Here is a 57,671-nt window from a genome sequence, read left to right as displayed (position 1 = left end):
GGGGTCAGTGACTTTGATGTCTAAGTCGGCGATCCACTCTTGCACAATTTCTTGGCACTGTTTTTCATCGATTAAATGCAGTGGGGTTTTAAGGCGATCCAGAATCGAAATCACCATATTGTCCGCGATGGATTGTTGCAAAATCGCACCTAATGTCAGGCGGTCTTCAGAGACATAACCAATGCCGTGTTTAATCGCATCGGTATTGTTTTTTAACTTAACTGGCTTGCCTTCAATTTTCATTTCACCGCTATCGGGATGGGTGATCCCAAATAGCGATAAGGCGAGCTCAGTACGACCAGAACCTAACAAACCACATAAACCCAGTACTTCACCGCGTTTTAAGTTCAGTGAAACATCGCTATATTGCCCCGCACGGCTTAAGTTTTTCAGCTCTAACACGGAACGGCGGTCTTCGGCATTATTTGGTGGCTTACGCTCATGGACGATGTCTAAGCCCGTCATGAGTTCAGTGATTTTACGGGTAGTGAGGCCTTCTGCTGGCCATGTGCCAATTTTTTGCCCATCACGGATAACCGTAATGCGGTCTGAAATTTCTTTCACTTCTTCCAAACGGTGGCTAACAAATACGACCGTAATACCTTTATTTTTTAAATAGTTAACTGTAGATAAAAGCTGGTTTACTTCGGTACGGGTTAAGGAAGCTGTTGGCTCATCCATAATCACCAGACGTGCGTCTGCGACTAATGCACGGCAAATTGCGACTTGCTGGCGCTGGGCGATGGGTAAAAACTGCACGGGCGTGTCTGGATTAATGGTAAAAGCGAGTTCGTTTAAGATCTCTAATGCTTTTTCGCGCAGTTGTTTTTGACGAAACCAACCAAAATAGCCTTTGAGATTCAGTTCAAATGCAATATTTTCCGCAACGGTTAAGTTCGGAAATAACGATAAATCTTGGTAGATAACTTGCACGCCCAATTCACGGGCTTTGTCTGGGGTAAGACGGTTGTAGCTTTTGCCGTCTATCTCAATTTTGCTACCGTCATCAGGGGCATAGACACCACTAATGGTTTTGATCAGTGTGCTCTTCCCACACCCATTCGTGCCCGCTAAGCAGTGCACTTCACCTTTGTTGAGCGTCAAATCGATATTGCGTAGCGCGCGGTGGCCGCCAAAGCTTTTTGAAAGGTCGCGCAAGGTAATGAGTGGATCGGATTTGTCAGCTTTTGAGGTGGTTGTCATAAGTACAATTCCTACTGCAAATAAATTGGTGTTGGCTTGTTCTTCATCATTCAAGCTGCCACGCTATTGGTGGCAACTCGAACGATTTGAAAACAGAAAATTTAAAATCTGGGTAAATCTTATTTTTTTGTTTTATATGACATTTTATAGAGGGTAATTACAGGCCGACTTCAACCAGTTTTTTGGTATTCTCAATATTCAGGTTAACTGGGTTATCGCTTAAAATTGTGTTGCCACTGACTTTAATTTCACCCATATCCCCGATTGAAACGCCATCTTTGATCGCTTCGCCATTCATCATTGCGGTCGCAACTTGAACGAAAACTTGCCCTGCCACTTTTGGATTGGAAATATAACCGCCATCAATTGCGCCTTTTTCCAGTAATTTGATGCCTTGGCCTGGGGTGAAAGTACCGAATACGCATGTTTCAGCATTTTTACGGCGTTTATCGATAGCACGACCCGCACCGATAGGGCCTTGTGAACCGAATGACATAATGCCTTTTAGGTCTTTATGTTTGGATAACAGGTCATTAGCGGTACGCATTGAGTCATCAACGGATTCAGCTACGCCGAAACGGTCATCGACCATTTGCATTTTTGGGTAGTTGGCTTTTTGGTAAGCGATGGCCGCATCTGCCCACTCATTTACCAGAGGAACGGTTAAGCTACCGACAAACATGGCGTATTTACCTTCTTCACCCATACAGGCAGCCATATCTCTCATATGGTTAGCGCCCATACTTTGGGTGTCGAGTAATTCGAAGTCCCAGTCTGCGTTCGTTTGGTTTGGTGATTCGTGGGTGATAACTTTGATACCCGCTTCTTGTGCACGTTTCAGTACAGGCTCAAGCACTTTTGCATCATTTGGCACGACACCGATAACATCCACTTTTTTTGCGATTAAATCTTCGATTGCACGAACTTGTTCTGCAGGATCAGCGGTTGTTGGACCAACTTGGAATGCATTCACACCGAGTTTTTTACCTTCTTCTGTGATCCCTTGTTCCATCACGTTAAACCAAGGAATACCACCGACTTTCACCACAACGCCCATGGTAAAGGGTTTTTGTGCTTTTTGAGATTCAGCCATCGCAACATTTGAAAACAGTGCAACGCTCATTAAACAAGGTAAAACTAGCTTCTTCATGTTCATAGTTGTATTCCTTAGTGTAGATGGATACTAAAATCGGCTATCTCATCAACGTAGGGTCAATGTTATTATCGAATTTAGGTATGCCTATAATTAAGTGCTTAGGAATTATGGGTACATAATATCCCTGCACTTTTTTAATACAGAAAATAAATTAACAATTATTATTTTACTTACATCACGGTTACGGACTTTTTATATTTTAATAAATTACTTATCGCACTCGATAATATTCAAATTCGGAAATTGTGTTTGAAAATTAGTATCATTAAGCTTATTGGTAATTAGCACATTAATATCATCAAATGTACAAACTTGGCTAAACGCATATTTTCCAAGCTTACTGTTATCGGCGAGCAAAACAGTATTTTCAGAAACCTGCAGCATAATATTTTTCAGTTTTGAGTTTATTTCGCTACCATCACGAATACCATTTTCAATATTAAAACCTTGGCACGATAAAAATAAGGTTTTAATTTGGAAGCTACGGATAATGCTTTCTGCAATCGGGCCATGAAAATCATCATGGCGTTCTGAATATTCACCGCCAATCCCAATAACACGTACTCGATCGCGGCACGCTAAGGCTTGGATAATTTTGACAGAATTCGTGACCACAGTGATATCAATGTCAGGGATCTGTCTTGCTAGAAACCAGCAAGTACTGCTGTTATCTAACATAATACAATCACCAGGCTGGATAAATTTCAGTGCAGCTTTGGAAATCTTCATTTTCGCATCGGGGTGCTCTTCAGTTCTTTTGCGAAAAGACTCTGCACCATCAACCATTTGACTGAGTTTGACTGAAGATGGCATCACATTGACCATCGGTATTTCTTCTTGGTCAATGGCGACAGCACCACCGAAGCTACGAATGATACGATTCTCGCGCTCCAGTACCGTTAAATCACGGCGAATAGTTTCTTGGGAAACCAGACATAACTGAGCTAATTCACGCACTAACGCCGAACCATTTTGAGCAACATGGGAACAAATTAATTTATGGCGTTCGGCTTGTAACATTTTTAGCTCCTATTCTTTCCACGATATTTATTCTGCCTGCGTTACTTTTTTTTTGTCGTGACTAGATTCAAGTAATCCCTTTTTGAAAAAAACAAAGCATTTTAAAGTGATCTTTATTTCAGTATTTGAAATGCAGGGAGTTTCGTTACATTCAATTTGTGATTTGAATCTCATTATTTGCGTTATCTTTCGGTGTAATCCATGAGAAACAAAAAAAAATGGGCTAACTCAGTCACCTTTCCACATATGAAATTTGACTAAATGCGACCAATTACGACCGAGTATGCCCGAGTAAGCCTGATTTGTTGCGAGTTTGTAAATGTGGCTGCTTTTTAAATCAGCAGAATCTGTTTACCTTAATAGGTAGAGACAGGTTATCAACACACAAAACACACCCAGAGAATAAATTTTTGTTGTTGATATTTAAGCAAATTTTATAGCTAGGGGATCATTATGTTAGAGAAACTCAAACAACAAGTCTTTGAAGCGAACCTTGCTTTACCAAAGCACAACTTAGTGACGTTCACATGGGGGAACGTGAGTGGCGTTGATCGTGACGCAGGGTTAATGGTGATTAAGCCATCTGGCGTGGATTATGAAACCATGCAGGCTGAAGACATGGTCGTCGTTTCATTAGAAACGGGGAAAGTGCTCGAAGGGAAATACCGCCCTTCTTCTGACACAGACACACATTTGGCGCTTTATAAGGCATTCCCAGAAATTGGTGGCATTGTGCATACTCACTCGCGCCACGCAACTATTTGGGCACAAGCAGGGCAACCATTAAGCGCGTTAGGCACCACACACGCTGACTATTTTTATGGTGAAATTCCGTGCACGCGTTTAATGACTGAAAGCGAAATTGCCGGTGATTATGAAAGGGAAACGGGCAACGTCATCATTGAAACCTTTAGAGAAAAAGGCATTACAGCAAAAGATGTTCCTGCGGTACTAGTCAATAGCCACGGCCCGTTTGCATGGGGAACGAACCCTGATAACGCCGTGCATAATGCGGTCGTTCTGGAGGAAATTGCCTATATGAATTTATTTACTCGTCAATTACAGCCTGCGGTAGGGGCAATGCAGCAAGAATTGTTAGATAAGCATTATTTACGTAAGCACGGCAAAAATGCGTATTATGGTCAAAAGTAAATTTTCAATAATTCATATTTAATAGAATAGTTAATGATGATCTTGAGTATTTAATCATTATCGTTATTTTTTAAATAAAATAGCCACAAAGAACGATTCAGTGTGGCTATTTTGTCATTTTGTGAAAATGAAATTCCCTAGCGTTTAATCAGCTAAATTAATCAACTCTAATTTTTTAAAATAAAAATTAATCTAAATAAATAGATTTTAATTTTTTGATATCGTTATCGGTAAATTTAAGCTCATTTTTAATATAAGCTTCAACTGAGCCTGAGATTTCTTCCATTGCATTAAAGACTTCAATAATAAACGCCTCTTTGGTATCAATTAATGAAAGTAAATAATCCAAAACATTTTGGTCTTGTGTGATCTTTCGATAACCTGCCATTTTTATTTCATTGCGCGCAAGCCGATTAAAATGGGTCACCATGTAGTCTTGCACAATGGTTTCTTTGGGCACGCCTAACATTGAAAGGATCAACAACGCGCCATAACCTGTTCGGTCTTTGCCACCTCTACAGTGTTGAATACTCGGGCTATTATGCTCATCAAGCAACACCTTAACCATTTGGTGGAAAGCAACTTTGGATTTCTCGCTGACAACAAATTGGCGATATTGCTCCAATATTTGCAGCCCATCCCCGTTAACCATTTCTTTGGGAATATGGTGGATAACGCTCTCAATCAACGCTTTGTCTTCATTATCTGGCGAGGCCGCAAACTGCGCGGCAAGTTCTGCGGTTTGTGCTGTTGCATCTAAATGATAAGTTTTATCTTCACCAATATGGCAGTTGGGAAATTTATTGATTTCATTCTGGGTTCGATAATCAATAATACTTTTAATGCCGAGGTGAGAAATATAGTTTTTTGCCTGCTCACTTAAATTAAACAGGTGATTAGAGCGGTATAACATCCCCCATTTGACCTGCTTCCCTTCCGTTGTGGTATATCCCCCAAAGTCACGAAAGTTATTTAACCCTTCAATGGGTAAGGTTCGTTCAGCAAACAGTTGGCACCCACTTTCGGTTTGCAAGATAAAATAAATACGTTGTTTGGCATTAAAAGGGTCGTGCACAGTCAGTGCACTTTCCAGTTTATCGGTAATAAAATTTTCAGGGCGAATTTGTGTATTCGCCTCATCAGTCCAATATAAAGCCGCTGGTGAGCTGGGTATTTCACTGAATTTAATTTCCAGCGTGGACGCGTTAATTCGATTTACTGCGATTTCCATATATTTTCCTTAATCATCCTAAAATTCCAAACATAGAACACACCACGCCGAGAACCATAATGGCCACAATCAATGCAACTGTGTGTTTCCCCTGTAACCGACGGACTAGGAAGAAAATACCGAGTGCAAACAGTAGGGTAAGTAAGTTAGGGATAACTTTGTCAAACATCTCTTGCACTTTGATGGATTGCTCACCCACGGCAATAGTTAGCGGGGTGGAGAGTTTGACGGTAGTCGCTATCAAGGAGCCTAGGACCATCACCCCGACGACGTTCGCTATATTGGTAATACGTTGAATAATATTTGATTTTTTCGATTGCTCGATTAAATCAACCCCTTTGTTATACCCGTAATGAATAAAGAAATATTTGGTACCGATGTTGACGATGTTAAACAGTAGGAACATCAGTATCGGGCCGATAATATTACCTTGAAGTGCAAAGGCCGCACCGATACTTCCGCAGATTGGCAACCACGTAAATTTTAATAAACTGTCTCCAAGCCCTGCAAAAGGCCCCATAAGACCAGCCTTCACGGAAACAACGGCCTCTTTTTCTTCTTCAGTGGTTTTTTCTTCTAATGCCGCGGTCACACCGAGGATCAGTGCCCCCGCGTTTATTTGAGTATTAAAGAATTCAAAGTGGCGTTGCATCGCTTTAATACGTGTTTCTTGGTCGGCTTTTTCATACAGCTTATCGAGTACTGGCACCATGCAATGGGCAAAACCAATGGTTTGCAGCTTTTCATAGTTATAGGAAAATGACATGGTCTGAATTCGCCAAAACATCCCATTTAACTCTTTTTTCGTGAGTTTTTTCTGTTCAGAAGCCGTATCTGAAACAGTATCGGTAGTGATATCGGTCATAGGTCGTACTCCTCTTCTTCATTTTTCTGGGAGGTTTGAGTTGTTTTTTCTTCTGGTGTTTGGCGCATGCCATTAGCGAACGCCATGTCATACAGGACGGCGAAAGCCAGGGCGATAAAAGTAATTGGAATGATTGGCAGTTTTAAATAGGTGGTGAGCATGAATCCGAGTAGGAAAAAGAACCACATTCTGCCTTTGAGTAACATCAATAACAGGATACAAATACCGACGGCTGGGATCAGTTTAGAAGCCACGCCCATACCCGTTAGGATACTTTCTGGAACGGCATTTAAGATACTGTTGACTAAGTCACTACCGAAGTAGACGGCGATAAAACATGGAACTGCTCGAATGAAAAACCACAATGGTGTTGAAAAATAATGGACTTTCGTTAAACCGCTATAGTTACCATCGAGTATCGATTTACTGGCCCAGACGTTTAAGAAACTGGCAAACGAGCGCCAAATGATCAGTAATTGCTGACATAAAATGGAGACAGGAACGGCGAGGGCAATACCTGCTGCAATCCCACCATTTGAAGCGATACCCAGCGCAACACCAATAATTGAACCAGCAATAATATCAGGTGCAGAATATGCGCCCACATTACCAATACCCATCCACATTAACTCTAATGTGGCACTGATCGCTAACCCTTGAACCATATCGCCCATAATAATACCAGCGACAGTACCCGTTAACAGTGGGCGTCGGAGCATTTGTGGACCAACATCATCCAGCGAACAAATCCCCGCCCAAATTGCGATTAAAATGGCCTCAACCAACATAATAGGCTCCTTGCTTATTATTCAAAACAAGCATAATTAAATGAATTAATTGAGTAATGTTTTCAATTCAACAATCGGGTCTTTTGGCACCATCTGAATTTCAACGGCCACGTTATTGTTGATTAATGACTTAAAGGCTTGTTCTTCTTCAGGTGTCACTGCAACGGCGCGGGATAAATTGCGGCGTCCTTCTTGCATTCGCATTCCGCCCACATTGAGTTTTTCAAGTTTTAAGCCATTCTCAACCAGCTTGTTCACATCGACGCTGTTGGTGAAAAGCAGCATGGTGCGGCGTTTGATTTCAGCTTTTTTTAATACCTCGATAAATTTGTCAACGCCAAAAACGACCACTTTCAAATCAGGTGGTGCAGCCATGGTGAGAACAGATTGCTGTACGCTATCATTGGCAACTTTGTCATTCACGATAATGACTTGTTCAATATCGAAGTTTTTTACCCACGTGGTAATCACTTGTCCGTGGATCAGTCGGTCATCTATACGAGCAACATTAATTGGCATGGTTTACTCCTAAAGTTCGGTTTCATCTTGAATTACAGGTTTAAGTTGTTCACCTACATTAATGCAGCTGTCTGGGAACACGTCATTGATAACTTGATGAATTTCATGTAAAGGCAAATCGCGATTACTTAAAATCTCAAGGAAAGTAGGGACGTTGATCCCGCAATACAGCGCAACATCATTTTGTGTTAACACCAGTTCGCTGGCTAAGTTGCACGGTGAACCACCGAGCAGGTCAACTAAAATGAGCACACCATTGCCTTGGTTAATTCGCTGATAGGTATCGAATAATTGCTTTTTGACCTCATTAATATTGCTTTCTCTTTGGATGGATATCACGCTGATATCTTCCTGAGTGCCAATTAACATTTCTGCACACTCCAGTAGCCCTTGTGCAAAAGGGCCATGGCTTGCCAGTATGATGGGTAGTTGAGAGCTCATTTTTTCCCCTTTATATCTTGCTTTTTATTTTAGTAATAAAGTTACTTTTATATATTTATTTTTAAGTAACAATATCACAAAAAAGAGGAATGAAAAGGATTAGCCAGCAAGAAAGGGTCAGTTTTGTGAGCGAGATCGAAGTGGCGATATCGTGCCACCTCGAGAAGATGAAGAAGAGAAATAAAAATTAATTGTTGCTATTTAAGCGTAAGAAACGCTCTGCACGGGTGCTAATTTGCTTTTGGATACGCTCATCATACTGATTAATAAACAAGTTAGTAATCAACATATTAATGACAGTTAGCTGTGAAATTTTTGAGCGAATAGGGATAATCCGCGAGATATTTTCGGTTGATGTGGTATGTAAAATGGTTTCTGCCAAGGAAGAGACTGAGCTTTGCCCCATCTTAGTTATGGCGATAGTTGGCACCTGTAATTCACGGGCTAATGTGAGTAACTTAATGCACTCGTGGTTTTCACCTGAATGGGAAATCACAATCACCAAGTCATTTTTATCTAATGTATTCACGATGCTAAATTGAATACTGTAGTCGAGGTGGCAATTCACGTCTTTTTTAATTTTAATGAGTTGATATTCAAACTCTTTTGCAACTAATCCACTGCTGCCTGCGCCGTAAATAACTATTTTTTTACTTTTGCTAATCAGCGCATTAGCCTGTGCAAATGCATTAAGATTCACTAAAGCACAGGTTTCTTCTATCGATGACTTTTCGATTTGGCTGACTTTAAAATTCACCGTTTCCATCGAATCATTAATATCAATATCTTCTTGTAGCAGCGTGCCGTATGATTTGTTGTTTATCGATGAAATTAAATCAATTTTTAGCTCGCTAAAGCCTTGGTAACCAAGCTTATGGCACAGGCGCAAAATAGTGGTAGTGCTGACTTTGTTTTCTTGTGCCAAAGATTGAATGCTAATACTTTGCATGTTTTTTTTATTAGCAATAATGTATTCAGCGACCTGCTTTTCCTTGGTTGATAGGCTGTCTCTGGCTTCCCTAAGTTTTAGATCTATCATCGTTCACCTTGCTAATAAATTGAAAATCGTTATCTCAGCGTGATCCTACCATATCTTAAAAATAGCGAAATGATGACTTTTCTTTATTGTGCGCAAGTGAATAACAATGGGTGATAATTTACATTTAGGAGAAAAATAATGAAAGGGTCCCTATTGCTTCACAACAGCAAAACAATAGGGATGGACTTGATATTAAAGTGTGACACCCATTTTGAAAATGGCTAATTCACGAAAATCGTTGATTTCATTTTTGGTTTGTTCGCCATTGACGATTTTTACCACAAGCTGAATAAAATCAGCCAGTAATTGATCCATGGATTTACCGTTTAACAGTGCGCCTGCGTTAAAGTCAATCCAGTGGGGTTTTTTCGCCGCTAACTCATTGTTTGTCGCAATCTTTAACGTTGGTACGAAACCGCCATACGGCGTTCCACGACCAGTGGTGAATAACACCATATGGCAGCCTGCAGCACCCAATGCACTGGTTGCAATGGCATCGTTACCTGGTGCGCTCAATAAGTTGAAACCAGGTGTTGTCAGGCGTTCACCATATTTTAAGACGTCCATTACTTGGCTGGTTCCCGCTTTTTGCGTGCAACCAAGGGATTTTTCTTCAAGGGTTGAAATACCACCTGCTTTATTACCTGGTGATGGGTTCTCATAAATAGGTTGGTCATGGGCGATAAAATACTGTTTGAAATCGTTGATCATTTCGACGGTTTTTTCGAAGGTTTTCTCGTCATGGCAGTGGTTCATTAAAATTTGTTCTGCGCCAAACATTTCAGGTACTTCCGTCAATACAGTCGTCCCATTATGGCTCACTAAAAAGTCAGAAAAACAGCCTAATAGTGGGTTTGCAGTGATCCCCGATAGCCCATCGGAGCCGCCACATTCGAGGCCAAATTTCACTTCACTGAGTTTGCCTGCAACACGTTTATCTTGCCTAACAATTTGATATAACTCATTAAGATGCTCAACGCCTGCTTCAATTTCATCTTCTAATTGTTGGCACACCATAAACTTAACGCGGCCTGCATCAAATTCACCGAGGGTCTCTTTAAAGGCTGCAACTTGGTTATTTTCGCAACCAAGTCCAATCACTAATACGCCCCCTGCGTTAGGGTGCTTGACCATATCTTGCAAAATTGTACGAGTGGTTAAGTGGTCATCCCCCAATTGGGAGCAGCCTAAGGTATGGTTGTATAAATACACTCCATCAATATCATCAGGGTTGCCATTTTGTTTTTGGAATCGCTCGATCATTTTGCGGGCGAGGGCATTGACACAACCCACCGTTGGGATCACCCAGATCTCATTGCGAATCGCTACTTCGCCATTGGCTCGGCGATAGAGTCGGACATCAGGATCAGCCACGGTTGCAGAAATTGCATTATGCTCAGGGTGATATTCATAATCATTTAATGCGCTAAGATTGGTCGCGGTATTATGGGTGTGCACATGCTCCCCAGTGCTAATGTCTACGGTGGCGTGGCCTATTGGCGCCCCATATTTCATGACATTTTTACCTGTTTTAATGGCGGTTAAGGCAATTTTATGGCCGCGGCTCACATCTTCTTTCAATGTAATCGATTGATCTTCAATCGTGAATGTATCCCCAGCGAACCTATCGATTAGTGTGACGGCGACATTGTCATTAGTGTGTATTTTAATTATTTCTTTTTGCATGTTTTGCTCCCTGAGCGGTACATCGGACTGAAAAGATCAGTAGGGTGACTATCTTCAATTTTGCTGCCTAATTTTCATGCATTATACGATCTGGTTTATAACTTTGAAAGGTGTTATACCAATTTTGTGGTGAAATTATTTCTTGGCCATATTCTTGCTTCCCCATCATTGAGTTATTTCGTTATACTAAAGCCATAAAAGCATTGCCGAGTTAGGCCATACTGCAAAAGGAGAAAATCATGAGCTCAGCTGAGAGCGAACCGCGCCTGTACCAGCAAGTGGCTGCACTGGTTAAAGAACGTATTGAAAATGATGAGTACCCTGTTGGCACTAAACTACCCGCAGAAAGGCTATTGGCAGACGAAATGAATGTCAGTCGCACAGTGATCCGCGAAGCTATTATCATGTTAGAGGTGGAAGGATATGTGGATGTTAGGAAAGGCTCTGGTATACATGTTATCAGCAATCGGTCTAATAACTCTGTCAATACTGAGGGCGGCTTGGAGTTTAGCCGCTGTGGGCCGTTTGAATTATTGCAAGCAAGGCAGTTGATCGAAAGCCATATTGCGGAGTTTGCAGCGACTCAAGCCACCAAAGAAGATATTTTAAAACTGCTTGAAATTCAAAAGAATGCGCGTAAAGAGGACCGTTTTCGTGACTCAGCGTGGGATCTGGCATTTCATATGCAAATTGCGGCTTCGACCCATAACAGCGCGATGGTGGTGATTGTCGAACAAATGTGGAGCCAGCGGTTACTTAACCCGTATTGGTTAAAACTACATGAGCACATCGATAACCGCTCTATTGAAAGTTGGTGTGATGAGCACGACCAAATCTTACAAGCGTTAGCCCGTCGAGATCCAAAAGGCGCAAGGCAAGCCATGTGGCAGCATTTGGAAAATACCAAAAAGATGCTATTCAACGCCACTAGTGATGACTTTGAATTTACCATGGATCGCTATTTCTTTGCGGATAGCCCACCCGTTGACCAAAGCGACTAGCTAGTCTTCATCATCCTCTGAAATTTGCTTTAATGCGGGAAGGTTGACTAAGACAATTTTCCCGTATTTTGCATCAATCCAGCCTAATTTTTCCCATGCTACCAAGCGCTTATTGATAGTTTGGCGAGTGGTATTAATAATGGTCGCAAGGTCATCTTGAGTAAGGTATAGACTCAACTGAGTGCCTTTTTCATGGGGTTCTCCATATCCTTCCGCTAAACTCAGGAGGCGCTTTGCAAGCCTCGCCGAAACAGAAAGTAGGGCGCTGTCATTGATAATGGTGAACGCATTGCGGATTACTTTACAGAGCAGAATATTCAAAAACTGATAGAAAACAGGGTGTTTTTCCAAGATCAGAGAAAGATCTTTTGGGGAAATGGTCAGCAAGATTGTTGGGCTAATGGCTTTTGCATCGTGGGTACGCGCCGATTTATCTAACATCGCAATTTCACCAAACCAGTTGCCTGGGGACAGGTAGCGAAACACACATTCACGTCCATCGGTGGAGATCGAACTGACTTTTACTGAGCCTTGGATGACCGCATACAACCCACGAGCGGGGTCGCCTTGGTAATGAACCATCTCACTATCATTATAAAAACGCAGTGTAGCGCACTCCATTAGCGCACTAATCAAATAGTTTGGTAAGTTACTGAACCAGCTATTGGTTTGTAAAACGTCTAGTACATCATCATGCGTCATAACTAACTGACTGTTTTGTACAACAATGTTCATTTGAATGCTCCCTGCATGAATCGCGAACTTTATCATGGCATTGGGTGGGGTTATGTTCAATCATGAACAACAGCAACAGGTAATTCAATGGGTTTGATCTAAAAATAGAAAATCCCGAGCCACCAAAGATGACTCGGGGGAGCTCACATCAATCGAAATTAATCTTCAAATTTCTTTTCGATGCCGAGTTTTTTTAATGTGAGGATTAATAGGCCCCCGATAAAGGCGACTAAGGCAATGAAATATAAGCCAGCTCGTGCGGATTCAAAGGTGGTTTCTGCCCAGACCCTTAAGTTTGGTGCCACAAAACCGCCTAAGTTACCTACCGAGTTAATTAAAGCGATACCCGATGCCGCTGCCGTTCCGCCTAAATAAGCCGATGGGAAGCTCCAGTACAACGGTTGCATCGCTAAGTGACCCGCAGCAGCCACACACAATGCAATGATGGCAATCACTGGGATGCTATCGAACAAGCCAGATACAGCAATCCCCGCAGCGCCTAACATAAAGGTAATTGCAGCCACTTTACGGCGTTCTTTTAAACGCTCAGAAATACGGGGTACATAATACACTGCGATAGCGGCACATAATGGTGGAATTGCTGTCACAAAGCCGACCAACACACCCACTTTGCTACCTAGCAAGGTTGCGATTTGTGTTGGTAAGAAGAAGTAAATGCCGTATCCACAGACCTGAACAGTGAACCAAATCAAGCACAGGTACAGAACGCGCATGTCTAGCAGGGCACTCAGCGCACCTTTCGGGCTGTGGCCTTTTTTCGCGTCTTCTTCTAGTGCAAGTTTTGAAGCAAGGGCATTTTTTTCATCATCTGTCAGCCATTTTGCTTTTTCTGGGCGGTCATCAAGGTAGAAGAATACCCAGATCCCGACAAGAGAAGCTAATAAACCTTCCACAACAAACATCAATTGCCAGCCGTATAATCCGAAAGCAAAGGATGAGCCCTCCAAAGCAAGCAATGAGCCTGATAATGGGCCACCAATAATAAATGCTAATGGCGCACCAAACAGGAAGTAGCCAGTGACTCGTGCACGGATATTTTGTGGGAACCAGAAGGTTAAATATAAAATAACCCCAGGGAAGAAGCCTGCTTCACTCACACCGAGTAAAAAACGCAAAACAATAAACGTGGTTTCATCATGGGCAAACATCATTGCTGCAGAGATTAACCCCCACGTGACCATGATGCGTGATAACCAAACTCGCGCCCCAATGCGGTATAACAAGATATTACTCGGTACTTCAAACAATGCGTAACCGATAAAGAAAATCCCTGCGCCGAATGCATAAGCGGCGTCGCTTAACCCTGTTGTTAGCTGAAACTCTTGTTTAGCAAAGCCAATATTTGAGCGATCTAGGTAAGCTAATATGAACATTAATACCACCATTGGTATTATTTTTCGTATCGCTTTGCTGGTCGCTGATGATAAGTGGTCAATATTGGTGGACATGGTTCACCCCAGTATTTTTTATAAGGTAATGATGTTATCTATTCATTTTTATTACGTGTTTAGCCCACCACTGAGAAATCAGCAGAGTAGAGTATAGAGCTATTAAATAGGTAATTTAAATGAATAATTCTTGTTATATATTTCCCTTTCCTTTGCTGTGAATAATTAAAATATCAGGAAAGGGATTTTTATTATTTCACGTTAAATTTTGCTAATGCTTCTGGTTTTAACGTTGTTCCTGCGCCTGGTGCGGTTGGGGTGCTGTACACACCATCAACCACTTCCACGGGATCAACAAAGCAGTCCAGTGTCCATGGAATAAATTCCAATAATGAACAGGCAGGGTGCGCCATCACGAGATGCAACTGTGCTTGCATCATATCGCCATGGTGCGGAGTGACTGGCAGGTTAAATGCCATACCTAGGTCGGCAATTTCCCATACTGCGGTTAAACCACCACAACGAGTTGCATCGGGTTGTAAGTAGTCAACAGCGCCAGCGAGTACAAATTCTTTAAATGAATCATTGTGATACAGTAATTCACCTAAAGCGATTGGCGTATCCATATAAGCGGCTAATTGCTTATGGCTCGCCACATCATCGTGCCACAGTGGTTCTTCAAACCATTTGATATTGAAATCATTTAAACGGTGGCCATATTGTTTGGCGATGCTGATATCCCATTTACCATTTGCATCAACCATTAAGTCAATATCGTCGCCGATTGCGTTGCGAACAGCTTCGATACGTTGTAAATCTTCGCGCGGATCAGGTTTACCAATCTTCATTTTTATCGCTTTAAAGCCTTCTTCGAAGATCATTTTTTTACAGTCATCGACAAGGTCGTCTTGGCTGCGAACTAACCAGCCGCAGTCGGTATTGTATGCATTGACTTTATTATGTTTAGAACCACCAAATAATTGCCACAGAGGTTGCTGCGCGGCTTTAGCTTTTAAATCCCACAGTGCGATATCAATGGCGGAGATAGCCATTTGCATTAAACCACCACGTCCCACCCAAATATTGGTTGAGCTACGAGTAAGTTTACGGTGCAAATAACGCACTTCGTTCGGGTCTTCACCCAGTAACATTGGGCCAAAAACATCTTCAATAATGGTGGTAATTAAACGGTCTGTTGTAATATCTGCATGTGTGCCAGTGTGGCCATAGCCCACTAAACCGCACTCTGTTTTAATCATCACACCAGGCATCCCCCAGTGGGTAATGCTGTGGGTTGAATCGCCAATCAGGTCATTAGTGACCGGAACGTGCATGATAAAGGTGCTAATTTCTTTTATTTTCATTGCTATTCCCAAGTGTTGAAAAGTACTTGAAAGTCAATCTAGCAGTGAGAATTGGAATTAACTGTCAAATGATTTACAGATTGTGCCAATGCCGCGTTTTTAAATGATAAATATGAGCTAGATCTCTTTATTTTGTATGATAACTCATAAAAAAACTTAAAATTGGTATAACAACTTTATTTGGAACACTGAATTTTGAAAAGGAAAGTTTGAAAAGTGAATAACAATGTCACTAATTTATTGTTTTTAATTAAAAATAAAAATTTTTATCAAAGTATAGGGTTACTTATTGAGTAGGTTTAGAATAATTACGGTAAAATTCAGCGGATGATGGATAACAAATGTGTAAACGATTTTTTTTGCTGTTTTGCGTGTTATTTGTAAATTCAATTTCTCAATCGTTAGCGGTTGAGATAAGCAATACCGACGATTGGAAGCTTGCAGATATTCCGCCTAAATTAGTACAAACGAAAGAAAATGAAATTATTTTTTCGCTCATAGCAGGTGAAATGAGAGCAGTCGCTGAGTTAAATGCAGACCATGGTTTTTACGCTTATTCCCCTGCAGGGGACTATTGTGCGCTGCAATTCGGCAATGATTATGCCTTTGTTAAAACTAGCTCTTTTGCGAATAAAAAGCCGCGTTATGCACCAGATGCAGACCGACTCAATGATTTGCAAAACCCGATTTATGATTATTTGGTCACGCATCAAAAAACCCCAGTTTACCGAACAACCGACAGCAATAGCCCACAAATAGCTTCTTTGTGGGATAATTTGCGCTACCCTATTTTGGCTCGCATGATTAAAACCGATAAAGCGGGTGAGAAGACGGCATGGTTAACTATTCGCCTTGGAGATCGTTTAGGGTATGTGCGTTTACAGGATGTCGCATTGGATAAAGGTATTCCTATCTTAACGTATCACCATATTTTGCAAGATAGCGAAAATAAACACTTTCGCCACACCTCGACGACGACATCGGCTAAGGCATTCAGTGAGCAAATGAATTACCTGAAAAATGCAGGTTACCAAACGTTGTCCCTAGAAGATGTGGAAGATTATTTAAATCAAACGGCCAATCTGCCAGGCAAAGCCGTGGTACTCACCTTTGATGATGGTTTGAAGTCGGTTTACCGCTATGCGCTGCCTATTTTAAGGCATAACCAGCAGCAAGCGACGTTATTTGTGATTTCTTCACGGATTAAAACACAGCCGCAAAAGTGGTCGGCTGACTCATTACAATTTATGAGTAAACAAGAAATTAAAGATAGCCAAGATGTATTTAACATTCAGTCCCACACACATTTTTTGCACCGTTTGGATAATCACAACTCTCCCATTTTATTTAGTCGAAAAGAACATACGATTATGTTGGATTTTAAACGATCGATGAAGATTTTGAGCCACTTTGAGCCAGATCAACGTTATTTAGCTTACCCGTTTGGTGGCTATAACGCATCGGCGATGGAAGCGGCGAAAGAGGCTGGGTTACATCTCGCGGTGACGACGATACAAGGAAAAGTGAAGCTGGGGGATAACCCATTTGCCTTAAAACGCTTATATGCGTTTCGTACCGATCCACTGGATAAATTTGCCCAAATGGTAGGTAACAGTGAACAAAACGTTGTGAACCAAAATATTATTGTTGATAAGTAGCTAGCCCTTCGTAACGCACTGAGTTTTATGCTCTGAAAACTCAGTGCTCATCGAGCTGTTTGCCTGACCCCATCTCTTTTAAGAAACGCTGCTGATACATAAACAATTCTTTGGCACTAATACAGTGGTAATCCATTGAAAACTGCTTTGCGGTTTGCTCAATAATTTTTGCCAAAGCAGGGTAATGGCGATGATTCCAGTTGGGAAATAAGTGGTGAGTCAGATGAAGGTTTAGCCCGCCTAGCCAATAGGTTAGCCAGCGTGGTGTGGTTTGCCAGTCATAAGTGGTTGAAAATGTGTGGGTATAAAAACCATGAGGCATGTTTCCTTCTTTAGGCGGGGTATAGAAGGTGGCTTTTGCCCAATGGGTGCCAAGTATTAGTACAACAAATATTAATGATGCAAACATTTGGCTGAGTACGTAGGTCAAGAGCAGCGTGCCAAGGCTGATATCGTGCAAAACGATTGCGGGGATCACAATGGCCATCACCAAATGCAGTAATTTTGCCATAATAAACGCCAATATACCTTGCTGCCCTTGATGACGCATATGGGGCGCTACGCGGGTAAAGTGAAACCTGTCCATCCAATCAAAAAACCAAATGAGTGCAGGGAATGTCATTGCTGCAATCAATGGCCAATACAGGTGTTGGGCTCGCATAAAAGGATACCAACGTTGGTAAGGGGTTTGGCGTAAAACAAAATTCTCTTCAATATCCAAATCGTAATGGCGAATATTGGTATGAGCATGGTGAAAAATAATATGCCGCACGCGCCAACACTCAGGGTCTAAGCCAAGGGGAATGGTGATCCAAAAGTTGAGCCAATAATTGGCTTTGGCGTGTTTAAAAATCGCATTGTGTGAGGCGTCGTGTACTAAATTAATGGCCAATAATAAAGCGAAGCAGACAAAACAGGGGTAAAAAACAAAAAAGGCCCAAGGTGTATCGAGTAACAGTGCCGCAAAATAACTGCCTAAACAGCACAATACCAACACGGCGCTTTTGGCATAAAAACGTCCGTCAGCAAATCGATGATCGGCATTATCATGCAAATATTGTTTAGCCGCTTTATTCAAGGCTTTTTGGAAGTCTTGATCATGGCGGTGCTGGTAACTGAGTGGCCTAAGTGGTTTAAGCGACATTCGCCACCACTATCGGTTTTCGGCCAAACCCAACTAACATCAATAAGCTGTGCAACCACAACGCACTGGTAAAAATGACCCAGAAGGCTGTCGTCCATTTCCAAATAAATACCACACAAATCAGTAGTAAGCAGGCGATAAAAAACCAGCTCATTAACCCTGATTTTCGCCCATCAGAAATCCCTGATAATGCCACGGTTCCTAGTGCCAAAAGCACAAATAAAACGACTTGTTGCAGCGTAGTACCTTGGTAGCCATAACCGTAAAGGTAGACATAGCCGATAACTAGGGAGAATAAGAGTAATGTTCCCATTACTAAGGCAACTTGGTTTACGCGAAATAGCGGCGTTGGTTTTTGTGCGGGTTTACTGGCACGTTTAATCATCCGCCAGAAAGGTAAGTTACTATCAATAAAGGGGTTTTCAGAGGCTGGAGTACCTTTAATACCAAAATGATGTTCAGTTTCAGGGAGTTTGGCAAACGTACCGAACAGCTTATCCCAAAAAATAAAGCTTCCTGCAAAGTTGCGATTGGAATAATGCCCTTCTTTGACGTGATGAACGCGGTGGTGCTGCGGCGTCACCATAAATTTCTCTAACCAACCCAAGCGCGGGATCAGGGCGCTGTGGTTAAAGAACTGAATGGTATAGTGCAAAATCGACACAGTAAGGAAAACCTCAAGCGGAATGCCCATTAACGCTAATAACATAAAGAAGGGGATTGATGTGAGTGATGAATACCACGAATTTCTCACCCCTAACGACAAGTTATAATGCTCCCCTTGATGATGCACAACGTGTACTGCCCAGAGTATTCTATAAGTATGGTGCAATCGGTGGAGCCAATAGAAGCCGAAGTCCCACGCTAAGATTGTAAAAACCCAAACTAAAATTGTTGGCCAGTTTTCAACAAGGTTGAAAGAGTAGTGAGTGACCACAAACCCATAGCAAAAAATCTCTAACCCTCTAAATAACCACAACATAATATGGCCAGAGTTCAGGTTGAACACCAATTCTTGCCAGCTTACCGTACCCTTTTGTGTTTTGGCGATCACTAAGCCTTCTGCGACGACGATCGCTAACATAAAAATAATGGGAAAGGTTAATTCATTCATGAGCGTTTTCTCTCTAAGCGGTATTTTGCAGCGTGGACAACCCACAGCGCGCAACAAGCCGTTACTGCTCCAGTGACAACATCAATAAACAAGTGGCGTTTTAACACCAATACGGACACGCAGATAGCGGCGGCCCATAAACAATAAGTTAATGTGCGAAATTTATATTTTACTGACCATAATGCATTCAGTACCACAAGAGTCAATGAGACATGTAGAGAAGGTAATAAATTTTGTGGGCTATCGATATCGATCAATGCCGATAATGCATGACCAGAAAATGTTGTTAAATCATATTCATGGTACAGCATCGTGGTGGGATACAGTAAATAAACTGCGCCAGAAACCAACGCACACAATTGCATGGCGAACATTAATAAACGGGCGCGCTCAATGGGGCTGCAAAAATAGCCTAGTGGAATAAATAAAAAGAACGACAGATAAAACCAAACTGCATGTGGGGAGAATGGCACGATGTTATCAACGGCACTTGGGCTTAAGATATTGGCATTCTCAACAATTTGCCCTGTGTAGTTGTACACAATGCCAACGGTTCCCCAGCCAATCAAACAATAGGTTAAGCGCTGGAATAAGACGTTGCTTGTCATTGCGGTTCCTTGCGGGTAATGCGGCGTTTTTTGATGGAAAGTGATTGTTCAATAGGTTTAGCTAATAATTCCCAATGTAACTGCTGAATATCCACGCGTTGACTGGCTAAGTAATTTTCCAGTTGTTGATGGCAATGAGCAAGTTCTTCTTCACTGCACTCGGCTTGCAAGCATAAATGATAACCTTGTTGGGTAAGCCGAAAATCCGCAGTGAGGGGTAAATTATTCACGATGACTCTCGCACAAGGATCGGCAAAAATTGTGGTCATATTACCTTGTTGATCAGGCAGTTGCAGTAAGTCATCACAACGTCCTTCAATACGTTCAATGGCAAGTTCTGGAGAGCCACAAGGGCACTGCGCTTGTTTGACCACCAATACATCATCAAGCTGATAACGCACAATCGGCTGTGTTTGGCGGGTAAAATCGGTGATTATCGGCGAAAACCGTGTTTCATCTAGCCAATTAGGTTCAATATGAAGGAAAGACTCATTTAAGTGCAGCGTGCCATGTGAGCAGGTACAACCCAGAAAGCCTTCTGTGGCTTGGTATACCTCGCCCACTTGTGGAAAACAGCGCTTAAGCTTCTCTTTGTCTTGTTGTTCAAGAACTTCTGCCACTGAAATCACTTTGTGGGTGGTTAGCTGGATTTGCTGGTGGATAATGGCATCAGCAATGGCACACAACACTTGTGCAGGTGCGACAATAATTGAGGGTTGATAGGCTTCAAGGGCGGACAGTTGCTGCTGAAAATCCGCAAACAGGTCGTAAAACCGTAAGGATATCCAGCGGTTATTCACGCTTTCATACAAATTATTGTTGGCACGTAAAAAGAGGGCAACTCGCTCACCGTGGAATAGTCCCTTGGGCAACATTTTAGCTAACATGCTGCCAGACCAGATACTTTGTTCCTGTGGGCTCACCACGAATATGCCACGCCGCCCTGATGTACCAGAAGATAACCCAACGCTATAACGGCCAACTTTCGGGGCAAAATCACGCGATTGCTCACTTTTCTGTGCACATTCGAGAAGCATTTGGCTTAAGAGGCCAGCGGTATTCATTTGGTCAAAATTTTCCATCATGATGGATTTGTTCATAATAGGAAATTCATGTAGAGGGCGGTCGATATAGGCACGAAAATAAGGGCTTTTTGCCAGTATTTTGTGTTTAAATTGAGCCAAACGCTTTTGCTGGTAAGCCTCTAAATCTGTGCGGTTTTTGAATGACAAACGGCGTGCTCGCCAATAGTGCCAGAGCATCGACAATATCACTGTAAATCACCTTCATGGCAGAGCTGAATAACAATATTTTGCTTATCAATTTCATGCAATTTATTCAGTGTTTCATAATACGCTTGTTTGTCATCCATGATGATATTAGCGATAGCCATCGGGCCCCGTAGTTCACGGTAATTGGTGGGCGACCATGCCGCATCCCCTGCAAGCAGCACCCATCCTGCCTCTGTTAATACGCATAAGCCAATATGGCCTGCTGCGTGCCCTGGGAGTGGCACAATTAATAAGGTTTTTGACTTATTCACAGCAAAGCCTTCACCGAGTATTTGTAATTCACAGGGGAGGGCAACACGTTCAAAGCCTTCATAAAATACGGTTCGCTGTTCAAAGTCATCAGGTAATAAGCCGCGAACAAACGCACTTTTCAGGGCGGCAAAGCCCGTTAATGGACGTATTTTTGCCCAACCATCACCAGAACAAATGATTGGCATCTCGGGAAAATCGCGCAGCCCTGCGATATGGTCACCGTGGAAATGGGATAAAATCACACCATTAATGTCCTTCGGTTTAAGTCCGTCGCTTGCCAGTTGATTGACTAACGCATCTTTGCTTTCGAAATAAACAGGAGTTACCGTACGATAGAACCGCATGATGCCTTTGCGTGTATGATCATAAAAATGGGTGGCATATCCCGTATCAAATAACCAACGCTGATTTTCGTCTTCAATCAACCATGCACGGGCAGGGAATTTGCAAGACTTAAAACTGGCACCTTTTAGGGCCACACAGCCTGGATGTGTGCAGTACCCAACTTCATATTGGTGAATGGTTAACATCAATTCTCCTGCTGTTTTAGCCAGTTAGCGGTTAAATGAATTCCTTGCTCCATGGAGTATAACGGGTAATAACCTAGTTCTTGTTGGGCTTTTTGGTTATCAAGCGTCATGGTGAAATAAGCTGCACCGAGGCTATAACGGGTGAGAAGCGGCTCTTTTCCAGTGAGATGGCTGATGCCCTCAAGTAACACAGCAATGCTATATAACAGGGGATAAGGTGCGGAACGAATTTCACACTCGAGTTGAAGCTCATGGAAAAGTTGCTGCAATGTGTGTTTTAGTGCTTGCGGCTGTTGGTTGGTAATATTATAGGTTGCGCCGCTTTGTAACGCGTCTTTATGCGTAGCCAGTTGCATGCTGTGAACCACATTCCCCACATAGGTTAAGTCAAAATGGTTATTTCCCCCGTTAGGAAGTACTAACTTACCCTGACGAGATTTGATTTGTGCCAATAGCCTCGGCAGTAGCACGCGGTCATGAGGGCCAAACAACCCACGAGGTCGCAGTAGGGTATAGCGGGTATTGGGATACTGCTTAACACATTGCTGAATAGCTGTTTCCGCTAAATATTTTGTTCTCGCATATTGATTGGCGAAATGAGTATTCTGGGTGGTTTCTGTAATATCACGTTGATGGGTGAAATTGAAATAAATGGCGGGGGTCGAAATATGAATAAAACGTGCTATTCCTAGCTCACCAGCTGCGGTGGCTAATGTGTGAGTCGCATGAAAATTAACATTTTCAAAATGTTGACGCTTGCCCCATGGTGAAGAGAGTGCCGCACAGTGCCAAATGGCATCACAGCCAGTCATCATCTCTTTCGCTTCTTGCAAAGAGAGCTTTGCTAGTTCACAAGGGGCAAACTCAGCACCCATTGTGATTAACTGTTCTCCTGCTTGTGGATTTCGCCCGCAAGCGACAACGTCAAAACCTCGCCCCAGTAAGTACTCACTAGCATTTCGGCCAAGCCCACTTGTGGCACCTGTGACTAAGATTTTCATGGCACTAATACCATGGCACACAGCGCTAAACCTGCGGCAGTACCAATTAACATCACATGTTGTTTTTCATAAAAACGGTCTGTGATAATCGCTTCGTGCAGTGCCGATGGAATCGATGCTGCAACTTGGTTACCTCGATGGCGATAGATATCAATGAGCTGATCGGATGTCACGCCAACACGTTGACGCATGTGTTCTAACGATAAATGGCTCGCTTGGTGGGGCACGACAGTATCAATTTGCTCGAGTTGTAAGTTTGACTCGGTGAAGACCCGCTGCATAAATTCTTCAATTAAGGCAGATGCCATGCGGAAAAGTTTTTTACCTTGCATATGAAACAGGAAATCATCCTCAGTCATTCCTGAACGTGGGTTTTTCCGTGTTCCACCTGCGCGAATTTCACAAAAATCAATCCCGTCAGTGTGTGTAGTGTGAGTGTAAGAAAGAATGCCACTGGTGCCATCCCCTTTTTCAACAATCACACACGCTGCACCATCACCAAAAATGAGCGATGATTCCTTATCTTGCCAGTCGATGCCCCGTGAGGCTATGTCAGCAGAGACAATGGCTATTCGTTGGTATTGGCTTGTTGCTAACATGCCCGCAGCCACTTGTAGCGCAGTAATAAAGCTAATGCAACTGGAGTTGATATCAAAGCAGGCAATACCATCATTTAAATTTGATTGTTCAAGGATGTGGGCAGCAGAGCAAGGTAATGCCTGAACAGGGATCGCTGAGGCGTTAATCAGCATATCAATACCTTGTGGTGATAACTGATTATGCTGTAATGCATTTGCAATGGCCTGTGCAGCCAACTGAGCTTGTGAATCAGTATTATTTGCATGATAGCGATATTCGATACCTGAATGTTTCTCCACAAACCCTTTTGTTTTATTGAATTTTTCATCGAGCATAGAGGAGTAAATTTTGTTTTCAGGCAAAGCAACGCCAGACGCGATGATTTTAAGTGGAGCAATTGACCTATTAGCGGACATATATAAAGTGCCTATCTAACCAAGATAACAACAATAAATATCAGAGTTCATTTATTTAATATATAGGAATTACGGAGTTCTTCTTATTGCCTATCGCTCACGGGGTTTCATGCGTTTCATCAATCAAAGTGCGGAAAGTGTGTTGCCATGCTTTGGGTAATGAAGCCTGCCAAACGACATCGATTTGCCAATTTGCTGCCTCACAGTGGTGAAGAGGAATAAAGTGGATATCTTCTTGTGCAATATATTTTGCACTGTAAGGAATAAGGCTAACGCCCACTTTGGCGGCAACCAATGCAATAAGCGTTTGTATATCGCTGGCCTCTTGTAAGGGAGAGATATGTAACTCTTCCGATTGCAGGTAACGCTGAATTTGTTGGTAAAGGCCAAGGCCGCGCTCTGCACGTAACATAAGCAATGGATATTGTGTTAAATAATCCCGTATCGAATTATGTTGTGCGTATTCGCGTGATATAGCGAGGGCTAAAACTTCCGTTTTTAAGGGTTGGCTAATAATATTTGTTATTGAACCATGGGAGATACTGCGAGTAAATGCAATATCTAATTGATGAGTAAGAAGATTCTCTCTCATTATATGTGATGGCATATCGTCCAGCACAATGGCAACGCTAGGTAGTTTCTCCCGTAAATGAGCAACAAATAAAGAGGCCTCTTGAAAAGATGAGATCCCAAAACCGACATTCAAAACTTTAGGGGGCTCTTCCTTGATCGTCAATGCTTGATTCAATAATTCTTGTACGTGGTTCAGGGCTAATTTTGCATGGGGTAGCAATGTAAGGCCATGCTCTGTCAGCATTGCGCCGTGGCGGCCTCGTTCAAATAGCCGTAAATTGAGTTGCTCTTCTAATAACTTAATTTGCTTTGTTAATGCAGGCTGGCTTATGCATAAGCGTGTTGAGGCTTCTTTGAAATTTTTTGTATCCGCAAGAGTAATAAAGGCGCGAAGAAGTCGGGTATCCATATTTACCTCTTACAGAAAATGATAAACGCTATAGTATCTATATAATGAATAAACCACTATAGCATTCGCTATTTTACAGGGACTGATTTATTTTTTGATAAAAGGCGTTGCTTGAGATGCGAAACGAACCTGATGAATATCTGTTTCGTAACCCATTGTAGTATTAAGAATTGTGTAGAGTTCGGGACGTCGTCCCATTAACCAACGTCTCCCATTGGAGTTGGGGAGTAAGTTAAGGTCTAAATCAGCGATGACCATATCATTTTCAGTGGCAGTCGTTTCTTGAATAATGCGGCCATAAGGGTCGATTATCATCGCATTTCCTGTTCGAACTTCGTCGTCGTCACGGCCAACGCCATTACTAAACAGGTAAAAAACACCGTTATCATGGGCGCGTGAAGGTAGCCAGCGTAATAACCAGTTTCGACCATTTTCCCCTTGAAATGCATCGATCAGTGCTTGTCGGTCTTGTTCTCTGTTTTCCCATAAATGCAGTGGTATGCGCTTCATACCATACGGGCTACTGGAGTTTGTTCCACCCGTTTGATGAGGTGCAAGGATAATATCAGCGCCAAGTAATGCAGTAGCTCTCGGGTTTTCAATCAGATTATTATCCCAACAAATCAATATGCCGACTTTGACACCCCAGGGGGTGTCAAACACCGTGTAGTTATCACCGCTTTGAATAACTGGATGCTCAAAGGCATGCAGTTTTCGGTGCGCATATAACTGCCCGTCAGGCATGCAAGCGACCCAGGTATTATAACATTTACCATTGAGGCCTTTTTCAATGAATCCAACGCCAATAAGCATATCTAATTCGATGGCACGTTGGCGAATAGGGGCTAATGAAGGGCTGTCATGCAAGATTTCACTGAGTGCATAAACGTCTTCATCAGACAGTTTTGGGACATGCCAATACCCAGTAATACACATTTCAGGGAATATGAGCATTCTGACCTTTTTTTGTGCAGCTTGCGTAATGAAGTTGTGGATACAGGCTAAGTTGTAGTCTTTATTGCCTGCTTGGTGTTGGAATTGCACCGTTGCAGCGCGAAGTAATGGTTGTCTATTCATCAATATCTCCTTTATTAGCAAAATAAAAACACGTTATTTTGAAAAAAAATAATGAGTTATTTTTCATTTTAATAACCATTGGTTATCGAAATGGAAAAACTAGTCGAATATCGATGATTTAAATTGAGTGAAAAAGTTGAGATGCATTATATTCTTCGAAAAAAAACCTCTTATTAGGTGAAATATTCTTATATAATCTGCAGGGATAAAAAATAACTTATTGATTAGCATTTAGTTATTTAACTAAAAAGCCGTAAAAGGGCTTAATTAGCACTAAAAAAGTACTCTATTCTTGTGATTAAGCGCTTAATTTCCGTCTAGACTGAGCTGGTGAATATTGTTGTTACTAGATCATCGAAGTTTTTTTACCTAAAGCAGGGTGATTAACTAAGTATAAATACCTGTTTTACACTTTTTCCGTGAGCTAATTACTCAATTATTATGTTTTATTTTTGTTACTAGAAAAAAAACGTCTAATTTCATTAATAATATTTATCACTTGGTTACAATTTGTAGCAAATGTAACTATATGTTAAATAAAAGGTATTTTAGTAGCTTGGTGTGACCACTTTACTTAAAATGGCATTATTTAATGATATCGTTAACACTCCTGCTTAAGGGCGCGATAATTTGCTAGATTTACGTATTTAAAATGAGTTGCCTTCTCTTAAATCAATTTTTTTATATCTCGTACTCGTTTAATGAGTTAATGAGATTTCCTGTATATTTAATTTTCAAAAAACCATAAAAATTAAAATACCATTGATAGTGGTATTTTTGATATAAACTAAAATAATGTAAATTAAAAATTAATTTACCTATTTTTTATGTAAAAAAGCTTATTAATCAAGATGTCTATTTTGAATAGTAAATATTTAATCACTAAGTTAAATAATCTAAAATAAACCTGTATTTATCTAAGTTACCATTGTTAATGGTAATCTATATTTACTTAAAATAAATCAAAAGGTTAGTTGTTGTTTTTCTAATTATTCTATATTGAAAAATTTAACTTTATTGAGTTGTTTTTCATTGGTCACTATTTAAATTTGAAATACTCTAATATTGATAGGTTTCTCTGGCTTTAATCTATTTTATTGATCGTTATAAACAGTTTTACTTTTATATCTTCAAATTTATAATTAACTCAAATTTCGTGTTTTAATTGATTTGCAATATTTTAATTTGCATTTCAAAAGATAAATTTTTATGTTCTAAAGGTTTTTGATCTGTAATATAGTTTAGCCGTTTAATATTTTAAGTTTGTTGGGCTATAGTTGATGATAAATGTAAATCGTATTGTAGGTAGAGAAATAAGAAAAAGAAGAAAGCATTTAGGTCTTTCTGGCATTGAGCTTGCAAATCTTGTTGGTGTAAGTCAGCAGCAGATCTCACGCTATGAAAGAGGGGAGTGCAACATTAATATCGAAAATTTGCATGTATTAGCTAGTGCTCTAGAAACAGAGATGATTTGTTTTTTTATTGACGATGTGTTCTTAAATAAAGAAAGTAATTAACTAAGAAAGTTAAGGATATTCTCATATCCAATATAAAAATAATATAAAAATAAATTCAATTAAATAAAACTAATTTATTCCTTAATTAGAGGGATAAATGTTATTTTTACTATATCCTCAGCAAAAAAATATCAACTTAATAATTGTTTTAATTATTAAGTGATTGGTACATCTGTCGTCTTTTTATAGGAAAATATAAATGAAATTAACTAAAATTGCATTAGCTACAATTATCGCTTCTTCGTTTGGTATTGCTAATGCAGCACCTGTAGACCAAGGAAGTGGTATCATCAACTTCACTGGTAAAGTTATCAATGCACCTTGTTCAATCCCAGGTGATGGTACAATTAACGTTGACCTTGGCCAAGTTGCTAATAAAGTATTAGAAACTGGTAATAAATTTAGCCAAAGCGTTCAATATAATATTCAATTAGAAAACTGTGATTTAGGTGAAGTTAAAGATGCTTCAGACACAGTTATTTTCCCTGCAGTTAGCAAAGTTAAAGTGACTTTCACTGGTACGCCAGATACAACGGCAAAAGAACTGTTAGCAAATACAGGTACTTCTAAAGGTGTTGGTGTTCGTCTGATTAATGCTGATGGCGCAACAATGAAAGTGGGTGACACAAGTGTTGAATTGCCATTAGCTGACGGCCCTAACAAATTAGCATTTAGTGCACGTGTTGAAGCAAATGGTAACAAAGTAGAAACTGGTAGCATCATTTCTCAAGCGACTTACGCTTTAAATTACCTCTAATCTATACCTTAAATAACAGGCATATTTTTTGCCTGTTATTTTCCCTTTTTATTTTGATTTTTTATCTTTTTGACAGGGAACATCATGTCTTTATTGCCTCAGTTTAAAATGAATAAAATATTATTTTCTATTGTATTGGCATTTTCTTTTTCAGGAATGTCCAATGCAGTCGAATTTAATATGAATATTATTGATGCAAAGGACAGAGACAATATTGATTTAAGTCAGTTTTCAAATCCTGATTTTATCCCTGCTGGTGAATATCTTACGGATATTACACTGAATGGTAGGAAATTAGCGGGTCAACATCTAATTAAATTTATTGAAGAGAGTAAAGATAATTCAACACTCTGTGTTACACCAGAGATGGTCACTCTTTTTGCATTAAAAAAGAAAGTTCAGGAAGAACTTCTGCAAAATAATAATAACCAGTGTGTTGAACTATCTAAAAAGCTAGATATTCACTATCGATTTGATAAAGAGAACCAGAATATCTTATTTTCTATTCCTCAAGCTTGGTTAGAATATGATGATCCGTACTGGGTTCCGCCGTCCCAATGGGAAAATGGAATCGCAGGCGCATTTCTCGACTACAACCTGTTTTTAAATTATACCTCCCCTAAAAACACCAGTGAAACATTTAGCGGTAGCAGTAATGGTACGGCTGGCGTGAACTTAGGTGCTTGGCGTTTCCGTGCAGACTATCAGTATCAATATAATCGTTCTCAAGGAAAAACGAATGAACGATTTGATTGGACTCAGCTTTATGCATTTCGTGCATTACCTGAAATGGGCGCAAAAGTTTTACTTGGGGAGTCTTATTTAAAAACAGATTTGTTTGATAGTTTCCGTTTTATTGGGGCATCTCTCTTTAGTGATAATCGTATGCTCCCTCCTTCATTGCGTGGTTATGCACCACAGGTGACGGGTATTGCTAAAACCAATGCCATGGTGATTATTTCACAAAATGGGCGTGTCATTAAACAAGCTAAAGTGGCACCTGGTCCCTTTAATATTCAAGATATTACGGAAGCAGTACAAGGTACGTTAGATGTGACTATTGAGGAAGAGGATGGCTCAAAAACGACTTATCAAGTGACGGCGGCATCATTGCCATTTTTAACGCGCCAAGGGCAGCTTCTTTATAAATTGACGATGGGGCAGTCGGATCCGTTTGGGCGTTCTCAGAAAGTCGAGCCACGGTTTATTGCGGGTGAATTATCTTATGGGTTATTTGGCAATACCTCCATTTTTGGTGGGTTAATTGCCACTGTCGATAATAATAATTATCAAGCCGTCAACCTGGGTATTGGGCAAAACATGAATGTGTTTGGGGCAATATCGCTGGATATTACGCGTACCCATGCAAATTTAGATCACTTTGGTTCTTATTCAGGAAACAGTTATCGTCTGAATTATTCGAAACGTTTCGAATCCACCAACTCACAAGTCACTTTTGCGGGCTACAAATTCTCTGAAAAAGAATTCCTAACCATGCCGCAATATATTGATGCTGCTAATGGTGTTCTTGATTTTAGGCGTGATAAAAACGTGTATACCGCTTCTTTTAACCAATACATTAGCCCATTGGATTTAACGGTTTACTTTAATGCCTCACACCATCAGTTTTGGAGCAGTGAGTCGACAACAAACTTTGGAATGAGCCTGAGTAAACTGTTTAGTGTTGGGCAGCTTAAAAATATTTCAGGAACATTGTCTCTCAATAAAATTAAATACGAAGAAACCGATGACAATCAAATTTATCTGTCATTTTCAATTCCGTTAGAAAATGGTGGATCAGTGAGCTATGACGCCCAATACGCAGATAATGATCATAACTTTGGGCAATCTGTCGCCTATTACAGCCCAAATGAGCAAAATAATTACTGGAGTATGCGAGTAGGTGGCGATCAGCATGAACTCGGGCGTGCAGAACCGAATATTAGTGGTAGCTATCAACGCTCTTCCCCATATGGCGTATTAAATGTTAACGCAACGGAAAATGTGAATTCTTATCGCGCCTTTGGTGGGAGCTGGTATGGCTCTATGACAGCCACTAAATATGGTGCTGCGATGCACCGTAATGGCACAAACAATGAACCGCGCGTCATGATTGATAGCGATAACGTTGCGGGTATTTCTATTGATAATGGCGAGTCCGTCACCAACCGCTTCGGTATTGGTGTTGCAACAAGTTTGAACAGTTTTTCAAACTCGGATGTGTACATTGATATGAATACGCTGCCCGATGATGTTGATGTGAATGACAACATTATTGGGAAAACATTAACTGAAGGCTCAATTGGTTATCAAAAAATAAAAGCGAACCAAGGGAAACGTATTTTAGCTGTGATCCGTTTGAGTAACGGTAATTATCCACCTCTGGGGACGAGTGTCATCGAAGTGAATACCTCTAGGGAAGTTGGCATTATCGCAGACAGTGGTGTCGCTTATTTGACTGGGATAGACCCAGATGAAAGTTACATTGTTAAGTGGGCAAGTGGTACAAATCAATGTCGCTTGAACTTACCGAATATGACTGAAAAGAATCAAGGTAAAGTCTTGATCCCTTGCCAATAAGGAATGATGTATGAGTAAAAAGTATGCAGTTGTTTTTGGGTTTTCATTAATCTTTGCTGGCATGCAAGTCGCCTCTGCGGCAATTAATATTGATCGCACCCGCATTATTTTTCCAGGCAAAGATAAATCGATTAGCTTAGTGATTAATAACCAAAGTAAAACAATGCCGTATTTGGCGCAATCATGGATGGAAGATGCGAAGGGGAACAAAGTCTCAGAGCCTTTTACTGTTTTGCCACCTATGCAACGTGTTGAGCCAAATGCAAAAAACCAAATTAAAATTATTAAGACTGAAGGGATTGATACATTGCCTCAGGATAGGGAATCGCTGTTTTACCTGAATGTGCGTGAAATCCCTCCTGTTTCAGATAAAGAAAATGTGGTGCAAATTGCGATTCAGAGCCGTTTAAAAATGTTTTATCGGCCACCTCAAATTGAAAATAACAGCGATAAAGTGTGGGCGAAAGAACTGAAGTTTACGCATTCTGGTAGTCAGTTGCTCATTGAAAATCCAACGAAATACTACGTCACGTTGGGTTATTTAAGTCACAACAATAAGAATAACTTTCCAGGTTTTGAGAGTGTCATGGTAGCGCCATTATCAAAAGAAAGTGTTTCTGTACCAAGTGCAAGTTTTAGCCAACTTTACGCGGGATATATGGATGACTACGGCGGAATGAAAATGTTGACGTATCAGTGTGCGGCATCGATATGCCAGCTGTCAAAAGAAAGCCAATAGGATTTTAGAGATGAGAAATTATTGCTTTTCAATAGGTTTTTTCATGCTATCCCTGTTTGGGAGTCATGCATACGCAGACAGCAGCATGATGCGAGGCGACCTCAATTTTACCGGTAATGTCGTGGCTTTGCCTTGTAAAATCACGCTTTCCTCGATGGATCAAAATATTGAATTAGGCCCAATTTCTCTTAATTATTTCAATGAGATCGGAGATAGAAGCCCTAAACATGAGATCAAATTGAAATTTGATGACTGCATTTTCCCAAAGCGGGATCGTGATGACCGGGATCCTGTAGTTAGGATCATGTTCATTTCAGAACCCACAGCGAGTACTGACCGTAATTTATTTGGTGGTAAAACAATTTTAAATGGTTATGGCATTCGTTTGCTGGATAAGCAGGGCAATACAATCCCAAATGGTGAATATCGAAATTACCCAGTTTATTTCGATGATAATCAACAGATTGTGATTTATTCCATGTTGGAAAGCTATCTTTCAAGAAGTGAATTAACAGTGGGTAATATTAAAACGCAAATTACCTTAAATATTACCTATATATAAAGGTGTATAAATTATGATACACAAGTTTATTAAGCAGTATGGGTTCTACTTTTTATTCTTATTTGTTTTTATCAGCCCAAAGACATTTGCATTGGATTGTGTTGAAAAAGGGACGGGGGTTGTGATTAAACCACCTGTTCCTGTAGGGCAACTTGCTATACCAGCGGATACTCCTGAGGGAACGATTATTTGGCAATCAGACCCACTGACCGTTACGGTATATTGCGATAACGTATTGGGAAACATGGTTGACGTTGTTCATATGTATTTTAACCCGACATCACAAAAGTTAGGGACAGGTTTGTTACTTGGAGCGAACTATCAAGGTGAACAACTTGAACACGACCAGCAAAAAGTCAGTTTAGGCACACCACCGATTAGCGGTAAGCAAAATGTCACCGTGACGGTGACGTTTACTTTATACATCAAAGTGACAGGAGTGGTTCCACCATCAGGCAACTATTTGGGTGATAACCAATTTACCGTTTTCCAATTTGATGGAAGTGGGGGGATTAATACCACTCCAGGGGCTAAAAACTTACGCTATTCTATTTCAGGGCTTCAAGGGATCCGCTTTTTAAAATGTGGTGCTGATATCAAGGTTTTTCCTGAATCTCAGCAAATTGACTTTGGCCAATTGATGATCACAGAGCTTAATCAAGGTAAAGAGTTTAAAAAGGATTTTCAGGTTCAAGCGGTAAAAAGAGGGTGCTTGGATAATTTCTCCATGAATATCAATTTTGAAACCACGGAGCCACTTAATGGTGAGTATGCAATTGATTTGAAAAATGGTATGAACCTTGTGATCAAGGACGATAAAAACAGCGACATTAAGTTTAATTACTTCCAGTTTTTCGGTAGTTTACCGCAAGGAAGTACATCAGTAACTCGTGATTACAGTGCGACGGTAAAGAAAACGGGCACAGTAAAAACAGGTGGCTTTCAAGCATCTACGATAGTTCGTATTAATTATTATTGATAGAACTAGGGAATAAAAAAGAGCAGGCAACATGCCAGCTCTTTTATTTTACATTGCTTATTGGCGACACTAACTAACTTCAGCTAGCGTATTCCGTTGGTACAGTGCAATGGCGCTATTTTATGCATTTTTGGCAATTTGTATTCTGAACTTGCTCAAAGAAGTTATTTCCCTTGTCATCAACAAGGATAAAAGCAGGTAAACCTTCAACTTCCATTTTCCAAATCGCTTCCATACCTAATTCTGGATACTCTAAGCAATTCAAACTCTTAACATATTCTTGCGCTAAGATTGCCGCCGAACCCCCGATGCTACCTAAATAGAAACCACCGTGTTTTTTACACGCGTCAGTAACGGCTTGAGTACGGTTCCCTTTTGCGAGCATTAACATACTACCACCATGGGATTGGAACAGATCAACGTAAGGGTCCATACGGTTACCCGTTGTTGGGCCTAATGAGCCAGATACCATGTCTTCAGGTTTCTTGGCAGGTCCTGCGTAATACACCATATGGTCTTTGAAGTATTGCGGTAACTCTTCGCCGTTATCTAAACGTTCTTTGAGCTTGGTGTGCGCAATATCACGCGCGATGATCAGTGGGCCACTGAGAGAAACACGGGTCGATACAGGGTGTTTACTCAATTCCGCCAAAATATCTTTCATTGGACGGTTAAGGTCGATATGAACCACTTTTCCTTCAGTTTGGGTACGCATTGATTCAGGGATATATTGGGCTGGATTATGTTCCATTTTTTCCAGCCATAGGCCGTCTTTGGTTATTTTTGCCTTGATATTACGGTCTGCTGAGCAAGAAATGGCTAAACCGATCGGGCAAGATGCACCATGGCGAGGTAAACGTACAACGCGGACATCGTGAGCAAAGTATTTACCGCCAAACTGTGCACCAAAACCAAGATGACGAGAGGCTTCTAATAACTCATTTTCTAGCTCAATATCACGGAATGCACGGCCATATTCATTACCTGTTGTCGGCAAATTATCATAGTATTTTGCAGAGGCCAGTTTTGCTGTTTTTAGCGTTGTTTCCGCTGAAGTTCCACCAATAACAAAAGCAATATGATAAGGCGGGCAAGCCGTTGTTCCCAGATTGCGCATTTTTTCAATTAAGAAATTTTTTAGCTTAGCTGGGGTTAAGGTTGCTTTTGTTTCTTGATAAAGCGCGGATTTATTAGCAGAACCGCCACCTTTATTGACGAACAGGAAGTGGTATTCATCACCTGTGGTCGCAAAGATATCAAACTGTGCGGGCAGATTAGTGCCAGTATTCACTTCGTTAAACATATCTAGCGGGGCATTTTGAGAAAAACGTAGGTTTTCGTGTTGGAAGACGTTATAAATTCCACGAGAGAGATACTCTTCATCATCGCAATCCGTCCAAACTTGCTGGCCTTTTTTCCCAACCACCGCAACGGTTCCTGTATCTTGGCAGTTTGGTAAAATACCTTTTGCGGAAATTTCAGCGTTACGTAGCAACTGCAGTGCAACATATTTGTCATTTTCGCTAGCTTCTGGATCATGCAAGATAGCCGCAACTTGCTTCTGGTGTGCGGCTCTTAGGAAGAATTGCGATTCATAAATTGCCCGTTCAGCAAGCAGTGTTAATGCTTCGGGGGCAACTTTTAAAATGGGTTTCCCTGCGAATTGCTCGACGGAAACATATTTATCAGAAACATGGGTATATTCAGTTTTATCCTCAGATAGCGGATAAGGTTCTTGATAAAAAAACTCTTTATTAGCCATTTTGCTCACTCACATATTAATTTCAGTGGAATATCCAAAAAATAATCGCCCGTAGGCTTGTGCTTATTCTTTAATAAATTCAGTACAAAGGAACAAAGTAAAATTTATAAGTGTAATTATGAAACAAAAATCACAAAAGAAATCACGAAAAGAAACAATTTAGGCTGAAATTATACCAATTTGGCCATTATATTCAAAGGGATGCGGTTGATAATATGATGTTGGTTAAAGTTATCGAGATAAAAACCACTTCACGATAAAAATTAGATATAAATCACATAAAATTATATTTAATGATGTTTTTCTCTTTATCATTGTAATTATGAATTATTAGTTTTTAATTATTTCATTAGGATAAATTACATTTCAAGTTGTTTTAGTAAGTTTAAACGATTCAGTTTTTGATAATTCTATTTTAATCAGTGGGATATTTTATGAGTTTGTAGCAAGATATATTCCTCATATCTTAATTTAAGAAATAATTAAATTTTAAATGAATTTAATTATTCATCTATTAGCGACTAACTTTGTGAATTGTAAGGTATTTAGCTTAAGGGAGGAACTTAGATGTATAAGGGAAACCTATAGATAACGGCATAGTAACAATATATATCGCTATGTTGCTTATTTTTATCAAAAAACAGTTTTATTTATTGTGAATTCATAATGAAAGGCAAACGAAGTGTCGAAAATGGCTTTCAATTTATAAAAACTGTGTTTATCATGCAGGGCTCAATGAATTTGAAAAATGGCGCTACTGGTTTTGGGCTTTGCTGGGGAAAATTATTTACTCAAAATAATTCCAGTGATATGTAGGCCGCAAATGATGGCATCTCGATGAGCATACATAAGTATGTGGTTCGAATGGCAGCGTGAAGCGAGCACCCATATCACTTGAGGTATGAAGAGAGTAAACCTCCGACAAGCTTATACAGTCTTTAACGGTGGCGGTTCTATCTGCATTATTCCTAGGGATAGAGTGTATTATAAATGACTGAGACAACCTCTCTGACACCACTCGTCGAATTAAAATCTTTAAATAAAGGTTTTGATGGCAAACAAATTATTTCTGAACTTGACTTAACCATTCAGAACGGTGAGTTTTTGACCATTCTGGGGCCTTCTGGTTGCGGTAAAACGACGGTTTTACGTCTTATTGCTGGGCTGGAAGATGTCGATGATGGTCAAATTATTCTTGATGGTCAAGATATTACGGATATTCCAGCGGAACAACGTTTCGTGAATACCGTGTTCCAAAGCTATGCTCTTTTTCCTCATATGACGGTTTATGACAACGTCGCTTTTGGCTTACGTATGCAAAAAACGCCTGCAGCCGATATTCAAAAGCGCGTTGATCAGGCACTGCGTATGGTGCAATTGGAAGATTTTGCGCAGCGAAGGCCGAATCAACTCTCTGGCGGGCAGCAGCAGCGTGTGGCAATCGCCCGTGCCGTGGTGAATCGCCCAAAAGTCTTATTACTGGATGAATCATTGTCTGCGCTGGATTACAAACTGCGTAAGCAAATGCAGAATGAGCTAAAAGCCCTTCAGCGGAAACTGGGAATTACCTTTATTTTTGTTACCCACGACCAAGAAGAAGCCTTAGCAATGTCTGACAGGATCATCGTCATGCGTGAAGGGAAAATTGAGCAAGATGGTACACCTCGTGAAATTTATGAGGAGCCTAAAAACCTATTTGTTGCTCAGTTTATCGGTGAAATTAATATTTTTGATGCGAAAGTGTTGTATCGCATTGATGAAAAACGTATTCGTGCCAATGTTGAAGGCCATGAGTGCGATATTTTCACTGAGCTCTCAGTCAAAGAAGGGCAGCATCTTAATGTACTTTTGCGCCCTGAAGACTTACGTGTTGAAGAAGTGAATGATGCAGAAAATCATCCAGGGCTGATTGGTTACGTGCGTGAACGTAATTATAAAGGCATGACTTTGGACTCTGTGGTTGAGATGGAAGACGGCAAAATTGTCATGGTGAGCGAATTCTTTAATGAAGACGACCCCGATGTTGACCACTCCTTGAATCAAAAAGTTGCTGTAACTTGGGTGGAAAGCTGGGAGGTCGTGCTGGATGATCATTCGTAAACACAAGATCCTGCAAAATGTGATCATCACTGGGATTGTCGCTTGGCTGGTCTTGTTCGTTTTCTTGCCAAATGTCATGATCATCGGAGCCAGTTTTCTAACACGCAGTGATACTAATCTAGTGGATCTGATCTTCACATGGGATAACTACATCCGTTTATCCGATCCCATGTACGCAGAAGTGATGCTCCATTCACTGAATATGGCCTTGATCGCGACATTCTTTTGCCTTGTGATCGGCTATCCATTTGCATTTATTTTGGCGAAATTACCCAAACGCATCCAGCCACTTATGTTGTTTTTGTTGATTGTTCCGTTTTGGACGAATTCGCTGATCCGTATTTATGGTTTGAAAGTTTTTTTGAGCACCAAAGGCTATCTGAATGATTTTTTGCTGTGGATTGGGATTATTGATAAACCGATTCGTTTAATGTACACCCCAGAAGCGGTTGTGCTTGGGCTGATTTATATCTTATTACCTTTTATGGTGATGCCGCTGTATTCGAGTATTGAGAAATTGGATAAGTCATATTTAGAAGCAGCTAGGGACCTCGGCGCTAATAAATTTCAGACCTTTGTGAAAATCATCATTCCATTAACGATGCCAGGTATTATTGCAGGGTGTTTATTGGTTTTATTGCCTGCGATGGGGCTGTTTTATGTCGCCGATTTAATGGGCGGCGCGAAAAACCTCCTAATTGGTAACGTGATAAAAAGCCAGTTCCTCAATATTCGTGATTGGCCATTTGGTGCCGCAACCAGTATCTTCCTGACGGTGATGATGGGGCTGTTGCTGTATGTGTATTACCGAGCGGCTAAGCTTTTGAATAAAAAGGCGTATGAAGAATGATCGGGCGTACTTTGCGGGGTGGCTTTATGGCCATCGTCTATGCGTATCTTTATATTCCAATCATCATTTTGATTGTTAACTCCTTCAATGAATCGCGTTTTGGTATTCAGTGGCAGGGTTTCTCAACAAAATGGTATGAACTTTTAAGTAATAACGACAGCTTATTAGAAGCGGCGGGGCACTCATTAACCATGGCGGTGTTATCCGCCACATTTGCCACCGTGATTGGCACATTAACGGCGGTTGCGCTATTTCGTTACCGTTTTCGCGGCAAACCCTTTGTGGGGGGAATGTTGTTTGTAGTGATGATGTCCCCCGATATCGTGATGGCAATATCGTTATTAGTGCTGTTTATGATTTTGGGCGTTTCATTGGGTTTTTGGTCGTTGCTGTTTTCGCACATTACCTTCTGTCTGCCTTTTGTGGTGGTAACGGTATATGCGAGGTTAAAAGACTTCGATGTAAAAATGCTGGAAGCCGCGCGGGATCTCGGAGCGGGTGAATTTACTATTTTACGTAAAATTATTCTGCCATTGGCGCTCCCTGCGATAGTCGCGGGTTGGCTGCTTAGCTTCACATTATCGATGGATGATGTAGTTGTGTCGTCGTTTGTGACGGGGCCTAGTTATGAAATTTTACCGTTAAAAATCTACTCAATGGTCAAAGTGGGTGTCTCCCCCGAAGTGAATGCGCTGGCAACGGTGCTACTGATTATGTCGCTGGTACTTGTTTGCTTAAGCCAATGGGTAATGCGGGATAAATACGGTAAAAAAACGCAGTAACAAATGACAGGATGGCACGGCACTCTTGTTTTGCCGTGCTTTTTAAATGCCATAAGGCGAGAGGGTGGGCTCCAATTGAGCCTATAAGATATCACCCCTAAATCATTCAAGTTACAGCTTGATGCAGGCAGGGATAAAAACACGTTGTTGAGGGAAACTCAGTCATGAAAAAATGGTCCTATCTACTGGCAGCAGGCTTAATGGCTGCAAGTATTGGCACGGCGACTGCCGCTGACGATAACAAAGACGTACTGTATTTCTATAACTGGACAGAATATGTTCCCCCTGGTTTATTAGAGCAATTTACCAAAGAAACGGGCATCAAGGTGATTTACTCCACTTATGAATCCAACGAAAGCATGTACACTAAATTGAAGACCTATAAAGATGGGGCTTATGATTTAGTTGTACCATCCACTTACTTTATTGCGAAAATGAGTAAAGAGGGGATGCTGCAAAAGATTGATCAAAGTAAATTAACCAACTTTAAAAACCTCGATCCAAATTTAATCCACAAAGAATTTGACCCAAATAATGACTATTCTGTGCCTTATATTTGGGGCGCAACAGGTATTGGCATTAATGGTGAAGCCGTTGACCCAAGCTCTGTCACATCATGGGCAGATTTTTGGAAGCCTGAATATAAAAATAGCCTATTGATGATGGATGATGCACGGGAAGTATTCCAAGTCGCATTAAACAAACTGGGTTATTCAGGCAATACCACTGACCCGAAAGAAATTGAAGAAGCCTATCAAGAGCTGCAAAAATTGCGCCCGAATATCTTAGCCTTTAACTCGGATAACCCTGCCACACCGTTTATTGAAGGGGAAGTAGATGTAGGGATGTTATGGAATGGTTCCGCATTTGTCGCAAGGCAAGCAGGCTTACCGATTGAGGTGGTGTGGCCAAAAGAAGGCGGTATCTTCTGGATGGATAGTTTAGCTATTCCTGCCAATGCGAAAAATGTTGAAGGGGCTCATAAACTGATTAACTTCTTATTACGCCCTGAAATTGCGGCACAAGTTGCTGAATCAATTGGCTATCCAACCCCTAATTTAGCCGCTAAAAAGATGTTACCTGCAGAAATTGCTAACGACCCATCTCTTTACCCAAGTGAAGAGGTATTGAAAAAAGGCGAGTGGCAAAGCGATGTTGGGAATACCAATATTCTGTACGAAGAGTATTTCCAAAAGCTAAAAGCTGGCCGTTAATGGTTTAATAAATAAAAGGCGCAATTTTATGCGCCTTTTTTGTTTCAATAAGTTGTGTACGCGATAACTTATTTACTCACAGCGTTATGGGCAACAAACTGAGCAAAGGTATCCGCCCACGGTTGTAAGAAATCTTTGCTTTTCGGTGAAATATTGCCTTGCTCATCCACCATACCGTCATACCATTTCAGGTAACATTCAGGTTGGTTCATGGTTGGCATATTCAAAAAGGCAAGGCTGTTGCGCAGGTGTTGTTGGGCAATTGCCGTGCTGATATTACCGATGGAAACACCTAAAACCCCCGCAGGAATTGCATTCCACGAGTTATCTCCCCAAGGGCGAGAGCCTTGGTCAATGGCATTTTTTAATACACCAGGAATAGAGCGGTTATATTCAGGGGTGGCAAAAATAATGCCGTCACAGGCTTTAATTTGAGATTTAAAATTGGCGACAACAGGAGGCACATTTTGGTCAGCATCTTGATTGTAGAGAGGAAGGTCGCCAATGTTGATAAATTTGAATGAGAAATTTGCAGGGAATAACTTAATGATGGCTTTAGCGACGGTTAAATTATAAGAATCCGCACGTAAGCTACCCACAATAACACCAATATTATATTGTTTTGACATGGTAAAACCTCTTCTATCGACGGTTAGTGACGAATGTGACAAATAATTTGTACTTTGTCAGAATTTTATTTTACATCCATTATTAAACATCATAACCCGAATTGGCGCAAAACTAAGTTAAATTTGAAACTAGCCAAAGCAGAGGTGCAAAATAATTTTAAATTATCAATTAATTACGGGGTTATAGCCTATCTAAAATGGATATTGTGAGTCCCATTCCACTATTTTGATTTAACCTTGAACAATACAGGGTTACTTGATTTGGGTCAAAATGAAACATACCGACTGGTCGGTATCATCCATTACATGAACAAAACAGCGCAGCACAGAAAAAAAGATCCCGTCAAACTTCAAGTGGAGTTATTAAAAGCGGCTCGCATAATTGCGGGTAGGGACGGCATTTCTGCATTATCCCTTAATGCGGTTGCACGGGAAGCGGGTGTCAGCAAAGGGGGGCTGATGCATCATTTCCCAAGTAAGCAAGATCTTATCCATGCGCTATTTTTGCAATTACTGAGCATTATGGATGAGCGTATTAGTTTCATTATGGAAAATGACATCAATACTTATGGGCGTTTTTCCCGTGCATATTTGCACTATATTGGCGAGCTTAAAGAATCAGATGAAAGTTTTCAGCTCGCGTTATTGTCGTTGGCCATGCCAAATGAGCCTGTATTGCGCAAATGTTGGCGTAATTGGGTGCTGGGTCATTTAGCAAAAGGTGACTCGTTCGATAACAGCTATTTAGGGGCGCTAGTGCGTTATGGCGCAGACGGCTTGTGGTTGTCATCATTAACAGAGGGTGAAACGTTATCAAAACAAGAGCGTGATGCCATTGTGAGTCGTTTAACGGCGATATCGTTTGAAAAGCTACCTTAATATGGATAAGTAAACACCGAAAATACCGTCATTAATATAATAAAAACATGGGGCGCCAATGAAATATAAAATCAATGCCTTCATTATATATGATGCAGTCGATGGCACTTTGTCTTTGAAAGAAGACGAGGTGGATACGCAATTGTCTATTACCGCCAATGCACTGCTTTATTATTTTATCCAAAATAGGGGTGTGGTATCCCGTGATGATGTATTAAAAGCAGTGTGGGATGATAATGGATTAGTTTCATCCAACAGTAATTTAAACCAATATTTGAGTTTATTAAGAAAAGCATTTCGCCAGTATGGTATTGAAAATATCATTATCACGGTGGCCAGAGGGAGATTGGAATTTAATTCAGAAGTGACGCTAGAACGTTTGAATGATGCTAAAATGCACCCTGCTGAATTTATTAAAAACTTGAGTGAGATAGATGCCGCTGAAGTTGTATTATCACCTATTATTGCCCCCTCTTTAATTGAACCAGAAACAATCTCAATATCCCCCGTTAAAAGCCCTGAGCCATTAACAAAGGCAAAAAAAGAAATGTGTTGGTATTTCGCCAGTGGTGCATTTTTGCTGTGCTCTATCTTGTTATTAATTATGGCTTATTTATCAAATCAACCATCTCAACCGATTAATATGACGGTGCTGGAGCATGCTAACTGCGATGTGCTTTCAAATGAAAAAATGATTAATGGCACCGTCGCACAAAATTATGTGCAAAATTTTGACAAGGTGAGAAATAACTTAAATCTTGCCTGTGTAGAAAAAGAGCGATTTGTTTTCTTTTATGGGGATAAATTACAAACTAATGGATTAGGCCGTGTGTTTTTAGCCCACTGTGCCGTAAATGAAGACAATCCTTTTAGCTATTGCGATAACTATTTCTATTATTCTTGGAAGCCATCATGAAAATATCTGGGAAAGTATTATGTTTACTGAGTGCTTTGCTGTTTATTATGGTGGTGATTTACACACAATCGGTTTTATTTTCCAATAAACAAGATGGATTAATGGTGTGTTCTACCAAAGGCATCATGCGCTTTGAAAATATGAAAGATGAAAACGTTAATGGCAATATTCATTTCAATTTTGGTGCGAATGGAAAAGGGTCTATTGTTGTTGAAGGCTATACAGACTCTAAAGCAGGGTGGCTGTATTTACAGCGCTATGTGAAATTTAATTATACGACCAAACGGGTTTCCCCAACGGAACGCCATTATAATATTAGCCAATGGGAATCGAGCGCCTCTTCCATTGATGAATCCCCCGATGTGATTTTTGACTACTTTATGCGAGAAATGTCAGATAGCCATGATGGCTTATTTCTTAATGCCCAAAAGTTGAATGATAAAGCGTTGTTATTAAGTTCAATTAACTCTCCTCTTTATATCTGCACATTAAAACCTGGCAGTAAATTTGACTAACAAAATACAGACCTAGGGCATTCAAGTTGGCCTATCATTTTGTGTGTTTTCCCGTTCTAACCGTCTTTAACTGTCTTTGAAATGGCTTACATCTTCAGTGTTATTCATAGGCTTCTTAGTGTGAACTGCTTGCCTCAAATAAGCACACTTTCCTGAGTACCTTAATATAAAAGAGCTTCTTTATTTGCGAGTAAAGCTTATAAGCCAGTGAGCCACCCCACAGTTATCATTGTGTAAATTACCCCTTGGTATCAGCTTAATAATATCCTGTTAACAATCCTACCTGATTAATCCGTAATCTATTTTTCGTGTTTTTTATTCACCAGACAGATGCGTGAATTTTTCGTTTTTTCAGCATTGATGTGTGAATCTAGGGGCTAATAAATCTAATTTTTAGTTAAATATTCTAAGTATCTTCATGTCGTGGATTTATATTTTGTTTTTATTTTTCACCTCTATAGTGAATTTGAAGCCAAAGGCTGCGTTCAATTAATCACCGCGCAGACACTGTTGGCGTAAATGATTACCTCGGTTCTTCAAGAAACATGTATTCGGACACATCAACTTAAAGAGCGCGGTAAAGAAAAATGAAGAAGGCTTCTCGGAGGAAACAACAATGGGTGATGCATTAGGTCTTATCGAAACTAAAGGTTTGGTGGCTTGCATCGAAGCGGCGGATGCAATGTGTAAAGCCGCAAACGTTGAGCTAATCGGTTATGAAAATGTGGGTTCAGGTCTCGTCACCGCAATGGTTAAAGGCGACGTTGGTGCAGTCAAGGCGGCGGTTGACTCAGGTGTTGAATCTGCTCAGCGTGTTGGTGAAGTCGTGACATCACTGGTCATTGCGCGTCCACATAACGATATCAACAAAATTGTGATTAAACATAAGGCATAACTTTTTCCGGAGGAAAAAACATGGGTGACGCATTAGGTCTTATCGAAACTCAAGGGTTAGTGGCATGTATTGAAGCGGCTGACTCGATGTGTAAAGCCGCAAATGTTGTGCTGATTGGTTATGAAAATGTTGGGTCAGGTTTAGTGACGGCAATGGTGAAGGGGGATGTCGGTGCGGTAAAAGCAGCGGTTGATTCAGGTGTTGAATCGGCTTCTCGCGTTGGCACTGTCGTGACATCTCTGGTTATTGCTCGTCCTCACAGCGATATTCAGAAAATCGTCGCCCAGTATAAAGTCTCGGAATAAAAAGGAAATTACTTATGAAAGAAGCACTTGGACTAATTGAAACTAAAGGTTTAGTGGCATGTATTGAAGCCGCTGATGCCATGTGTAAAGCAGCCAACGTCGAACTGATTGGTTATGAAAATGTCGGTTCAGGGTTAGTGACTGCCATGGTGAAAGGCGACGTCGGTGCAGTTAACGCAGCGGTGGAATCTGGTGTTGAAGCCGCAAAACGTGTTGGCACCGTAGTGACATCACGCGTTATCGCAAGACCACATAACGATATCGGCAAAATTGCGCAGCAACATAAAGCCTAAGCTGTTGGCTGATAAGTAAATAAAACAACAAGTTAATTAGTTAATTTTGGCTCCGATACGGGGGAAGACATGGTTGCATTAGATAAAGATCTGCAATCCAGACAACTGGCAAGAGAGCTAGTTAGAAACGCGAAACAAGCGCAGAAAGTATTCGCGACTTTTTCGCAGGAAAAAATCGACAGTATCGTTAAACACATCGCGATTGAATCAGCTCTTCACGCTGAAGAGCTGGCGAAAATGGCCAATGAAGAGACAGGTTTTGGTAAGTGGCAAGACAAAGTCTTGAAAAATACCTTTGCTTCAATGCGTGTCTATGAACACATTAAAGATCTCAAAACCGTTGGCATCATTAATGATGACAAAATCAACAAAGTCATGGATGTAGGCGTTCCGTTAGGGGTGATCACGGCATTGGTGCCATCGACAAACCCAACATCGACCATCATCTACAAAACGTTGATTGCCTTAAAAGCAGGTAACGCCATTGTCTTCTCCCCGCATCCTAATGCCAAAGCCTGTAGTTTCCGTACGTTAGACATTGTTAAAAAAGCGGCATTAGAGGCTGGCGCACCCGCAGGGATCGTTGATGGTGTCACAATGTTGACCCTTGAAGCGACCAAAGAGCTGATGCACAGCAAAGATGTTTCCTTAATTTTAGCGACTGGCGGGGAGGGCATGGTGCGTGCAGCGTATGCATCGGGTACGCCAACAATCAGTGGCGGTCCGGGTAATGGCCCTGCCTTTATTGAGCGCAGCGCCAATATCAAACAAGCCGTGAATGACATTATCACCAGTAAAACGTTTGATAACGGGGTGATTTGTGCGTCAGAGCAATCAATTATCGTCGAACGTTGTATTTATAACGAAGTGCACCGCGAGCTGTTAGCGCAAGGCGCTTACTTTATGAATGAAGACGAAGCGAAGCGTATGGCGTCAATGTTATTGCGGGCAAATGGCACCATCAACCCTGAAGTGGTTGGGAAAGATGCCATTACCTTGAGCCAGCGTGCAGGGTTTAGCGTACCTGCCAATACGCGTGTGCTTATTGCCTTACAAGACACCGTTTCACCGAAAAACCCCTATTCGCGTGAAAAACTTTGCCCAATCTTAGGGATGTATATCGAAGAAGATTGGCAATCTGCTTGCCATCGTGTGGTGGATTTGCTGACTAATGAAGGCTTAGGCCACACATTGGTGATCCACACCCAAAACGAAGATGTCATTCGTCAATTCTCCCTTGAGAAACCCGTTAACCGTATTTTGATTAATACACCTGCGGCACTAGGGGGCATTGGAGCAACAACCAATATTACGCCAGCATTAACCTTAGGTTGCGGTGCAATCGGTGGCGGTTCGAGCTCAGATAACGTCGGGCCAATGAACTTACTGAACATTCGTAAAGTGGGTTATGGCGTGCGTTCTATTGATGATTTAAGGCAGCCAGCACAGCCGTGCCCAGTTGCTCAGCCTGCGGCTTCAACCACAGTGAATCAATCGCAAATCAGTATTTTAGATGATGACCGTTTTCGTCAGCCAGTGACGGCTTCTGCACCTGTTTCTCATGTAGCAGACAACCGTTTTAGCACGGCGGAAATTACGCAAGCTGTTGTTTCACAAGGTGATATCACCGAAGAAAATGTTGAGCAAATCATTAAGGCCGTTCTCGGTCGCCTAAATAAGTAATTCATTGAAATAAGGCGGTATAAACCATGATTTTGGCAAAAGTAATCGGACATGTTGTCGCAACGCAGAAATGCCAAGAACTTAGCGGAAGCAACTTATTGATGGTCGCTGCGCTGGGGGATGATCTTGAACCGTTGAAAGACCGAACGTATGTGGCGGTAGACAGCGTCGGTGCAGGTATCAATGACATTGTGTTAGCTGAAGAGTACTTCGCGTTGAACAAAGACAAATACAAAGCCATGTCAGTGGTTGCCATTGTTGAAAAGGTTTATACCAAGGAGTAAACAACAGCATGAACCAGTTTCTCATTAAACCGCGAGTTCAATTTGGTGCTAATGCACTGGATTTTATCTCACAAATGCAAGCTCAGCAGGCTTTTATCGTGACCGATAAAGCCATGGTGAAATTTGGCTTAGCAGAGGAAGTCACTCGTCGGTTAACACACTCAGGCATTGCGTTTTCAATGTATGACGATGTCCTGCCAGACCCTGATATTTCAGCCATCGTAAAAGGCATGAAAGTCATGGACGTGCAATATCCCGATGTGGTGATTGCACTGGGTGGCGGCTCAGTGATTGATGCGGCGAAAGCGATTATTTACTCCTTATGGCACACGAAAAGCGACGCCAATCGGGCAAAACCGCAGTTTATTGCAATCCCAACAACCAGCGGCACAGGCTCTGAAGTTACCTCATTTTCAGTGATTAAGTCCCACTCTGAAAAACTGGTGCTAGTGGATGAGTTTATGTTGCCCGATGTGGCGATCCTCGACCCTGTTCTCGTGAAATCCGTGCCTGCGTCGATTACCGCAGATACAGGGATGGATGTGCTTTGCCATGCATTAGAAGCGTATGTTTCCCGCACTGCATCTGATTTTTCTGATGCGCTAGCGGAAAAAGCGGTGCAGCTGGTTTTCGGTCACTTAATTGACTGCTACCGCGAAGGTGGCAATTTGCTTGCTCGCGAAAAAATGCATAACGCCTCTTGCATCGCAGGAATGGCATTTACCAATGCTTCCCTTGGGATCACGCACAGTTTAGCCCACGCATTAGGCGGTGTATTCCACATTCCACACGGCCGAGCCAATGCGCTATTGATGGCACATGTGGTGGCATTTAATGCCGAGTTAGAAGGGCGTTGTGATAGCGAAGCCGCAAAACGTTACGCTCATCTCGCGAAAAACTTGAATTTACCCTCTTCAACAATACGTGAAGGCGTTGAAAGCTTAATTATGGCAATCAACGTATTGAAAGATGAAATGAATATGCCAAAAGGCATTCAAGCCACAGGCATTAATGAAACCGATTTTAACGCCCGTTTAGGGGAAATGGTGGGGCAAGCACTGCGTGATAGTTGCACTCCGACCAATCCACGGGATGTGAACCAAGTGCAACTTGAAACGCTATATCGGCAATCTTTTTAACAGCCGCAAGCTGTTAGGTGATGAACAACAAACTAGAACGAACATCAGGATAGGCTAACATGACTAAATATGCTCTGACCCCACGCGTAAAAATGCTGGCTGAACGCTTAAGTGCCCGCAATAGCTCAATTATTACTGAACGTGCCAACATTTTAGAAGCACTGGAAAACCAACTTTCGGGTGCACCGCAGGCAATAAAACCTGCTCAACGTTTTTATGAATTTATCCGTCATTTCCCTGCGTTTATTGCGCAAGATGAATTGATTATTGGTAGTCAATCGTCCACACCGCGTGGCGCGATTTTCTTCACTGAAAACGAAATTCACAGCAACAGTATTTACACCTTCTTAGCAGGGGACAGCACCGTTGATGCCCCTGACTATTTAGCGGTACTGAACATCGGTTTTTTAGAAATTAAATCCCAATTGGAAAACCGAGTCAGAAACATCGGTAGTGCAGTCAGTCGTAATAGTATTGATGAGGCAAATAATTGCCGCGCTGCAATTTATGCATGTGATGCAGCAATTCATTTTGCACAATCCCTCGCGTCAAAAGCGGAAAGCATGGCAGCGGTGGAATCAAACCAATATCGCCGTTTAGAACTGCAAGAAAGCGCGGCGATTTTACGTAATGTTCCTGCCAAACCTGCACAAACCTTTAAAGAAGCTTGCCAAGCATTCTATTTATTGCAGCTTATTTTACATCTGGAAAATGGCAGTTACGCGGTTAACCCAATGGGCTTCGACAAAGCGGTTTATCCGTTCTACCAACGGGACATCGAGCAAGGCCGTTTAACACCAGCCCAAGCGTATGAAGTGGTTGAAAGTTTATGGCTGAAATTGGCTGAGCTTTCTGAAGTGCGTTCGACAAAAGTGGTGGATGGCTACCCAATGTTTGATGCATTAAAAGGTGGCGTATATTTAACCGATCCTCACGTATGCATTAATGAATTATCCGCCATGATGTTATCGGCTCATGAAAATATCATGGCCGTCAATAATGGGTTAAAAGTCCGCTTATATTGCGGCCAAGCAAGCACGCAACCGCAATATTCTGCGCCGAATGCCAGCTATGTTGCACCGTCTGCACAAGCTGAGACAGAATTTAAAGTAATGGAAGGGCTGACCCCGCGTTTACAACGCCTGCGTAACCGCTATTTAGAAGCGCGCCCAAGTGTTTCTATCTACCGTGCTTTAGCCTTTACTGACGTTGTCAAAAATAACCCAGGTTTACCGCCGATTTTACTGCGTGCAAAAGCATTCCGTCGCGCATGTGAAACCGCACCAATCTTAATCCAACCAGAAGAATTAATTGTTGGGCATCCGTGTGGTAAGCCACGTGCTGGTGCATTCTCCCCAGATATCGCATGGCGCTGGGTGGTTGAAGAGCTCGACACCATGAGCACACGCCCACAAGACCCATTTGTTATCTCTGAAGAAGACAAAAAAGTCATTCGTGAAGACATTGCACCGTTCTGGGAAGGCCGCTCATTAGATGAAATCTGTGAAGCACAATACCGTGAAGCGGGTGTGTGGGAGTTTAGTGGTGAAACGTTTGTCAGTGATTTGTCTTACCACCAAATCAACGGTGGGGGTGATACATGCCCAGGCTACGATGTCTTGTTATTCACCAAAGGCATGAATGGGATCAAAGCGGATGCACAGGCGAAACTGGCTGAGCTTAGCATGGAAAACCCAGAGGATATCGACCGTATCTATTTCTACAAAGCCTCTATTGAAACTTGTGAAGGTGTTGTGTCTTACGCGCACCGTATTGCAGAACATGCTCGTGAGTTAGCCGCAAAAGAAACAGACTCAAAACGCCGTGAAGAGTTATTGACTATCGCACAAGTAAATGAAAACGTGCCAGCAAATCCGCCTGTGACCTTGCAAGAAGCCCTACAAAGCATTTGGACAGTAGAATCCCTGTTTGAAATCGAAGAAAACCAAACGGGTTTGTCTTTAGGGCGCCTCGATCAATATTGCCTGCCAATGTATGAAAACGACATCAAAACAGGCCGTTTAACACAAGACCAAGCGCTGGAAATGATGCAGGCGTTTATCATCAAATGTGCTGAATTAATGTGGATGTCCAGTGAGTTAGGCGCGAAATATTTTGCGGGTTACCAGCCGTTTATCAACTTAACAGTAGGCGGGCAAAAACGCTCGGGGGGCGATGCGTGTAATGACCTAACTTATTTAATTATGGATGCGGTGCGTTTCGTTAAGGTGTACCAGCCATCACTGGCTTGCCGTATCCATAACCAATCACCACAAAAGTACATGGAAAAAATTGTCGATGTCGTTAAAGCTGGTATGGGCTTCCCTGCCTGCCACTTCGATGACTCCCACATCAAAATGATGTTACGTAAAGGTTTTGACTTTGAAGATGCGCGTGATTATTGCTTGATGGGTTGCGTTGAACCTCAAAAATCAGGCCGAATTTATCAATGGACCTCAACAGGTTACACCCAATGGCCAATCGCGATTGAGTTTGTCTTAAATCGTGGGCGCATGGTGCTGTTTGATAGTTACCAAGGCTTAGATACAGGTGAACTGCGTGACTTGAGAACTTTTGAAGATTTTGACCGCGCAGTGAAACAACAAATCGCTCATATCGTCCGATTATCCGCGGTCGGTACGGTGATCAGCCAACGAGTACACCGTGATGTTGCACCAAAACCATTAATGTCTTTGCTGGTGGAAGGCTGTATGGAAAAAGGGAAAGACGTTGCCGCAGGTGGTGCGATGATTAACCACGGTCCAGGTTTGATTTTCTCTGGTCTTGCAACCTACGTCGATTCAATGGCAGCCATTCGTAAGCTGGTTTATGAAGACAAACGTTATACCCTTGAACAAGTACGTGATGGCCTATTAGCTAACTTTGAAGGCTATGACGAACTGCGCCGCGACTGCTTGAACGCGCCAAAATTTGGTAACGATGACAACTATGTTGACCAGTATGCGCTGGATATTACGGAGTGGACAGAGCGCGAGTGCCGCAAATACGACATGTTGTATTCCACACTTAGCCACGGAACCTTATCGATTTCGAATAATACTCCAATCGGGGAATTAACCGCAGCGAGTGCGAATGGACGTTTAGCTTGGATGCCATTATCAGATGGTATCAGTCCAACGCAAGGTGCGGATAAACAAGGCCCAACCGCCATCATTAAATCCATCAGCAAGATGAATGTGGAAACAATGAACATTGGCATGGTGCATAACTTTAAGTTCTTAAAAGGCTTGTTGGATACGCCTGAAGGCCGCCACGGCTTAATTACCTTGCTAAGAACGGCTTCTATTTTAGGAAATGGCCAAATGCAATTTAGTTATGTCGATAATGAAATGCTGAAAAAAGCACAGCAAGAACCTGAAAAATATCGTGATTTAATCGTTAGGGTCGCAGGTTACAGTGCTTACTTCGTCGAACTCTGCAAAGAAGTTCAAGATGAAATTATTAGCCGTACTGTGATTGAGAAGTTCTAAATCGATATCGGCAGGTATGGCAACATACCTGCCACTTCATAATAAAAACGATAAATTTTTCAATATGTTGAGGTGTGATGATGAGCGCGGCAGATATTAAAGGTCGGATATTTAATATCCAAAAATATTCCATTTATGACGGTGATGGTATACGCACGCTGATCTTTCTTAAAGGGTGCAATATTCGTTGTCCCTGGTGTGCTAACCCTGAGGGATTAAGCAGCCAGTTTCAAGTGATGTTTTCCCATGATAAATGCGTCAATTGCGGTAAGTGTGTCGATGTTTGCCCAACAGGTATTCATTACAAAACAACCAATGAGCAAGGTGAACAAATTCACCGTGTTAATCGCAGCATTGATTGTATTGGTTGTCGTAAGTGTGAAGAGGTGTGCATTGGCGGTGCACTGGACATTATGGGCAAAGATGTCACGGTTGCCGAAATGATGGAAATCATCATGCAAGACTATGATTTTTATATTTCTTCTGGTGGTGGTGTCACGATCGGTGGTGGGGAAATGAGTCTACAAACCGATTTCGCCGTTGAACTGCTGCGTGAATGCAAAAAAATGATGATCAATACCGCGGTAGAGACCCAAGGGACAACATCATTAGCTAACTATGAAAAGCTCGCTCAAGTCGTCGATTTATTTTTGTATGACATCAAACACATCGATAGCGCACAGCATAAAAGTATCTTTGGTATTGGTAACGAAAATGTACGCCAAAACCTTGAAAGACTTATTGAATTAGGTGCAAACGTGGTGGTGCGGATGCCGTTGGTGCGTGGGTATAACGATTCGTATGACGCAATCACGGGGGCCATTGAATACGCGATGGCGCTATCCAAACGCGGCAATGTAAAACGTATCGATATTCTACCTTACCACCAGTTGGGACGCGGTAAATACGACAAACTGGACATGATTTACCCAGTAAAACAAGACCCAACCTATAGCGCAGAAGAACTCGATCAATTGGAAGCATTCTTTAAACAGTTTGATTTTGATATTCGACTGGTTCGTCACTAAGTAGGAGAGACAGATGAAAAGTTTAGGTGTTATTGAAACGCGGGGACTGACATCCGCGATACAGGCAGCTGATGCGGCGTGTAAGGCCGCCAGTGTAGAAATTGTCGGCTATCGTAAAATTGACTCTGGCTTAGTATCCGTTTGTTTTCAGGGGGAAATCAGCGCAGTGCGCACCGCCGTTGATCACGGTATTGAGGTGATCAGCGATAATCAATTATGCGTAGGCTCACTCGTGATTGCACGCCCTGAAGAAAGTGTAATTACAAAATTATTAACAGTAAAAAGTAAAAAGGGCGAGTTAGAAAAAAGTGTCGAACAAGCTGAAAAGCCGCAAGAAAAGCTTGTGGTTGAGGAAAAATCCGCACCAGAGGTGACGGAAAATAGTATTAAAGAGCCTAAAAATGACCTGCGCAAAGGTAAAAAATCATGATGAATGAGCAATTGATGGGCAAAATTTTGTCTCGTCTTTCAGCATACACCCCAGCGAATGGAATGCAATCTGCTATAGCAATCCCAGTGGGGGTATCTAATCGCCATGTACACCTTTCGCAGCAGGATGTCGAAGCCTTATTTGGTCAAGGTTATCAACTCACGCCGTTTAAAGATCTCAAGCAGCCAGGGCAATTTGCGGCGAAGGAATGTGTAATGGTTGTTGGGCCAAAAGGCTCAATCAGCAAAGTCAGAGTGTTAGGCCCTGTGCGCCCAAAAAGCCAGTTAGAGGTTTCGAAGGCCGATTGTTTTGCTTTAGGGATTAAAGCCCCCGTGAGGGAATCAGGGGATTTAGCCGATTCAGGTAGTGCATTGTTAATCGGCCCAGCTGGTTATGCAAACCTTGAATCTCAAGTGATTTGTGCACAACGACATATTCATATGAATACGATAGATGCCAGAGCATTAAACGTGGTGAATGGACAAAAGGTCAATATTCGTACGGAAGGTGAGCGTCGTTTAGTATTTGATGAAGTTGTTGTGCGTGTAGATGAGCGCTTTTCTCTTGAGTTTCATATTGATACTGACGAAGCCAATGCAGCGGGTCTGCGCAATAATGACAGCGTATTTATTGTTGGTTAAGGGACGGTGGCAAGGTGAATGAAAAACAGATTGAACGGATAGTTGAACAGGTATTAAGGCAACTAAACCCGCATGTTCTTGTGGTGTTATCCCCTGTAGAAGGCTACCAAAAGGCGATTTACCAACGGTTAACGCAATTTTTATCGGTTTCTTTTTCGCTCTATGCCACCCAATTAATGCCTGCAACACCTTATTTTGCACAGTGGGCAACATTGGGAACAATATTAGATAAAAATACGTTGCATCTAAATGCATTAGGAAACTACCACTGTGTATTTTTACCTTTTATTGATGCCAAGGTGGTTGGTGAAGTCGCAAACGGCTTATTTACCAGCGAAGAAAGCCAACTGATTTTGCATGCACTTGCACAAAATATTCCTGTGCTGGCATTAAAACATCATTGCTGCCCAGAGAGTGAACTCAACCAAATTTTAGGTTTAGATAAAAATAAAAAATACAATAATATTATTAAAGAAAATATGTCGAAACTTATTTCATTAGGTGTGGAGTTTAATACACTAAATGAAATTGAAGGTAAATTATTGATAAATGATTTTAACCAAGAGTTGAAACCTAAAAATAACTATCAAAAAAATCGCTATATTACTTTAAAGGAAGTAATGAAAGACCCTGGAGGGTATGTTGCGAGTAATAATAAATTAACTGATTCAGCCGTCGATTATTTAAAGTCTTTAAAGTCTTTAAAGAAATAAAACATCAAAATTAATTAAATCTAATTTTTCTATTTATTGTAGGAGTATTATCTATGTCCCCTAAAGCAAAATCATGGCTTTGGATGCTGGCGGTTATTATTTCAGAAACCTCAGCAACCTCTACATTGAAAATGTTTGATAATAGCGAAGGGACTACGAAGTCCTTATTATTAGCACTGATTGTTATATTGTATGTTGTTTGTTATTACTCACTTTCTCGAGCTGTTAAATATATCCCTGTAGGTTTAGCGTATGCAACATGGTCAGGCACTGGGATTCTTATGGTATCTACACTTGGCATGCTGTTCTATGGGCAACATCCTGATACTGCAGCAATGATCGGTATGGCGGTGATTGCAAGTGGAATTGTGATCATGAATCTGTTCTCCAAAATGGGAGCAGATGAAGAAGACACAGAAGAGCCAAATAAAGAAACGAAAGAGTCATTATTATCCACCAATAATAAAGCCGTTCATTAATTAAAATTTAAGGGGAAAATTATGTTTACTGGATTTTTATGGCTAGCACTTTCGATTGGTTCTGAAATAACTGGAACCTCAATGATTAAAAAAACCAATAGTTTTAGCAAATTAGGGCCTTCTATTTTAGTGATCATTGCCTATTGTTTATGTTATTTCGCACTGACTCGTGCAATGGGGTATATCCCTGTAGGTGTAGCTTATTCATTATGGTGTGGATTTGGTATTGTTGGTGTGACATTAGTTTCTATGATTTTATATAAACAAAAACCAGACTTTCCTGCGGTATTTGCCATGGGGTTAATTATCTCTGGTGGGATAATTATGAATACATTCTCAACAATGTAAGTCTTATTTTATTTTTGCTCTTTATCTCGTTCATTGTTTGCCCTCAATTGTTTTGTGTTGAGGGTTATTTTTTTGCAAATCACCTGAGGTCACTGATTTTTTCTCAATATAAAATGATTGTTTGACGATAATGCCTTTGGCTTGTCCTATGCTAATTTAGTGACCAACAGTGATTTAGTTTAGGAATGGAAGTATGCAAATTATTGAGTGGGATGATTTTACCCGTGTTGAAATGCGTGTTGGCACCATTATTAGTGCAGAGCTAAATAGTAAAGCAAAGAAACCCGCATACGTGATGGAAGTTGATCTTGGTGAGCTGGGTATCAAACGCTCTAGCGCACAAATTACCGTGAATTACACCCCTGAAAGCCTAATCGGCAAGCGCATTCTCTGCGTCTGTAACTTTGAAGTAAAACGTATAGCAGGGGTTAAATCTGAAGTGTTAATAACAGGGGCTCCTGATGAAAAGGGCGCTATTGTGTTAGCCGAGTTTAATTTACCACTTCCAAACGGCGCTTTACTCGCTTAATGCTCAATGCTCGTCATACTTCGTTTTATCGCGTTGTTGGCTTCACTCACTCGCCCTAGTCACATACTTTTGTATGCTCCTAGGATCTTTTGCTTGCTGCCTAGTGATAAAACGAATTATATAGAGCATTCAATTTGATATAACTTTTCGTTATATTTATTTGAATTCTCAAGTGATGACATATTGGCATCACTGCCATTTATAGGTAAAAAGGTTATACTGCTATTATCTGTATCAGTAGGAGTGTTTCCTTTGCGATTACCTGAACTGCATTTTCGACAATATTCTGACGAGGTCATTTCTCATCAACACGATGGGCAGTGGCAAGTCGTATTGTCGTTGTCAGGGCAAATGGAAATCAATATGCATCGGCAGCATTTTCAATTAGATGCAGGGAAGGGTATCGTGATCCCGCCAAGTGTGAGCCATGCGTTTAGCGGTCAAGAAGGTAATAAAAACTATGTTTTGGAAATGCCTGCAACGGCGCAGTGGGCATTGGACGAGAAAATGACCCAATTTGCTCTGACACCTTCAGCAATTGGTTTGCTTCATTGGTTACAAAGCTTTCCCCAAGCACCTGAAAATAATTTTGCGGTGGCACGTTTACTGTTGGCGCAATTAAAACCCGAAAGTCAGTGGATTGATACCGTTTCTCAGTGGATTGAGACTCGGCTACATTTGCCCATTAGTTGTGAAGATATGGCATTCGCTTTTTGTATGTCAGTCAGTACGTTACAAAGAAAAGTAAAAGCGGAAACACACTTAACGGTGATGCAATTTATTCAACAAAAGCGGATGGAAGCTGCGGGGAGTTTATTGCTCACAAATAGCAGTATAGAAACCATAGGCCTTTGTGTGGGTTATGATTCACACTCTGCATTTAGCCATGCGTTTAAGAAATACTATGGCAAAACCCCTCTTGAATATCGAACTCAAGCGATAATACCCCGTTAGAGCTACCTCTCAGTTTTTGCCAATATGTGTTGAAATTGACTGTGAATATTCACCCTGTAAAAAATCAGTATTGACCCCCGCTTGCCTTAATTTTAATTCAAGCAGCGCGAGTTGTTTGCTCACATTGACATAATTAGGGTCATCAACCGACAGTCCTTGAAGTAGATGGCTCAGTGTTAGCGCGTCTTTTCTTTGCTGTAATTCAGCAGGTAAATATCCCGAATTCTTTAATAAGCGATATCCAGCCCTGAGCTCAGGCGGAACCAGGCTGTCATCTTCAAGCTGCAAAGCTTTACCTTCCCCAGCTAAATTTGAAAGTTCACCTCTACTTAGCGCTTCTTGAATATGGCGTTCAGCCCAAAGGTCGATAACTGACATGATAGAGGCTCCATGAGTTGTTTTTTACTATTATAACCTTCTATATCAATATAAATAAATTGGCAGATTATTCTTTATTAGGTTTGTTATTCCGAATTATAGGCAAGGTTTTATCGAGTGTTTATAAATAAGGGTTTTACGATTTATATAAAATAAAACTGCTAAAAAATGATATTTAATTAGTGATAAATGACGAAAAAAAGCCATAGATAATATGAAAATTGTTATGTTGACCACACTTATCGAAATTAATTTACCAAAATTATTTTGGTTGTAATTATCTTCTTTGGCTAAATTAATAATATTAATAGCTAATAAAAATGAGTTAGTCCTAATCATGTTGAATTTTATGTCTGATTTGTATGAATTTTGTTGATTTAGAATTATCTATTTGTAAATAGCAAAAAGCAAAAACATTGTGTAATGTCCGTTTTTCTTGTTTATAAGGAGAAAATATGGAACAAAAAAAGCAAGAGGGAAGCCGTTTTTTACGAACGGTTGAGTGGCTAGGCAATGCTCTACCACATCCTGTTATTTTATTTATTATTTTAATTGCGATTTTATTAGTTTCCTCAGCAATTGGTCAGTACTTCGGTGTAAGTGTGCCAGACCCTCGTCCAGAAGGTGCAAAAGGGCGCGCAGAAGATGGTATTATTCATATTGTGAGTTTATTGGATGCCGAAGGGATCCGAAAAATTATTGCGAATGTCGTCACCAATTTTACAGGCTTTGCACCGTTAGGAACGGTACTAGTCGCATTATTAGGGGTAGGGATTGCTGAACGAGCAGGTTTACTTTCCGCTGCCATGCGTTTGGTTGTCACCAAAGCCCCACGAAAATTAACCACAATGGCGATCGTGTTTGCTGGGATCATGTCAAATACCGCGGCAGAGTTAGGTTATGTGGTACTTATTCCGCTCGCAGCTATCATTTTTCATTCATTAGGTCGCCACCCTTTAGCAGGCCTTGCGGCCGCATTTGCTGGGGTTTCCGGTGGTTATTCAGCAAACTTATTATTAGGTACGGTTGACCCATTAT

57 protein-coding genes (2 of these 57 cut by a window edge) are annotated in these 57,671 nt (G+C 41.2%); 32 read left to right on the top strand and 25 right to left on the bottom strand.

The window, feature by feature from the left end; genetic code table 11:
• From PSF27_RS11335 to PSF27_RS11325, 3 genes are all read right to left on the bottom strand, one after another.
• Positions 1-1,203: the 5' portion of a sugar ABC transporter ATP-binding protein gene (locus PSF27_RS11335; RefSeq protein ID WP_206083401.1), read on the bottom strand. 315 nt of this gene lie to the left of the window's left edge; only the first 1,203 of its 1,518 coding nucleotides appear in the window; it begins with the start codon at positions 1,201-1,203; its stop codon lies off the left edge, out of view.
• Between the two features lie 157 nt (positions 1,204-1,360).
• On the bottom strand, positions 1,361-2,353 hold the full coding sequence (locus PSF27_RS11330) for a substrate-binding domain-containing protein (protein ID WP_206083796.1): 993 nt from the start codon (positions 2,351-2,353) through the stop codon (positions 1,361-1,363).
• A 213-nt stretch (positions 2,354-2,566) separates the two neighbouring features.
• Positions 2,567-3,379 (bottom strand): DeoR/GlpR family DNA-binding transcription regulator, encoded by an 813-nt coding sequence (locus PSF27_RS11325; RefSeq protein ID WP_206083402.1) that lies wholly within the window; start codon positions 3,377-3,379, stop codon positions 2,567-2,569.
• 453 nt (positions 3,380-3,832) lie between these two features.
• Between PSF27_RS11325 and araD the strand changes: the two genes are divergently transcribed.
• Entirely contained in the window at positions 3,833-4,531 is a 699-nt protein-coding gene (araD, locus tag PSF27_RS11320) for an L-ribulose-5-phosphate 4-epimerase (RefSeq protein ID WP_206083403.1), read from the top strand.
• Positions 4,532-4,718: 187 nt separating this feature from the next.
• On the opposite strand, the gene PSF27_RS11315 is transcribed toward araD, so the two are convergent.
• The 7 genes from PSF27_RS11315 to PSF27_RS11285 form a co-directional block, all read right to left on the bottom strand.
• Complete coding sequence (locus PSF27_RS11315; protein WP_272539339.1) at positions 4,719-5,762, bottom strand: tyrosine-protein phosphatase; 1,044 nt, start codon at positions 5,760-5,762, stop codon at positions 4,719-4,721.
• 13 nt (positions 5,763-5,775) lie between these two features.
• Entirely contained in the window at positions 5,776-6,627 is an 852-nt protein-coding gene (locus tag PSF27_RS11310; RefSeq protein WP_206083405.1) for a PTS system mannose/fructose/sorbose family transporter subunit IID, read from the bottom strand.
• Positions 6,624-7,415, bottom strand: a complete 792-nt coding sequence (locus PSF27_RS11305) for a PTS mannose/fructose/sorbose/N-acetylgalactosamine transporter subunit IIC (RefSeq protein WP_272681471.1) — start codon at positions 7,413-7,415, stop codon at positions 6,624-6,626. Before PSF27_RS11305 ends, PSF27_RS11310 begins: the two co-directional genes overlap by 4 nt.
• A gap of 45 nt (positions 7,416-7,460) precedes the next feature.
• Positions 7,461-7,934 carry a PTS system mannose/fructose/N-acetylgalactosamine-transporter subunit IIB gene (locus tag PSF27_RS11300; RefSeq protein WP_206083407.1) on the bottom strand — a complete coding sequence of 158 codons (474 nt, stop codon included), beginning with the start codon at positions 7,932-7,934 and terminating at the stop codon, positions 7,461-7,463.
• A 9-nt stretch (positions 7,935-7,943) separates the two neighbouring features.
• Positions 7,944-8,375 carry a PTS sugar transporter subunit IIA gene (locus PSF27_RS11295; RefSeq protein ID WP_206083408.1) on the bottom strand — a complete coding sequence of 144 codons (432 nt, stop codon included), beginning with the start codon at positions 8,373-8,375 and terminating at the stop codon, positions 7,944-7,946.
• A 187-nt stretch (positions 8,376-8,562) separates the two neighbouring features.
• Positions 8,563-9,414, bottom strand: coding sequence for a MurR/RpiR family transcriptional regulator (locus tag PSF27_RS11290; protein WP_272681470.1), 852 nt, complete (start codon positions 9,412-9,414; stop codon positions 8,563-8,565).
• 192 nt (positions 9,415-9,606) lie between these two features.
• A complete protein-coding gene (locus tag PSF27_RS11285; protein ID WP_272681469.1) occupies positions 9,607-11,100 on the bottom strand; it encodes a UxaA family hydrolase in 1,494 nt (497 codons plus the stop codon).
• Between the two features lie 239 nt (positions 11,101-11,339).
• Between PSF27_RS11285 and exuR the strand changes: the two genes are divergently transcribed.
• Entirely contained in the window at positions 11,340-12,101 is a 762-nt protein-coding gene (gene exuR / locus PSF27_RS11280) for a transcriptional regulator ExuR (RefSeq protein WP_206083411.1), read from the top strand.
• On the opposite strand, the gene PSF27_RS11275 is transcribed toward exuR, so the two are convergent.
• The 3 genes from PSF27_RS11275 to PSF27_RS11265 form a co-directional block, all read right to left on the bottom strand.
• The gene (locus PSF27_RS11275) at positions 12,102-12,836 is read right to left on the bottom strand and encodes a Crp/Fnr family transcriptional regulator (RefSeq protein WP_241016810.1); all 735 of its coding nucleotides are present in this window, start codon (positions 12,834-12,836) and stop codon (positions 12,102-12,104) included.
• 158 nt (positions 12,837-12,994) lie between these two features.
• Complete coding sequence (locus tag PSF27_RS11270) at positions 12,995-14,305, bottom strand: MFS transporter (protein ID WP_206083413.1); 1,311 nt, start codon at positions 14,303-14,305, stop codon at positions 12,995-12,997.
• Positions 14,306-14,496: 191 nt separating this feature from the next.
• Positions 14,497-15,609, bottom strand: a complete 1,113-nt coding sequence (locus tag PSF27_RS11265; RefSeq protein WP_206083414.1) for a mandelate racemase/muconate lactonizing enzyme family protein — start codon at positions 15,607-15,609, stop codon at positions 14,497-14,499.
• 341 nt (positions 15,610-15,950) lie between these two features.
• Here PSF27_RS11265 and PSF27_RS11260 point away from each other — a divergent pair, with 341 nt between their 5' ends.
• Positions 15,951-17,267, top strand: a complete 1,317-nt coding sequence (locus PSF27_RS11260; protein ID WP_206083415.1) for a polysaccharide deacetylase family protein — start codon at positions 15,951-15,953, stop codon at positions 17,265-17,267.
• 40 nt (positions 17,268-17,307) lie between these two features.
• Here the strand turns inward: PSF27_RS11260 and PSF27_RS11255 are convergent, their stop codons facing one another.
• The 9 genes from PSF27_RS11255 to PSF27_RS11215 form a co-directional block, all read right to left on the bottom strand.
• Positions 17,308-18,411 carry a fatty acid desaturase family protein gene (locus PSF27_RS11255; RefSeq protein WP_272681468.1) on the bottom strand — a complete coding sequence of 368 codons (1,104 nt, stop codon included), beginning with the start codon at positions 18,409-18,411 and terminating at the stop codon, positions 17,308-17,310.
• On the bottom strand, positions 18,401-19,525 hold the full coding sequence (locus PSF27_RS11250; RefSeq protein WP_272539336.1) for a sterol desaturase family protein: 1,125 nt from the start codon (positions 19,523-19,525) through the stop codon (positions 18,401-18,403). The genes PSF27_RS11255 and PSF27_RS11250 overlap by 11 nt, the downstream gene beginning before the upstream one ends.
• Positions 19,522-20,133, bottom strand: a complete 612-nt coding sequence (locus PSF27_RS11245) for a phosphatase PAP2 family protein (protein ID WP_206083418.1) — start codon at positions 20,131-20,133, stop codon at positions 19,522-19,524. Before PSF27_RS11245 ends, PSF27_RS11250 begins: the two co-directional genes overlap by 4 nt.
• Positions 20,130-21,395 carry a F390 synthetase-related protein gene (locus tag PSF27_RS11240; protein WP_272681528.1) on the bottom strand — a complete coding sequence of 422 codons (1,266 nt, stop codon included), beginning with the start codon at positions 21,393-21,395 and terminating at the stop codon, positions 20,130-20,132. The genes PSF27_RS11245 and PSF27_RS11240 overlap by 4 nt, the downstream gene beginning before the upstream one ends.
• An 8-nt stretch (positions 21,396-21,403) precedes the next feature.
• Entirely contained in the window at positions 21,404-22,207 is an 804-nt protein-coding gene (locus PSF27_RS11235; RefSeq protein ID WP_272681467.1) for an MBL fold metallo-hydrolase, read from the bottom strand.
• The gene (locus PSF27_RS11230) at positions 22,207-23,208 is read right to left on the bottom strand and encodes an NAD-dependent epimerase/dehydratase family protein (protein ID WP_272681466.1); all 1,002 of its coding nucleotides are present in this window, start codon (positions 23,206-23,208) and stop codon (positions 22,207-22,209) included. The genes PSF27_RS11235 and PSF27_RS11230 overlap by 1 nt, the downstream gene beginning before the upstream one ends.
• Positions 23,205-24,203 (bottom strand): 3-oxoacyl-[acyl-carrier-protein] synthase III C-terminal domain-containing protein, encoded by a 999-nt coding sequence (locus PSF27_RS11225; protein ID WP_272681465.1) that lies wholly within the window; start codon positions 24,201-24,203, stop codon positions 23,205-23,207. The genes PSF27_RS11230 and PSF27_RS11225 overlap by 4 nt, the downstream gene beginning before the upstream one ends.
• 97 nt (positions 24,204-24,300) lie before the next feature.
• Positions 24,301-25,185: a LysR family transcriptional regulator gene (locus PSF27_RS11220; RefSeq protein ID WP_272681464.1), complete on the bottom strand. Its 885-nt coding sequence runs from the start codon at positions 25,183-25,185 to the stop codon at positions 24,301-24,303.
• Between the two features lie 87 nt (positions 25,186-25,272).
• Complete coding sequence (locus PSF27_RS11215; RefSeq protein WP_206083423.1) at positions 25,273-26,262, bottom strand: nitrilase family protein; 990 nt, start codon at positions 26,260-26,262, stop codon at positions 25,273-25,275.
• A 1,280-nt stretch (positions 26,263-27,542) separates the two neighbouring features.
• Here PSF27_RS11215 and PSF27_RS11210 point away from each other — a divergent pair.
• The 6 genes from PSF27_RS11210 to PSF27_RS11185 all read left to right on the top strand — a co-directional run bounded on the left by PSF27_RS11210 (position 27,543) and on the right by PSF27_RS11185 (position 33,396).
• Positions 27,543-27,779, top strand: a complete 237-nt coding sequence (locus PSF27_RS11210) for a helix-turn-helix domain-containing protein (protein ID WP_206083424.1) — start codon at positions 27,543-27,545, stop codon at positions 27,777-27,779.
• Positions 27,780-27,978: 199 nt separating this feature from the next.
• The gene (locus tag PSF27_RS11205) at positions 27,979-28,536 is read left to right on the top strand and encodes a fimbrial protein (RefSeq protein ID WP_206083425.1); all 558 of its coding nucleotides are present in this window, start codon (positions 27,979-27,981) and stop codon (positions 28,534-28,536) included.
• 84 nt (positions 28,537-28,620) lie between these two features.
• The gene (locus PSF27_RS11200; RefSeq protein ID WP_206083426.1) at positions 28,621-31,116 is read left to right on the top strand and encodes a fimbria/pilus outer membrane usher protein; all 2,496 of its coding nucleotides are present in this window, start codon (positions 28,621-28,623) and stop codon (positions 31,114-31,116) included.
• A gap of 10 nt (positions 31,117-31,126) precedes the next feature.
• Positions 31,127-31,855, top strand: coding sequence for a fimbrial biogenesis chaperone (locus PSF27_RS11195; RefSeq protein ID WP_206083427.1), 729 nt, complete (start codon positions 31,127-31,129; stop codon positions 31,853-31,855).
• Between the two features lie 43 nt (positions 31,856-31,898).
• The gene (locus tag PSF27_RS11190; protein WP_206083428.1) at positions 31,899-32,417 is read left to right on the top strand and encodes a fimbrial protein; all 519 of its coding nucleotides are present in this window, start codon (positions 31,899-31,901) and stop codon (positions 32,415-32,417) included.
• A 13-nt stretch (positions 32,418-32,430) separates the two neighbouring features.
• Positions 32,431-33,396 carry a fimbrial protein gene (locus PSF27_RS11185; RefSeq protein WP_272681463.1) on the top strand — a complete coding sequence of 322 codons (966 nt, stop codon included), beginning with the start codon at positions 32,431-32,433 and terminating at the stop codon, positions 33,394-33,396.
• Between the two features lie 115 nt (positions 33,397-33,511).
• On the opposite strand, the gene PSF27_RS11180 is transcribed toward PSF27_RS11185, so the two are convergent.
• Positions 33,512-35,158 carry a fumarate hydratase gene (locus PSF27_RS11180; protein WP_272681462.1) on the bottom strand — a complete coding sequence of 549 codons (1,647 nt, stop codon included), beginning with the start codon at positions 35,156-35,158 and terminating at the stop codon, positions 33,512-33,514.
• Positions 35,159-36,148: 990 nt separating this feature from the next.
• On the opposite strand from PSF27_RS11180, the gene potA reads away from it, so the two are divergent.
• The 4 genes from potA (at position 36,149) to potD (ending at position 40,104) form a co-directional block, all read left to right on the top strand.
• On the top strand, positions 36,149-37,258 hold the full coding sequence (potA, locus tag PSF27_RS11175) for a spermidine/putrescine ABC transporter ATP-binding protein PotA (RefSeq protein ID WP_206083431.1): 1,110 nt from the start codon (positions 36,149-36,151) through the stop codon (positions 37,256-37,258).
• Entirely contained in the window at positions 37,245-38,108 is an 864-nt protein-coding gene (gene potB / locus PSF27_RS11170; protein WP_206083432.1) for a spermidine/putrescine ABC transporter permease PotB, read from the top strand. Before potA ends, potB begins: the two co-directional genes overlap by 14 nt.
• Positions 38,105-38,890 carry a spermidine/putrescine ABC transporter permease PotC gene (gene potC, locus PSF27_RS11165; protein ID WP_206083433.1) on the top strand — a complete coding sequence of 262 codons (786 nt, stop codon included), beginning with the start codon at positions 38,105-38,107 and terminating at the stop codon, positions 38,888-38,890. The genes potB and potC overlap by 4 nt, the downstream gene beginning before the upstream one ends.
• A gap of 164 nt (positions 38,891-39,054) precedes the next feature.
• On the top strand, positions 39,055-40,104 hold the full coding sequence (gene potD / locus PSF27_RS11160) for a spermidine/putrescine ABC transporter substrate-binding protein PotD (protein WP_206083434.1): 1,050 nt from the start codon (positions 39,055-39,057) through the stop codon (positions 40,102-40,104).
• Between the two features lie 68 nt (positions 40,105-40,172).
• Here potD and PSF27_RS11155 read toward each other — a convergent pair whose 3' ends face one another.
• Positions 40,173-40,733: an NADPH-dependent FMN reductase gene (locus PSF27_RS11155; RefSeq protein WP_206083435.1), complete on the bottom strand. Its 561-nt coding sequence runs from the start codon at positions 40,731-40,733 to the stop codon at positions 40,173-40,175.
• 306 nt (positions 40,734-41,039) lie between these two features.
• Here PSF27_RS11155 and PSF27_RS11150 point away from each other — a divergent pair, with 306 nt between their 5' ends.
• The 18 genes from PSF27_RS11150 (at position 41,040) to PSF27_RS11065 (ending at position 56,255) form a co-directional block, all read left to right on the top strand.
• The gene (locus PSF27_RS11150; protein ID WP_206083798.1) at positions 41,040-41,612 is read left to right on the top strand and encodes a TetR/AcrR family transcriptional regulator; all 573 of its coding nucleotides are present in this window, start codon (positions 41,040-41,042) and stop codon (positions 41,610-41,612) included.
• Positions 41,613-41,670: 58 nt separating this feature from the next.
• Positions 41,671-42,528, top strand: coding sequence for a transcriptional regulator (locus PSF27_RS11145; protein ID WP_272573989.1), 858 nt, complete (start codon positions 41,671-41,673; stop codon positions 42,526-42,528).
• On the top strand, positions 42,525-43,043 hold the full coding sequence (locus PSF27_RS11140) for a FidL-like protein (protein WP_206083437.1): 519 nt from the start codon (positions 42,525-42,527) through the stop codon (positions 43,041-43,043). Before PSF27_RS11145 ends, PSF27_RS11140 begins: the two co-directional genes overlap by 4 nt.
• 616 nt (positions 43,044-43,659) lie before the next feature.
• Positions 43,660-43,938: a BMC domain-containing protein gene (locus PSF27_RS11135; RefSeq protein ID WP_004249182.1), complete on the top strand. Its 279-nt coding sequence runs from the start codon at positions 43,660-43,662 to the stop codon at positions 43,936-43,938.
• Between the two features lie 20 nt (positions 43,939-43,958).
• A complete protein-coding gene (locus PSF27_RS11130; protein ID WP_206083438.1) occupies positions 43,959-44,243 on the top strand; it encodes a BMC domain-containing protein in 285 nt (94 codons plus the stop codon).
• Positions 44,244-44,257: 14 nt separating this feature from the next.
• Entirely contained in the window at positions 44,258-44,536 is a 279-nt protein-coding gene (locus PSF27_RS11125; protein ID WP_006658501.1) for a BMC domain-containing protein, read from the top strand.
• A gap of 69 nt (positions 44,537-44,605) precedes the next feature.
• Positions 44,606-46,219, top strand: coding sequence for an acetaldehyde dehydrogenase (acetylating) (locus tag PSF27_RS11120; RefSeq protein ID WP_206083439.1), 1,614 nt, complete (start codon positions 44,606-44,608; stop codon positions 46,217-46,219).
• A 26-nt stretch (positions 46,220-46,245) separates the two neighbouring features.
• A complete protein-coding gene (locus tag PSF27_RS11115) occupies positions 46,246-46,503 on the top strand; it encodes a EutN/CcmL family microcompartment protein (protein ID WP_206083440.1) in 258 nt (85 codons plus the stop codon).
• 8 nt (positions 46,504-46,511) lie between these two features.
• Positions 46,512-47,642 carry a 1-propanol dehydrogenase PduQ gene (locus PSF27_RS11110; RefSeq protein WP_206083441.1) on the top strand — a complete coding sequence of 377 codons (1,131 nt, stop codon included), beginning with the start codon at positions 46,512-46,514 and terminating at the stop codon, positions 47,640-47,642.
• A gap of 59 nt (positions 47,643-47,701) precedes the next feature.
• Positions 47,702-51,133, top strand: coding sequence for a choline trimethylamine-lyase (cutC, locus tag PSF27_RS11105; protein ID WP_206083442.1), 3,432 nt, complete (start codon positions 47,702-47,704; stop codon positions 51,131-51,133).
• Between the two features lie 77 nt (positions 51,134-51,210).
• Positions 51,211-52,161 (top strand): choline TMA-lyase-activating enzyme, encoded by a 951-nt coding sequence (cutD, locus tag PSF27_RS11100; protein ID WP_225818611.1) that lies wholly within the window; start codon positions 51,211-51,213, stop codon positions 52,159-52,161.
• A 13-nt stretch (positions 52,162-52,174) separates the two neighbouring features.
• Positions 52,175-52,591 (top strand): BMC domain-containing protein, encoded by a 417-nt coding sequence (locus PSF27_RS11095; RefSeq protein WP_272681461.1) that lies wholly within the window; start codon positions 52,175-52,177, stop codon positions 52,589-52,591.
• Positions 52,588-53,232 (top strand): phosphate propanoyltransferase, encoded by a 645-nt coding sequence (locus PSF27_RS11090; RefSeq protein WP_272681460.1) that lies wholly within the window; start codon positions 52,588-52,590, stop codon positions 53,230-53,232. Before PSF27_RS11095 ends, PSF27_RS11090 begins: the two co-directional genes overlap by 4 nt.
• A gap of 14 nt (positions 53,233-53,246) precedes the next feature.
• The gene (locus PSF27_RS11085) at positions 53,247-53,945 is read left to right on the top strand and encodes a hypothetical protein (RefSeq protein WP_272681459.1); all 699 of its coding nucleotides are present in this window, start codon (positions 53,247-53,249) and stop codon (positions 53,943-53,945) included.
• 53 nt (positions 53,946-53,998) lie between these two features.
• Entirely contained in the window at positions 53,999-54,424 is a 426-nt protein-coding gene (locus tag PSF27_RS11080; protein ID WP_206083447.1) for a DMT family transporter, read from the top strand.
• A 21-nt stretch (positions 54,425-54,445) separates the two neighbouring features.
• A complete protein-coding gene (locus tag PSF27_RS11075; protein ID WP_206083448.1) occupies positions 54,446-54,772 on the top strand; it encodes a DMT family transporter in 327 nt (108 codons plus the stop codon).
• Between the two features lie 193 nt (positions 54,773-54,965).
• Positions 54,966-55,301, top strand: a complete 336-nt coding sequence (locus tag PSF27_RS11070) for a tRNA-binding protein (RefSeq protein WP_272539326.1) — start codon at positions 54,966-54,968, stop codon at positions 55,299-55,301.
• Positions 55,302-55,553: 252 nt separating this feature from the next.
• Positions 55,554-56,255: an AraC family transcriptional regulator gene (locus PSF27_RS11065; protein WP_206083450.1), complete on the top strand. Its 702-nt coding sequence runs from the start codon at positions 55,554-55,556 to the stop codon at positions 56,253-56,255.
• 9 nt (positions 56,256-56,264) lie between these two features.
• Here the strand turns inward: PSF27_RS11065 and PSF27_RS11060 are convergent, their stop codons facing one another.
• Complete coding sequence (locus PSF27_RS11060) at positions 56,265-56,633, bottom strand: DUF1992 domain-containing protein (protein WP_206083451.1); 369 nt, start codon at positions 56,631-56,633, stop codon at positions 56,265-56,267.
• A gap of 455 nt (positions 56,634-57,088) precedes the next feature.
• Here PSF27_RS11060 and PSF27_RS11055 point away from each other — a divergent pair, with 455 nt between their 5' ends.
• A protein-coding gene (locus PSF27_RS11055) for an AbgT family transporter (RefSeq protein ID WP_272539325.1) crosses the window boundary here: on the top strand, positions 57,089-57,671 show its start. It continues 989 nt past the right edge of the window; 583 of the gene's 1,572 nt are visible here — the first part of the coding sequence; the start codon lies at positions 57,089-57,091; its stop codon lies off the right edge, out of view.

Origin of the sequence: Providencia sp. PROV129, from assembly GCF_028482245.1 — a bacterium.
GTDB lineage: Bacteria > Pseudomonadota > Gammaproteobacteria > Enterobacterales > Enterobacteriaceae > Providencia > Providencia vermicola.
The sequence above is the reverse complement of the archived record's forward strand: the minus strand, read 5'-3'. Positions and strand labels throughout refer to the sequence as shown.

Coding starts and splice junctions, on each gene's coding strand:
- PSF27_RS11330 (WP_206083796.1), bottom strand. CDS start 2,353: ATGAAGAAGCTAGTTTTACCTTGTTTAATGAGCGTTGCACTGTTTTCA.
- PSF27_RS11325 (WP_206083402.1), bottom strand. CDS start 3,379: ATGTTACAAGCCGAACGCCATAAATTAATTTGTTCCCATGTTGCTCAA.
- araD (WP_206083403.1), top strand. CDS start 3,833: ATGTTAGAGAAACTCAAACAACAAGTCTTTGAAGCGAACCTTGCTTTA.
- PSF27_RS11315 (WP_272539339.1), bottom strand. CDS start 5,762: ATGGAAATCGCAGTAAATCGAATTAACGCGTCCACGCTGGAAATTAAA.
- PSF27_RS11310 (WP_206083405.1), bottom strand. CDS start 6,627: ATGACCGATATCACTACCGATACTGTTTCAGATACGGCTTCTGAACAG.
- PSF27_RS11305 (WP_272681471.1), bottom strand. CDS start 7,415: ATGTTGGTTGAGGCCATTTTAATCGCAATTTGGGCGGGGATTTGTTCG.
- PSF27_RS11300 (WP_206083407.1), bottom strand. CDS start 7,934: ATGCCAATTAATGTTGCTCGTATAGATGACCGACTGATCCACGGACAA.
- PSF27_RS11295 (WP_206083408.1), bottom strand. CDS start 8,375: ATGAGCTCTCAACTACCCATCATACTGGCAAGCCATGGCCCTTTTGCA.
- PSF27_RS11290 (WP_272681470.1), bottom strand. CDS start 9,414: ATGATAGATCTAAAACTTAGGGAAGCCAGAGACAGCCTATCAACCAAG.
- PSF27_RS11285 (WP_272681469.1), bottom strand. CDS start 11,100: ATGCAAAAAGAAATAATTAAAATACACACTAATGACAATGTCGCCGTC.
- exuR (WP_206083411.1), top strand. CDS start 11,340: ATGAGCTCAGCTGAGAGCGAACCGCGCCTGTACCAGCAAGTGGCTGCA.
- PSF27_RS11275 (WP_241016810.1), bottom strand. CDS start 12,836: ATGAACATTGTTGTACAAAACAGTCAGTTAGTTATGACGCATGATGAT.
- PSF27_RS11270 (WP_206083413.1), bottom strand. CDS start 14,305: ATGTCCACCAATATTGACCACTTATCATCAGCGACCAGCAAAGCGATA.
- PSF27_RS11265 (WP_206083414.1), bottom strand. CDS start 15,609: ATGAAAATAAAAGAAATTAGCACCTTTATCATGCACGTTCCGGTCACT.
- PSF27_RS11260 (WP_206083415.1), top strand. CDS start 15,951: ATGTGTAAACGATTTTTTTTGCTGTTTTGCGTGTTATTTGTAAATTCA.
- PSF27_RS11255 (WP_272681468.1), bottom strand. CDS start 18,411: ATGTCGCTTAAACCACTTAGGCCACTCAGTTACCAGCACCGCCATGAT.
- PSF27_RS11250 (WP_272539336.1), bottom strand. CDS start 19,525: ATGAATGAATTAACCTTTCCCATTATTTTTATGTTAGCGATCGTCGTC.
- PSF27_RS11245 (WP_206083418.1), bottom strand. CDS start 20,133: ATGACAAGCAACGTCTTATTCCAGCGCTTAACCTATTGTTTGATTGGC.
- PSF27_RS11240 (WP_272681528.1), bottom strand. CDS start 21,395: ATGCTCTGGCACTATTGGCGAGCACGCCGTTTGTCATTCAAAAACCGC.
- PSF27_RS11235 (WP_272681467.1), bottom strand. CDS start 22,207: ATGTTAACCATTCACCAATATGAAGTTGGGTACTGCACACATCCAGGC.
- PSF27_RS11230 (WP_272681466.1), bottom strand. CDS start 23,208: ATGAAAATCTTAGTCACAGGTGCCACAAGTGGGCTTGGCCGAAATGCT.
- PSF27_RS11225 (WP_272681465.1), bottom strand. CDS start 24,203: ATGTCCGCTAATAGGTCAATTGCTCCACTTAAAATCATCGCGTCTGGC.
- PSF27_RS11220 (WP_272681464.1), bottom strand. CDS start 25,185: ATGGATACCCGACTTCTTCGCGCCTTTATTACTCTTGCGGATACAAAA.
- PSF27_RS11215 (WP_206083423.1), bottom strand. CDS start 26,262: ATGAATAGACAACCATTACTTCGCGCTGCAACGGTGCAATTCCAACAC.
- PSF27_RS11210 (WP_206083424.1), top strand. CDS start 27,543: ATGATAAATGTAAATCGTATTGTAGGTAGAGAAATAAGAAAAAGAAGA.
- PSF27_RS11205 (WP_206083425.1), top strand. CDS start 27,979: ATGAAATTAACTAAAATTGCATTAGCTACAATTATCGCTTCTTCGTTT.
- PSF27_RS11200 (WP_206083426.1), top strand. CDS start 28,621: ATGTCTTTATTGCCTCAGTTTAAAATGAATAAAATATTATTTTCTATT.
- PSF27_RS11195 (WP_206083427.1), top strand. CDS start 31,127: ATGAGTAAAAAGTATGCAGTTGTTTTTGGGTTTTCATTAATCTTTGCT.
- PSF27_RS11190 (WP_206083428.1), top strand. CDS start 31,899: ATGCTATCCCTGTTTGGGAGTCATGCATACGCAGACAGCAGCATGATG.
- PSF27_RS11185 (WP_272681463.1), top strand. CDS start 32,431: ATGATACACAAGTTTATTAAGCAGTATGGGTTCTACTTTTTATTCTTA.
- PSF27_RS11180 (WP_272681462.1), bottom strand. CDS start 35,158: ATGGCTAATAAAGAGTTTTTTTATCAAGAACCTTATCCGCTATCTGAG.
- potA (WP_206083431.1), top strand. CDS start 36,149: ATGACTGAGACAACCTCTCTGACACCACTCGTCGAATTAAAATCTTTA.
- potB (WP_206083432.1), top strand. CDS start 37,245: ATGATCATTCGTAAACACAAGATCCTGCAAAATGTGATCATCACTGGG.
- potC (WP_206083433.1), top strand. CDS start 38,105: ATGATCGGGCGTACTTTGCGGGGTGGCTTTATGGCCATCGTCTATGCG.
- potD (WP_206083434.1), top strand. CDS start 39,055: ATGAAAAAATGGTCCTATCTACTGGCAGCAGGCTTAATGGCTGCAAGT.
- PSF27_RS11155 (WP_206083435.1), bottom strand. CDS start 40,733: ATGTCAAAACAATATAATATTGGTGTTATTGTGGGTAGCTTACGTGCG.
- PSF27_RS11150 (WP_206083798.1), top strand. CDS start 41,040: ATGAACAAAACAGCGCAGCACAGAAAAAAAGATCCCGTCAAACTTCAA.
- PSF27_RS11145 (WP_272573989.1), top strand. CDS start 41,671: ATGAAATATAAAATCAATGCCTTCATTATATATGATGCAGTCGATGGC.
- PSF27_RS11140 (WP_206083437.1), top strand. CDS start 42,525: ATGAAAATATCTGGGAAAGTATTATGTTTACTGAGTGCTTTGCTGTTT.
- PSF27_RS11135 (WP_004249182.1), top strand. CDS start 43,660: ATGGGTGATGCATTAGGTCTTATCGAAACTAAAGGTTTGGTGGCTTGC.
- PSF27_RS11130 (WP_206083438.1), top strand. CDS start 43,959: ATGGGTGACGCATTAGGTCTTATCGAAACTCAAGGGTTAGTGGCATGT.
- PSF27_RS11125 (WP_006658501.1), top strand. CDS start 44,258: ATGAAAGAAGCACTTGGACTAATTGAAACTAAAGGTTTAGTGGCATGT.
- PSF27_RS11120 (WP_206083439.1), top strand. CDS start 44,606: ATGGTTGCATTAGATAAAGATCTGCAATCCAGACAACTGGCAAGAGAG.
- PSF27_RS11115 (WP_206083440.1), top strand. CDS start 46,246: ATGATTTTGGCAAAAGTAATCGGACATGTTGTCGCAACGCAGAAATGC.
- PSF27_RS11110 (WP_206083441.1), top strand. CDS start 46,512: ATGAACCAGTTTCTCATTAAACCGCGAGTTCAATTTGGTGCTAATGCA.
- cutC (WP_206083442.1), top strand. CDS start 47,702: ATGACTAAATATGCTCTGACCCCACGCGTAAAAATGCTGGCTGAACGC.
- cutD (WP_225818611.1), top strand. CDS start 51,211: ATGATGAGCGCGGCAGATATTAAAGGTCGGATATTTAATATCCAAAAA.
- PSF27_RS11095 (WP_272681461.1), top strand. CDS start 52,175: ATGAAAAGTTTAGGTGTTATTGAAACGCGGGGACTGACATCCGCGATA.
- PSF27_RS11090 (WP_272681460.1), top strand. CDS start 52,588: ATGATGAATGAGCAATTGATGGGCAAAATTTTGTCTCGTCTTTCAGCA.
- PSF27_RS11080 (WP_206083447.1), top strand. CDS start 53,999: ATGTCCCCTAAAGCAAAATCATGGCTTTGGATGCTGGCGGTTATTATT.
- PSF27_RS11075 (WP_206083448.1), top strand. CDS start 54,446: ATGTTTACTGGATTTTTATGGCTAGCACTTTCGATTGGTTCTGAAATA.
- PSF27_RS11070 (WP_272539326.1), top strand. CDS start 54,966: ATGCAAATTATTGAGTGGGATGATTTTACCCGTGTTGAAATGCGTGTT.
- PSF27_RS11060 (WP_206083451.1), bottom strand. CDS start 56,633: ATGTCAGTTATCGACCTTTGGGCTGAACGCCATATTCAAGAAGCGCTA.